Origin of the sequence: Stenotrophomonas sp. CASM114 (genome assembly GCF_049384325.1) — a bacterium.
GTDB classification, from domain to species: Bacteria; Pseudomonadota; Gammaproteobacteria; order Xanthomonadales; family Xanthomonadaceae; genus Stenotrophomonas; species Stenotrophomonas muris.
Map to the genome: position 1 here is coordinate 170,900 of NZ_JBMRGJ010000001.1, position 54,582 is coordinate 225,481.

Annotated in this window: 57 protein-coding genes; 13 read left to right on the forward strand and 44 right to left on the reverse strand. The window is 67.3% G+C overall.

Features of this window, described 5'->3' with window-relative positions:
• Window positions 1–54: 54 nt before the first annotated feature.
• Window positions 55–924: a L1 family subclass B3 metallo-beta-lactamase gene (gene blaL1 / locus VG566_RS00750; protein WP_241883931.1), complete on the reverse strand. Its 870-nt coding sequence runs from the start codon at window positions 922–924 to the stop codon at window positions 55–57.
• 203 nt (window positions 925–1,127) lie between these two features.
• Between blaL1 and VG566_RS00755 the strand changes: the two genes are divergently transcribed.
• Both VG566_RS00755 and VG566_RS00760 read left to right on the forward strand, forming a co-directional pair.
• The gene (locus VG566_RS00755; protein WP_014647303.1) at window positions 1,128–1,394 is read left to right on the forward strand and encodes a hypothetical protein; all 267 of its coding nucleotides are present in this window, start codon (window positions 1,128–1,130) and stop codon (window positions 1,392–1,394) included.
• A gap of 9 nt (window positions 1,395–1,403) precedes the next feature.
• A complete protein-coding gene (locus VG566_RS00760; RefSeq protein ID WP_241883930.1) occupies window positions 1,404–2,582 on the forward strand; it encodes a low temperature requirement protein A in 1,179 nt (392 codons plus the stop codon).
• Here the strand turns inward: VG566_RS00760 and VG566_RS00765 are convergent.
• The 3 genes from VG566_RS00765 to VG566_RS00775 are packed head-to-tail and all read right to left on the reverse strand — an operon-like array spanning window position 2,579 to window position 6,714.
• Window positions 2,579–4,000: a hypothetical protein gene (locus tag VG566_RS00765; RefSeq protein WP_241883929.1), complete on the reverse strand. Its 1,422-nt coding sequence runs from the start codon at window positions 3,998–4,000 to the stop codon at window positions 2,579–2,581. The two genes, VG566_RS00760 and VG566_RS00765, sit on opposite strands and share 4 nt — an antisense overlap.
• A 16-nt stretch (window positions 4,001–4,016) precedes the next feature.
• Window positions 4,017–5,516: a DUF6384 family protein gene (locus VG566_RS00770; protein WP_241883928.1), complete on the reverse strand. Its 1,500-nt coding sequence runs from the start codon at window positions 5,514–5,516 to the stop codon at window positions 4,017–4,019.
• Between the two features lies 1 nt (window position 5,517).
• Window positions 5,518–6,714: a cell surface protein gene (locus VG566_RS00775; RefSeq protein ID WP_164109990.1), complete on the reverse strand. Its 1,197-nt coding sequence runs from the start codon at window positions 6,712–6,714 to the stop codon at window positions 5,518–5,520.
• Between the two features lie 303 nt (window positions 6,715–7,017).
• Between VG566_RS00775 and VG566_RS00780 the strand changes: the two genes are divergently transcribed.
• Window positions 7,018–7,452: an EamA family transporter gene (locus VG566_RS00780; protein ID WP_032962665.1), complete on the forward strand. Its 435-nt coding sequence runs from the start codon at window positions 7,018–7,020 to the stop codon at window positions 7,450–7,452.
• Window positions 7,453–7,483: 31 nt separating this feature from the next.
• Window positions 7,484–7,876 carry a DUF3224 domain-containing protein gene (locus tag VG566_RS00785; protein WP_049408744.1) on the forward strand — a complete coding sequence of 131 codons (393 nt, stop codon included), beginning with the start codon at window positions 7,484–7,486 and terminating at the stop codon, window positions 7,874–7,876.
• On the opposite strand, the gene VG566_RS00790 is transcribed toward VG566_RS00785, so the two are convergent.
• The 8 genes from VG566_RS00790 to pip all read right to left on the reverse strand — a co-directional run bounded on the left by VG566_RS00790 (window position 7,873) and on the right by pip (window position 16,118).
• Window positions 7,873–8,388: a DUF1697 domain-containing protein gene (locus VG566_RS00790; RefSeq protein WP_241883927.1), complete on the reverse strand. Its 516-nt coding sequence runs from the start codon at window positions 8,386–8,388 to the stop codon at window positions 7,873–7,875. The two genes, VG566_RS00785 and VG566_RS00790, sit on opposite strands and share 4 nt — an antisense overlap.
• Complete coding sequence (locus VG566_RS00795) at window positions 8,385–9,026, reverse strand: response regulator transcription factor (RefSeq protein ID WP_164109986.1); 642 nt, start codon at window positions 9,024–9,026, stop codon at window positions 8,385–8,387. Before VG566_RS00795 ends, VG566_RS00790 begins: the two co-directional genes overlap by 4 nt.
• Window positions 9,019–10,074, reverse strand: coding sequence for an ATP-binding protein (locus VG566_RS00800; protein WP_164109984.1), 1,056 nt, complete (start codon window positions 10,072–10,074; stop codon window positions 9,019–9,021). The genes VG566_RS00795 and VG566_RS00800 overlap by 8 nt, the downstream gene beginning before the upstream one ends.
• Before the next feature lie 294 nt (window positions 10,075–10,368).
• Complete coding sequence (locus VG566_RS00805) at window positions 10,369–11,106, reverse strand: MgtC/SapB family protein (RefSeq protein ID WP_005416700.1); 738 nt, start codon at window positions 11,104–11,106, stop codon at window positions 10,369–10,371.
• A 30-nt stretch (window positions 11,107–11,136) separates the two neighbouring features.
• Window positions 11,137–13,896: a magnesium-translocating P-type ATPase gene (mgtA, locus tag VG566_RS00810; RefSeq protein ID WP_241883926.1), complete on the reverse strand. Its 2,760-nt coding sequence runs from the start codon at window positions 13,894–13,896 to the stop codon at window positions 11,137–11,139.
• 63 nt (window positions 13,897–13,959) lie between these two features.
• Window positions 13,960–14,259: a hypothetical protein gene (locus VG566_RS00815; RefSeq protein WP_005413574.1), complete on the reverse strand. Its 300-nt coding sequence runs from the start codon at window positions 14,257–14,259 to the stop codon at window positions 13,960–13,962.
• A 293-nt stretch (window positions 14,260–14,552) separates the two neighbouring features.
• On the reverse strand, window positions 14,553–14,852 hold the full coding sequence (locus VG566_RS00820; protein WP_164111325.1) for a hypothetical protein: 300 nt from the start codon (window positions 14,850–14,852) through the stop codon (window positions 14,553–14,555).
• A 318-nt stretch (window positions 14,853–15,170) separates the two neighbouring features.
• On the reverse strand, window positions 15,171–16,118 hold the full coding sequence (pip, locus tag VG566_RS00825) for a prolyl aminopeptidase (RefSeq protein WP_241883925.1): 948 nt from the start codon (window positions 16,116–16,118) through the stop codon (window positions 15,171–15,173).
• A 114-nt stretch (window positions 16,119–16,232) separates the two neighbouring features.
• Here pip and VG566_RS00830 point away from each other — a divergent pair, with 114 nt between their 5' ends.
• Both VG566_RS00830 and VG566_RS00835 read left to right on the forward strand, forming a co-directional pair.
• On the forward strand, window positions 16,233–16,898 hold the full coding sequence (locus VG566_RS00830) for a TraX family protein (RefSeq protein ID WP_241883924.1): 666 nt from the start codon (window positions 16,233–16,235) through the stop codon (window positions 16,896–16,898).
• Between the two features lie 463 nt (window positions 16,899–17,361).
• Window positions 17,362–17,718: a hypothetical protein gene (locus tag VG566_RS00835; protein ID WP_032962681.1), complete on the forward strand. Its 357-nt coding sequence runs from the start codon at window positions 17,362–17,364 to the stop codon at window positions 17,716–17,718.
• 132 nt (window positions 17,719–17,850) lie between these two features.
• Here the strand turns inward: VG566_RS00835 and VG566_RS00840 are convergent, their stop codons facing one another.
• Window positions 17,851–20,046, reverse strand: a complete 2,196-nt coding sequence (locus tag VG566_RS00840; protein WP_241883923.1) for a TonB-dependent siderophore receptor — start codon at window positions 20,044–20,046, stop codon at window positions 17,851–17,853.
• Window positions 20,047–20,274: 228 nt separating this feature from the next.
• Between VG566_RS00840 and VG566_RS00845 the strand changes: the two genes are divergently transcribed.
• Window positions 20,275–20,859 (forward strand): TetR/AcrR family transcriptional regulator, encoded by a 585-nt coding sequence (locus VG566_RS00845; protein ID WP_014647283.1) that lies wholly within the window; start codon window positions 20,275–20,277, stop codon window positions 20,857–20,859.
• Between the two features lie 77 nt (window positions 20,860–20,936).
• Window positions 20,937–22,025 carry a DNA glycosylase AlkZ-like family protein gene (locus tag VG566_RS00850; RefSeq protein ID WP_049406620.1) on the forward strand — a complete coding sequence of 363 codons (1,089 nt, stop codon included), beginning with the start codon at window positions 20,937–20,939 and terminating at the stop codon, window positions 22,023–22,025.
• Between the two features lie 924 nt (window positions 22,026–22,949).
• On the opposite strand, the gene VG566_RS00855 is transcribed toward VG566_RS00850, so the two are convergent.
• The 4 genes from VG566_RS00855 to VG566_RS00870 form a co-directional block, all read right to left on the reverse strand.
• On the reverse strand, window positions 22,950–23,876 hold the full coding sequence (locus tag VG566_RS00855) for an ABC transporter six-transmembrane domain-containing protein (protein WP_241883922.1): 927 nt from the start codon (window positions 23,874–23,876) through the stop codon (window positions 22,950–22,952).
• Between the two features lie 190 nt (window positions 23,877–24,066).
• Window positions 24,067–25,143, reverse strand: coding sequence for an ATP-binding protein (locus VG566_RS00860; RefSeq protein WP_032962724.1), 1,077 nt, complete (start codon window positions 25,141–25,143; stop codon window positions 24,067–24,069).
• 3 nt (window positions 25,144–25,146) lie between these two features.
• A complete protein-coding gene (locus VG566_RS00865) occupies window positions 25,147–25,863 on the reverse strand; it encodes a response regulator (RefSeq protein WP_046430903.1) in 717 nt (238 codons plus the stop codon).
• A gap of 53 nt (window positions 25,864–25,916) precedes the next feature.
• The gene (locus VG566_RS00870) at window positions 25,917–26,483 is read right to left on the reverse strand and encodes a hypothetical protein (protein ID WP_241883921.1); all 567 of its coding nucleotides are present in this window, start codon (window positions 26,481–26,483) and stop codon (window positions 25,917–25,919) included.
• 237 nt (window positions 26,484–26,720) lie between these two features.
• Here VG566_RS00870 and VG566_RS00875 point away from each other — a divergent pair, with 237 nt between their 5' ends.
• Together VG566_RS00875 and VG566_RS00880 are read left to right on the forward strand one after the other, a co-directional pair.
• A complete protein-coding gene (locus VG566_RS00875; protein ID WP_241883920.1) occupies window positions 26,721–27,902 on the forward strand; it encodes an efflux RND transporter periplasmic adaptor subunit in 1,182 nt (393 codons plus the stop codon).
• A 2-nt stretch (window positions 27,903–27,904) separates the two neighbouring features.
• A complete protein-coding gene (locus VG566_RS00880) occupies window positions 27,905–29,848 on the forward strand; it encodes a MacB family efflux pump subunit (RefSeq protein WP_241883919.1) in 1,944 nt (647 codons plus the stop codon).
• 116 nt (window positions 29,849–29,964) lie between these two features.
• On the opposite strand, the gene VG566_RS00885 is transcribed toward VG566_RS00880, so the two are convergent.
• From VG566_RS00885 to VG566_RS00895, 3 genes are all read right to left on the reverse strand, one after another.
• Window positions 29,965–30,558 (reverse strand): mechanosensitive ion channel domain-containing protein, encoded by a 594-nt coding sequence (locus VG566_RS00885; protein ID WP_014647275.1) that lies wholly within the window; start codon window positions 30,556–30,558, stop codon window positions 29,965–29,967.
• A 6-nt stretch (window positions 30,559–30,564) separates the two neighbouring features.
• Entirely contained in the window at window positions 30,565–31,431 is an 867-nt protein-coding gene (locus VG566_RS00890) for a glucose 1-dehydrogenase (RefSeq protein WP_012480369.1), read from the reverse strand.
• 101 nt (window positions 31,432–31,532) lie between these two features.
• Window positions 31,533–31,916, reverse strand: coding sequence for a sensory rhodopsin transducer (locus VG566_RS00895; RefSeq protein WP_014647273.1), 384 nt, complete (start codon window positions 31,914–31,916; stop codon window positions 31,533–31,535).
• Between the two features lie 59 nt (window positions 31,917–31,975).
• Here VG566_RS00895 and VG566_RS00900 point away from each other — a divergent pair, with 59 nt between their 5' ends.
• On the forward strand, window positions 31,976–32,962 hold the full coding sequence (locus tag VG566_RS00900; protein ID WP_423172688.1) for a TIGR03885 family FMN-dependent LLM class oxidoreductase: 987 nt from the start codon (window positions 31,976–31,978) through the stop codon (window positions 32,960–32,962).
• Here VG566_RS00900 and VG566_RS00905 read toward each other — a convergent pair.
• The gene (locus tag VG566_RS00905) at window positions 32,932–34,518 is read right to left on the reverse strand and encodes an alpha-amylase family glycosyl hydrolase (protein WP_241883917.1); all 1,587 of its coding nucleotides are present in this window, start codon (window positions 34,516–34,518) and stop codon (window positions 32,932–32,934) included. The genes VG566_RS00900 and VG566_RS00905 overlap by 31 nt on opposite strands.
• Window positions 34,519–34,677: 159 nt before the next feature.
• On the opposite strand from VG566_RS00905, the gene xth reads away from it, so the two are divergent.
• Window positions 34,678–35,469, forward strand: coding sequence for an exodeoxyribonuclease III (xth, locus tag VG566_RS00910; protein ID WP_241883916.1), 792 nt, complete (start codon window positions 34,678–34,680; stop codon window positions 35,467–35,469).
• Here the strand turns inward: xth and VG566_RS00915 are convergent, their stop codons facing one another.
• The 9 genes from VG566_RS00915 to VG566_RS00955 form a co-directional block, all read right to left on the reverse strand.
• The gene (locus VG566_RS00915) at window positions 35,470–37,188 is read right to left on the reverse strand and encodes a PAS domain S-box protein (protein WP_164109344.1); all 1,719 of its coding nucleotides are present in this window, start codon (window positions 37,186–37,188) and stop codon (window positions 35,470–35,472) included.
• A gap of 119 nt (window positions 37,189–37,307) precedes the next feature.
• Window positions 37,308–37,502 (reverse strand): hypothetical protein, encoded by a 195-nt coding sequence (locus tag VG566_RS00920; RefSeq protein ID WP_014647268.1) that lies wholly within the window; start codon window positions 37,500–37,502, stop codon window positions 37,308–37,310.
• The gene (locus tag VG566_RS00925) at window positions 37,502–38,137 is read right to left on the reverse strand and encodes a DNA-3-methyladenine glycosylase (protein WP_197557060.1); all 636 of its coding nucleotides are present in this window, start codon (window positions 38,135–38,137) and stop codon (window positions 37,502–37,504) included. The genes VG566_RS00920 and VG566_RS00925 overlap by 1 nt, the downstream gene beginning before the upstream one ends.
• 72 nt (window positions 38,138–38,209) lie before the next feature.
• Complete coding sequence (locus tag VG566_RS00930) at window positions 38,210–39,169, reverse strand: cation diffusion facilitator family transporter (protein WP_053495012.1); 960 nt, start codon at window positions 39,167–39,169, stop codon at window positions 38,210–38,212.
• Window positions 39,170–39,238: 69 nt separating this feature from the next.
• Window positions 39,239–39,823: an AprI/Inh family metalloprotease inhibitor gene (locus VG566_RS00935; RefSeq protein ID WP_241883915.1), complete on the reverse strand. Its 585-nt coding sequence runs from the start codon at window positions 39,821–39,823 to the stop codon at window positions 39,239–39,241.
• Between the two features lie 189 nt (window positions 39,824–40,012).
• Window positions 40,013–40,270, reverse strand: coding sequence for a hypothetical protein (locus VG566_RS00940; RefSeq protein WP_014647264.1), 258 nt, complete (start codon window positions 40,268–40,270; stop codon window positions 40,013–40,015).
• Window positions 40,267–41,619 (reverse strand): membrane protein, encoded by a 1,353-nt coding sequence (locus tag VG566_RS00945; RefSeq protein ID WP_032956535.1) that lies wholly within the window; start codon window positions 41,617–41,619, stop codon window positions 40,267–40,269. Before VG566_RS00945 ends, VG566_RS00940 begins: the two co-directional genes overlap by 4 nt.
• A 20-nt stretch (window positions 41,620–41,639) precedes the next feature.
• A complete protein-coding gene (locus VG566_RS00950; RefSeq protein ID WP_014647262.1) occupies window positions 41,640–42,779 on the reverse strand; it encodes an SPFH domain-containing protein in 1,140 nt (379 codons plus the stop codon).
• Window positions 42,780–42,911: 132 nt separating this feature from the next.
• Window positions 42,912–43,175, reverse strand: a complete 264-nt coding sequence (locus VG566_RS00955) for a CD225/dispanin family protein (RefSeq protein ID WP_032956532.1) — start codon at window positions 43,173–43,175, stop codon at window positions 42,912–42,914.
• Window positions 43,176–43,834: 659 nt separating this feature from the next.
• On the opposite strand from VG566_RS00955, the gene VG566_RS00960 reads away from it, so the two are divergent.
• Entirely contained in the window at window positions 43,835–45,322 is a 1,488-nt protein-coding gene (locus tag VG566_RS00960; RefSeq protein WP_423172608.1) for a helix-turn-helix domain-containing protein, read from the forward strand.
• 59 nt (window positions 45,323–45,381) lie between these two features.
• Here VG566_RS00960 and VG566_RS00965 read toward each other — a convergent pair whose 3' ends face one another.
• The 14 genes from VG566_RS00965 to VG566_RS01030 form a co-directional block, all read right to left on the reverse strand.
• Complete coding sequence (locus VG566_RS00965) at window positions 45,382–45,828, reverse strand: hypothetical protein (RefSeq protein ID WP_241883913.1); 447 nt, start codon at window positions 45,826–45,828, stop codon at window positions 45,382–45,384.
• Window positions 45,825–46,904 (reverse strand): hypothetical protein, encoded by a 1,080-nt coding sequence (locus tag VG566_RS00970; RefSeq protein ID WP_241883912.1) that lies wholly within the window; start codon window positions 46,902–46,904, stop codon window positions 45,825–45,827. Before VG566_RS00970 ends, VG566_RS00965 begins: the two co-directional genes overlap by 4 nt.
• Window positions 46,905–46,924: 20 nt before the next feature.
• Window positions 46,925–47,272 (reverse strand): hypothetical protein, encoded by a 348-nt coding sequence (locus tag VG566_RS00975; protein WP_046430815.1) that lies wholly within the window; start codon window positions 47,270–47,272, stop codon window positions 46,925–46,927.
• A 47-nt stretch (window positions 47,273–47,319) separates the two neighbouring features.
• Window positions 47,320–47,904 (reverse strand): RebB family R body protein, encoded by a 585-nt coding sequence (locus VG566_RS00980; RefSeq protein ID WP_049406879.1) that lies wholly within the window; start codon window positions 47,902–47,904, stop codon window positions 47,320–47,322.
• The gene (locus VG566_RS00985; RefSeq protein ID WP_032957589.1) at window positions 47,901–48,137 is read right to left on the reverse strand and encodes a RebB family R body protein; all 237 of its coding nucleotides are present in this window, start codon (window positions 48,135–48,137) and stop codon (window positions 47,901–47,903) included. The genes VG566_RS00980 and VG566_RS00985 overlap by 4 nt, the downstream gene beginning before the upstream one ends.
• Before the next feature lie 70 nt (window positions 48,138–48,207).
• Entirely contained in the window at window positions 48,208–48,480 is a 273-nt protein-coding gene (locus VG566_RS00990) for a RebB family R body protein (RefSeq protein WP_005416651.1), read from the reverse strand.
• Between the two features lie 60 nt (window positions 48,481–48,540).
• Complete coding sequence (locus VG566_RS00995) at window positions 48,541–48,807, reverse strand: RebB family R body protein (RefSeq protein WP_006446865.1); 267 nt, start codon at window positions 48,805–48,807, stop codon at window positions 48,541–48,543.
• Window positions 48,808–48,833: 26 nt separating this feature from the next.
• Window positions 48,834–49,103 (reverse strand): RebB family R body protein, encoded by a 270-nt coding sequence (locus VG566_RS01000; protein WP_005416649.1) that lies wholly within the window; start codon window positions 49,101–49,103, stop codon window positions 48,834–48,836.
• A gap of 43 nt (window positions 49,104–49,146) precedes the next feature.
• Window positions 49,147–49,437 carry a RebB family R body protein gene (locus VG566_RS01005; RefSeq protein ID WP_005416648.1) on the reverse strand — a complete coding sequence of 97 codons (291 nt, stop codon included), beginning with the start codon at window positions 49,435–49,437 and terminating at the stop codon, window positions 49,147–49,149.
• Window positions 49,438–49,738: 301 nt separating this feature from the next.
• Window positions 49,739–51,031, reverse strand: coding sequence for a transporter (locus tag VG566_RS01010; protein ID WP_134966317.1), 1,293 nt, complete (start codon window positions 51,029–51,031; stop codon window positions 49,739–49,741).
• 49 nt (window positions 51,032–51,080) lie between these two features.
• Window positions 51,081–51,830 (reverse strand): hypothetical protein, encoded by a 750-nt coding sequence (locus VG566_RS01015; RefSeq protein ID WP_197557066.1) that lies wholly within the window; start codon window positions 51,828–51,830, stop codon window positions 51,081–51,083.
• 13 nt (window positions 51,831–51,843) lie between these two features.
• Entirely contained in the window at window positions 51,844–52,548 is a 705-nt protein-coding gene (locus VG566_RS01020; RefSeq protein ID WP_197557067.1) for a C39 family peptidase, read from the reverse strand.
• Window positions 52,549–52,647: 99 nt separating this feature from the next.
• Window positions 52,648–53,964 carry an adhesin gene (locus tag VG566_RS01025; RefSeq protein WP_423172609.1) on the reverse strand — a complete coding sequence of 439 codons (1,317 nt, stop codon included), beginning with the start codon at window positions 53,962–53,964 and terminating at the stop codon, window positions 52,648–52,650.
• Between the two features lie 43 nt (window positions 53,965–54,007).
• On the reverse strand, window positions 54,008–54,577 hold the full coding sequence (locus tag VG566_RS01030; RefSeq protein ID WP_241884047.1) for a hypothetical protein: 570 nt from the start codon (window positions 54,575–54,577) through the stop codon (window positions 54,008–54,010).
• Window positions 54,578–54,582: the final 5 nt, after the last annotated feature.

The following is a 54,582-nucleotide window of genomic DNA, read 5'->3' on the forward strand; positions in this document are numbered from 1 at the left end:
CTATGCTCGGCTGTGTTTGGCCGGCAAGCCGAGCATGGGCTCGGCTCTACAGGATCAGCGTGCCGTGGCTGTTTCCTTGGCCAGCTGTGCGTCGAACTTCTTCTCGGCCGCATCCGCGTAGGCCTTGCAGGTCAGGGCGTTGGCTCCGGCCTCTGCACCCGCGGCATAGTTCCAGTTGCTGGCGCCCGGATGCGGCGTCAGCAGCAGGTCGCAGGGCAGGGCGCGCACCGTAGCGAAGCTGCGCCGGTAGTCCTCGACCAGGCGGGGATAACGGGCGTTGCCCTGCAGCTGGTAGCCCGGCGCACTCAGGCTGTCGGCGTAGGCGATGCGCACCGGCTGGCCATCGCGGGTATCGGTCCAGGTCCAGGCGGTGCTGCCTGGGGTGTGCCCCGGCATGAAGTGCGCGGTGAACGCGATGCCGCCCACGTTGACCACCTCGCCATCCATGATGATGCGGTCGGTGCTGGCCGGCGGAAAGGTGATGCTGTCGCCAAAGTGCAGGTCGTTGCTGCCACCGCGCGCCAGCAGCACGGCCGATTCGGCGTTGGCCGCTACGCTGGCGCCGGTACGGCGCTTCAGCTCCGCCACTGGCCCGGCATGGTCGGCGTGTGCGTGGCTGAGCAGGATCAGCCGTAGATCCTGTGCTGCCACCCCGCGTGCCTTCATGTTGTCCAGCAGGTGACCGGCCATCTGCGGCATGCCGCCGTCGAGCAGTACCGCACCGTCGGCGGTCTGCACCAGCAGCGCGGTCAGGTCCTCGGTGCCGATCTGCCAGGTGTGGTCGGCAATCTGCAGCGGTGCCATCGGCTGCAGCCACGAGGCGTCCACGGTGTAGGCCTGCAGCTGCGGCAGCGGTGCGTCGGCGGCAGTCACATCAAAGGCAAGTGTGGCAGTCAGGGCAAGGGTCGTCAGGCAAAGGCGCATGGCGGAGAGGTGTCTGGGCAGGGTCGGATGAAACTAGCACGCGGGCGGGGCGGACCGTTTCGCGAATAATTCATGGCTGCGATAAGGTGCGCCGCAGCCTGCCCAGGGATTGTTCGCTGGCCATGGATTGTGAATCCACCTCCACGGGCTGGAGCGCAGAATCGGCCGGGGCTAGCCTGCTACCAGGCTCAAGGAGGTGGACCATGCACGTGCTCATGGTGATGCTGGGTGGCGTACTGCTGCTGGGGGTATTCGTGCTGTTTGGCCATCTCTGGAGCACGGGCACCTCGCAGCTGCCCACGGCACTGATCGCCTTCATCGCCACCTGGCTGCTGGTGGCCGTGGCCAACATGTGGGTAGGGGTCAGCAAGGCCGGCTACGCGGTACGCGAGGAGCTGCCGATCCTGTTGCTGGTATTCGCCGTGCCGGCGCTACTTGCCGGTTTCCTGTACTGGCGCCTGGCGCGCTGAAGGAGTTCCATGAGTACCCGACTGCGCCCGCCCGCGCTGCGCCACCGCGATGGCCATCATGCCCGCGTGACCTATGAAGAACTGTTCTTCGACCTGGTCTACGTGTTTGCGGTCACCCAGCTCAGCCACCATCTGCTGCACCACCTGGACCTGGCCGGCGTGCTGCAGACCCTGGTGCTGTGGTTCGCGGTCTGGCTCGGCTGGCAGTACGCGTGCTGGGTCAGCAACTGGTTCGACCCGGAGGCGCCGCGCGTCCGGGGCGTGATGTTCGCCACCATGCTGCTGGCGTTGTTGATGTCCTCGTCCATTCCCGAGGCGTTCGCCGATCGTGCGTGGATCTTCGCCGGGGCGTACGCCACGATGCAGGTCGGACGCACCGCGTTCGTGCTGCTGGAAGTCGGCCGCAACCATACGTTGGCGCCGAACTTCCGCCGCATGCTGGCCTGGGTCAGCGTGTCGGCCTGCTTCTGGCTGGCCGGCGCGGCGGCCGAGGGCCACCTGCGGCTGGCACTGTGGGCGATGGCGGCGGCCTGCGAATACATCTCGCCGATGTTCGGCTTCGCGTTCCCGGGCATGGGCCGGTCGCACACCCGCGACTGGACCATCGAGGGCGGTCACCTGGCCGAACGCTGCCAGCTGTTCGTCATCGTCGCACTGGGCGAGACGTTGCTGGCCACCGGGGGCGTGCTAAGCGACGTCGAGCACTGGAGCCTGCAGGTGATCTCGGCGGTGCTGGCCACCTTCGCTGGCACGATTGCCATGTGGTGGCTGTACTTCGGCATCTCCAGCCGCGATGCCACAGAGGCCATCACCCACGCCGAAGACCCGGGCCGGATGGGCGCCAATTTCCATTACGTGCATGCCCTGCTGATCGCCGGCATCATCGCCACCGCGGTGGGCAACGATCTGGTCATGGACCATCCGGCGGCGGCCGTCACCACGGTGTACGCCACGGTGATGGTGGCGGGCCCGCTGATCTATCTGCTGGGCAGTGCCCTGTACAAGCACGTGGTCTACGGGCGCGCGCCGCGCTCGCACCTGCTGGGCGCCGCCGCACTACTGATGCTGGGCCTGGTGTTGCCCTGGATGCACCTGCTGGCCGCCGGATGGCTGACCAGCCTGGTGCTGCTGGGCGTGGGGTTGCTGGATGCGCGGCTGAAGCGGCGCACCCGGCCGTTGCCGGGCTAGAACCCGCCGCCGGTCTTGAAGTCACCGCCGCCGCTGATACCACCGCCGCTGTGGAAGCTGCTGCCGCTGGAACTGGAGCTGGAACTCGAACTCGAACTCGAGCTCGAACCCGAGCCGGAACTGCTGGAACCGCCCGAAAGCAGGTCGAACAGGCCGCCAGAGGAGCGGGTGGTGCTTCGGCTGCTGGTGGTGCTGAAGAAGGATGCGGCGACGGTGGCCGGCGCGGCGGCCCGGTAGCTCGGCGCCTCGTAGGCCTGGCGCTCGATGTCTGCTGCCGCCTGGTAGCTCCTCCGCGCCGCCTGCAGGCTGTCCAGGCGCTTTTTCAGCACGGCCATTTCGCGGGTGTGCTCGCCTACCATCCCATCGATCTCGCCCAGGCGCAGGCGACTGCGATGGATGCGCTCGAGCACGGCATCGTCCTCGCCGGAGGCGGTGGCGGCCACGCGCCGGTACAGGTCGTCCATGCTCTTGGCCGACAGCGTGCGCGCCAGCGCGGTGAGCAGGGCGCTGCCTTCGGCATCGGTCCAACTGCGGAAGCCGTCGATCTGTGCCTGCTTGGCATCCACGGTCTGCCGATGCAGCTGCTCGGCCAGCAGCGCCTGCGCTACTGCGCCCTGTGCCGTCTGCAGCTGCTGGCGCAGCGGGTCGCCACCGGCGCGGGCGAGGGCGGCATCGCGGGCCTGCTGTACCGGTTGGCGGGCCGCCTCCACGTCGTCGCGGGCGCGTCGGGCATGTTCCTGCAGATAGGGCGGAAGCTCGACCAGCGTGGCGTACTCGCGACGGGCACGGTCAAAGCCGCACAGTTCGGCCAGCCAGCCGTCGACGGTGCGCACCAGTGGCCAGCCGCGGTAGGCCGTGCTGCCGTAGTTGCGTCGGTGCAGGTACATGAAGATCGGGTCGGCCTGATAGGCGCCGGCCTTGGCGTCATGCTCCGATTGGGCAGAGGAGGCCATGCGCTCGACCGTGTCGGCGCGTGCCACGGCCAGCTGCAGGTCGTCCTGCAGCACCCTGTAGGTGGGTTCCGCTTCCAGCGTGGTGTCCACCTGGTCCTGCAGGGCCTGCCAGCGTTCGCCGGCGGCGTCGCGTGCGGCAACGGCCTCCTGCGACCGCTGCTGCAAGGACTGCTCGATGTCCAGCAGCGCCTGCAGTTCGTCGTCCAGTACCGCCGCTTTGCGGTCACGGCGCTGCAGATCGGCGCTGGACTGCTGCAGCAGGTCCCGGGCCAGCATCGGCGGCGCATCGGTGGCGGCCTCGGCCTGCAGGCGCGCCAGGGCGTTGAAGTCGTCGCGGACCCGCCCGTGCAGCGCTTCCTGTTCCTTGATCAGCTCCCGGCACTGGTCGCCACGCGCGGCCAGTTGTGCCTGCACCTGGCCGATATCGGTCTCGACATCGGCAATCGCGTCGTTCAGGTCTCTCATGTCAGTTCCTTACCCATCACCATTGGGTGATGTAGCCACCGGTGGCGGGCATGCGGAACCGCGGCGACAGGCTGCCGCGCGGCTTGCTGCCGATCTGGTCGTCTTCGATGATGCCGTTGTCCTGCTTGTCGGCGGCAACCCGGTTGTAGGTGGCCTCGGGCACGCGCACTGCAAACACCGAGACCCGTTCCTCCTTGCCGGTTTCCTCGTTGCGGATCGGCAGTTCGGCAGCATTGCCGGCCTCGTCCAGCGCTTCGGTCACCAGATAGTAGTTGCGGCCACCATTGGCCTTTTCGTTGTAGCGCCAGACGCCGGTGCGTTCATCGTCACGGTTGACGATGCGGTAGACCAGGGTCTGCGACAGCAGCCCCACCAGCTGGCTGACCTCGTCCAGGGCCGGCCCGGCTTCGGCCAGCGTCTCGACCCGGATCAGGCGGGCGGCCTGCTCCAGCGCACGCTCGAAGCGCTTGCGGTCTTCGCCGGCGACACCGGTGGCGAGGCCGTCGGCCTTGAGCTGGGCCAACCGCTCGTTGAGCGCGGCCAGCGTGGCGGCGCTGCCGATCAGCTCCTTCAGGGTCGCTACCGCCTGGCCCGCCGCGGCCATGTCGCCCGCGCGCAGTGCCACGTCGCCGCCGGTGTAGGCGCGTGCGCGCGCCTGCTCTGCATCCGGCGCGAGGCGTGCCGCCCTTGCAGCGGCGTTGGTGGTATCCAGCAGCTCGCTGGCCTCGATCGCCTGGCCGAGAATGTTCACCCGCTCGGTCAGCGGCGGCAGCGTTTCCCTGGCATTCGCCAGCAGCTGCGCGGCGGCCTGCCGATGCTGCTCAACCTGCGCGGCCGCCTGCTCGCCGGTGGCACTGCCACCACTGCTGAGCCGGGTGAGCTTGTCCTTGCGCACAAGGGTCGGCTGTGCGGCCAGTGCGGCGGGAACCCCGGCGAAGCGCCGCTGTGCTTCGGCCAGCGCGGCCTGTGCGCCTTCGGCCAGTGGCTGCAGGCGCCCACCGCTGGCGGTGGCACGTGGCAGCAGCCCCTGCAGGGCCTGTTCCTGTGCGGCCAGCAGGGCGCGCGCTGCAGCAGCCTCCTGTTGCTGCGCGGCCACCTTGTCGTTCAGCACCTGCACGTTCTTCTGCACGTTGCTCTCGTGCACGAACGCTCCGAAGCTGCGCGCCATGACCAGCAGCATGCCGAGCACCAGCAGCAGGAAGGCCGCCAGCAGCGCCCACTTCAACAGGCGGGCCCGATCGATCCAGCGCCGCGCCAGCCACGCCTTCCAGCCACGCGGCGCGGTGTAGAGGTAGCGCTGCTCGCGCTGGGCCTGGATGCCGGCCTCGAGGATCTCGTCGGAGACCTCGATGCCCTGCGAGCGGTACAGCTCAAGCAGGCGCTGCTTCAGCGTCGCCTTGTCATGGCCGCTGTCGGCCAGCGCCTTCATTTCGGCGTTGCGGTAGCGCAGCTGGTCGACCACATCCATGGTCAGCAGCGCATCCTGCAGCTCGGCAGGGGCCATCGTGGCACTCACCTCAGCGCGACTCCGGGCTCGGCGGCGCCTGCAGCAGGGCGGCGAAGCGCTGCTTGCCCTGTTCGACATACTCGGCGATCTCGGCCGAGTCGCGGGTCGCCTGGCCGCGCAGCTGCTCGATCTCCTGCAGCGAGGTTTCCTGGAAGTGCACCACCGCATCGACCAGCTTGCGCACCGAATCGACGCCGATGGTGGCGCCGTAGCCGGCCTTCAGGCCCTCGTGCAGCACGTCATCGCCGATGTTGGCCACCGCTTCCAGGCCCTTGGAGGTGCCCTCGGTCATCGCATTGAGCGCCTGCGTGGACTCATGCAGGCCCATCTGCGTGGTGAAGGCCAGGTTCAAGGCGGTGAAGCTGGTTTCATTGGTGGAGAAGAACACCACCGAGCGCTCGTTGACGCGGCGCTTGATCTCGTGCGACTGGTGCACGCGCAGCATGATCGCCTCGGAGGTGGCGTAGTTCACCTGCAGGTTCTCGGCAAGGTCCTTGGCCAGCTGGTAGCGCGACTCCTCGGCCTGGTTGTTGCGCAGGGCCTCATCGCGGGCCATGACCAGGCGGCCGGTGTCGGCGGCATCGGCGGCCGGATCGGCCGACTCCACGCGCTGCTGCGCCTGCTTCAGCGCCTCGCGGGCATTGGCCAGCGCCTGCTCCTGCAGCTTCAACAGCTCATGGGCCTGGATCTCGGCATCCTTGATCGACAGGCGGAAGTCGCCGTACATCTCCAGCACGCGCGACTCGCGCTGCAGCTGCTCGGCCGAATCGCGGCTGACTTCCAGGAATGTGCGGCGGATCTTCTCGAACCGGCTCGGGATGTCGCCGCGGGTGACCTTCATCCACAGGTTCTGCAGGCGCTCGCCCATGTCGATCCTGCCGTCGCGCACCTGCTCGACCATGGTGCTGGCATCGTCACGGATGCTGTCGAAGGCGCGGATGATCTCGGTATAGCGGTCGGACACCTTGGCCGAGCTGATTTCATCACGCATCACGGCATTGAAATGCCCGGACTGCTGCAGCACGCGGGCAATGGCCACCACGCGGCCCTGGTCAAGGGTGGACAGCTGCGAGACCAGCGCGATGGCCGGAGCGTTGTTGTCCTGGGGAGCGGCCAGGCCCAGGCTGCGCAGCGTGGCCATGGCGCGGTCGAGGTACTTGATCGGCGCGGTAGCGGCCGGCGTGGCAAGGAGGGTGTTCTCGGACATTTCGACGGCTCCGGTCAGGGCAGGCAATGAGGAACCTGCCGCGCGGAACGGGCAGGTTGCTGCGAAACGAAGGGGAAGGGGAGCGGCAGCCGTGCGGCGCACGACAGGCGGGCCCGGTCAAGGGCCAACGGCCCGGTATGGGCGAGGGTGGTGTCCTGTTCAAGCATGGCGCATTCCCTGCAGATCGCCCCCCTGGCGATTCCGTCCCCATTGTAGCGGCGGTGATGGGCAGGTGAAGCCCCACCGATGGCAGGGTGGAGTAGCGTTGGCGCACGCTCATCGGTTGCGGCAAGCGAGGGCTTCGTGCAGAACGTACCGCAATGGTTGCTCTGGGCTGGACTGTCCGCCGTGTTCGCAGCGCTGACCGCGCTGTTCGCCAAGGTCGGCGTCAAGGGTGTCGACCCGGACCTGGCCATGGCCATCCGTACCCTGGTGGTGGCGGCGGTGATCCTGCCGCTGGTGGTGGTCACCGGCAAATGGTCCAACCCGTTGCTGCTGCCGGGGCGCACCCAGCTGTTCCTGGTGCTGTCGGCGCTGGCCACCGGTGCGTCGTGGCTGTTCTACTTCCGCGCACTACAGAGCGGTGAGCTGGCCAAGGTGGCCGTGGTGGACAAGTTCAGCGTGGTGCTGGTGATCGTGCTGGCCTATCTTCTGCTGGGCGAGCGGCCCAGCCTGCGGGAGTGGAGCGGCATCGGCCTGGTGCTGGCCGGGGTGATCGTGCTGGCCACGAAGAAGTAGCAGCGTTCAACCGACCAGAGGAGAGAGCAGGATGCAGGGCGAAGCACACGGTACGTTTGAAGTGGATCTGCGGCCGATCGGTGGCAATGACGGCCCGATTGCGGTGATGTCGATCAACAAGACCTTCGCCGGCGACCTGCACGGCAGCAGCGTCGGCCAGATGCTGGCCTTCCGCACGCCGGTGCAGGGCTCGGCCGGCTACGTGGCGATGGAACGGGTAACGGCCACGCTGGCCGGGCGCCAGGGTGGGTTCACCCTGCAGCACAACGGGTTGATGACCCGTGGCACGCCGCAGCTGAGCGTGGTGGTGGTGCCCGACTCGGGCAGTGAAGGACTGCTCGGCCTGAGCGGCACGCTGGAGATCACCATCAGCGAGGGCCGCCATGACTACCGGCTGGTCTACAGCCTGCCGGAAGAACCCTAGCGGAGTTCCGCTGCCATCGCCGCTAGCCTAGCGACGGTGTTGAGGTTGCGCGCCGTGCCCTGTGCCGAGCCGGGAATGCGCAGGCGCGAGTCGGCCATGCCGGCGCCGTAGTGGATGAAGATCTCGCGCGTGCCGAGTGCAAGCTGTTCGTCGCGCCGGCCGGTCACGCCATCAAGCGGGTCGGCAGGCAGGCTGCCGTCGAGGAACAGGGCGACCACACGGTTGCCGGCGGCCTGCGGAAACGGATTGCGTGCCACCACGCCTGCGATCTCGCTGGCCGAACGCACCAGTACGCCCACCGGCTTGCCGGCATATTCCTGGAGCCGCTGGCCGAGGGCCTGGCGCACGCCTGCCTCGTCGAGCGAGCTGCGCAACACCACGTTGCCGCTGGCGATGTACGTGCGGACATCGGCGAAGCCTGCGTCCTCGCACATCGCCGCCAGTTCGCGCATCGGCAGCTTGCCGGTGCCGCCGACGTTGACCGCGCGCAGCAAGGCGACGTGGACGTTCATGGCGTCCCCGCCTGCAGGCGGTCGTACATGCGCACCAGATCGACCAGGGTGCGCGCGCCCATCTTGCGCATCACCTGCGCGCGGCGCACCTTCACCGTGATCTCGCTGACGCCGAGGTCGCCGGCAATCTGCTTGTTGAGGCGGCCACGCACCACGCCATCGACCACCTCGCGCTCACCCGCGTTGAGCGTGCTCCAGCGCTGCTGCAGGGCATCGAGCGCCTCGCCCTCGCGGCGGCGCTGGCGGTCGATCTCGATGCCCTTGTGGATCGCATCCAGCAGTTCCTGGTCGCGAAAGGGCTTGGTCAGGAATTCGATGGCACCGTCCTTGATCGCGTTGACGCCCATCGCAATATCGCCGTGGCCGGTGATGAACACCACGGGGAGCTGCAGGCCATGGCTGCCCATCGTGCGATGGAATTCAAGACCGCTCTGGCCGGGCATGCGCACGTCCAGCACCAGACACGCCGGCGCGTCTTCCAGGTCGTGTTCGAGGAAGGCTTGGGTGGAGGCGAAGGCCCGCACCTGCAGGCCCATCGAGGCCAGCAGGTCTTCCAGCGCCGCGCGCACCGACGGATCGTCGTCGACCACATAGACAATGGGCGCCGGATCGGCGAGGGGTGCAGTGGGCTTACGCATGGTGGACATCCGTGGCGGCGGGCAGGTCGAAGACGAAGCAGGCACCGCCGCCTGCCGGTCGTTCGGCGCGGATCTGGCCGTCGTTGGCCTCGATCATCGAGCGGCTCAGGCTGAGGCCCAGCCCCAACCCGTGCGACTTGGTGGTCCAGAACGCGTCGAACACGCGCTCGGGATGGTCGGCGGGCAGGCCGACGCCACGGTCACGGACGCTGAGGCTGACCCGTTGGCCCTCACGCCGGGTCAGCAGCGACAGACGCCGGTCGCCTGCGGGTACGGCTTCCATTGCATCCACCGCATTGAGGATCAGGTTGCCGATCACCTGCTGCACCTGTACGCGATCGGCCTGCACCGGCGGCAGGTCGGCGTCCAGCAGCAGGGCCACGGCCACGCCATGCTGGTCCAGTTCGCTGCGCGACAACGCCAGCATTTCCTCCACCGCCTGGTTCAGGTCGAAGGCGCGCCGTTCCGGTGCCGCGCCCTGGGTCAGGCCGCGGATGCGGGCGATCACATCGCCTGCGCGGTGCGCGTCCGCCAGGATGCGGGCTACGGTCTGCCGGGCCTTGTCCACGTTGGGCGGGTCCTGGGCCAGCCAGCGTTGGCAGGCTTCGGCGCTGCTGGCGATGGCCGCCAGCGGCTGGTTCACTTCATGGGCGATGGAGGTGGTGAGTTCGCCCACGGTGGAGGCGCGGGCGACCCGCAGCAGGCGACCCTGCGCTTCCTGCACGGCGGCCTTGGCCGCTTCCATGTTCAGGGCGAGGTAGGTGGTGATGCCGATCACCAGCATGCCGATCACCGAATTGACCAGGCCGATGCGGTAGGTGCCGAAGCGGGTCAGGAAGAAACTCAGCCCGGTCAGCGCGATGCAGGCGATGGCCAGCGTGATCAGGCCGCGGGCGGCCAGCACGCGCGATGCCGCGAGAATGACCGCTGCGTAGAAGCAGGCAGCAGCAACCGCGTAATCGGTGACGGTGTCGATCAGGAAGATCGCGGCCATCACGACGATCAGGGCCAGCAGCACCAGCGGGCGGCGGGGCGACAGCGATGGCATCGGGACGGCTCCCTGGCGTGGGGTGAAAGGATAGCAAAGCCGCCATCGGCAGATGCCGATCTTGGTCGGCAGGCTCTTTTGCTGTGGGTGCCGACCGTTGGTCGGCACAAGCCAGAACGATGCCTGGTAGTGCCGGCCGCTGGCCGGCAACTGCACGGTGTTGCCGGAGCTCATGAGGTTGCCGGCCAGCGGCCGGCACTACCGCAGGGATGGACACGGTCTCTGAGGGTTCTCTGCCGACCAAGGTCGGCACCTACCAAAGCGGTGCACGGTGTTGCCGGCCAGCGGCCGACACTACTCCTCCAGGCTGGCGTTCCAGAATCCCTGCAGCACACCGGGCGTGGTCGCCAGCGTCGCAAGTACGGCGTCCAGTTCGCCGGCATCCACCGTGGTGGCATACAGCACCGCTTCGATCTCCACATCGCGCTCGCCGAACGGGCGCTGGTCCACCGCGCGCACCGGGTACTGCGCCTGCTCAAGCAGCAGCAACAGCTGGTCCAGCACCTCGGCCTGCTGCTCGCGCTGGCAGACCACGTTGATCGCATAGGTCGCCTCGCTGAACGCTTCCGGCAGCGGTTGCCGCTGGATGCGGTTCACCACCGGCCGCAGCAGGGTATTGGCGGCCAGCACGAAGACGGCGGCCAGCACCGCTTCCGGCAGCAGCTTGATACCTGCACATGCTCCCACCGCCGCCGACCCCCACAGGGTGGCGGCGGTGTTCAGGCCGGACACCTGCGCGCCGTCCTTCATGATCGCGCCGGCGCCGAGGAAGCCGACGCCGGAGATCACATAGGCCACCACATGCAGCGGCGAGGGTGGTCCGCCGTACAGGTCATGGAAGCGCACCGCCAGATCGACGAACACTGCCGCACCCACCGCCACCAGCGTATTGGTACGCAGGCCGGCGGTGCGTTGCCGCAGCTGCCGCTCCAGGCCGATGACCGTGCCCAGCACGAATGCCACCGACAGGCTGATCAGCGAGCTGAGCGTGGCGCCGGCGTTGAACGCCGGCAGGTTCGGATTGATGTCCATTGCGTTTCTCCCTGGACAAGCGGCGGGCGCTTACTGCCAGCCGTAACGACGGATGTAGAACTTCTTCAGCGCGGTGGTCAGCACCGCATAGCCGAACAGGATCGCCACCAGGAACGGCCAGTAGCCGGCCGGCAGCGCCTGCAGCTTGAAGTAGCCGGCCAGCGGACTCATCGGCAGGGCCACGCCGATGGCCATGATCAGGCCGGTCATCAGCAGCAGTGGCGGCGCGGCGATGCTCTGCAGGAACGGCACCTTCGGCGTGCGGATCATGTGCACGATCAGGGTCTGGGTCAGCAGGCCGACCACGAACCAGCCGGACTGGAACAGGCCCTGGTCGGCCGGCGTGCGTGCATCGAACACGTACCACATCAGCGCGAAACAGCTCAGGTCGAAGAGCGAGCTGATCGGCCCGAAGAACACCATGAAGCGGCCGATGTCCGCCGGGTTCCACTTCAGCGGCTTGCGTACCAGTTCCTCATCCACGTTGTCGAACGGAATGGCGATCTGCGAGATGTCATACAGCAGGTTCTGCACCAGCAGCTGCAGCGGCAGCATCGGCAGGAACGGCAGGAAGGCCGAGGCCACCAGCACCGAGAACACATTGCCGAAGTTGGAGCTGGCGGTCATGCGGATGTACTTCAGCATGTTGTTGAACGTACGCCGGCCCTGGATGACGCCTTCCTCCAGCACCATCAGGTTCTTTTCCAGCAGGATGATGTCGGCCGCCTCCTTGGCGATGTCCACCGCGCTGTCCACGCTGATGCCGATATCGGCTGCGCGCAGCGCCGGCGCATCGTTGATGCCGTCACCGAGGAAGCCGACCACCTTGCCCTGCGCGCGCAGCTCGCGCACCAGTCGCTCCTTGTGCAGCGGCGTCAGCCGGGCAAACACGCGATGGTGGTGCAGCGCCCGCGACAGCGTGCCGTCGTCCATGCGCTCGATCTGCGGGCCGGTCAGGATGGTGTCCGCGTCCAGCCCCACCTGTGCGCAGACACGGGCGGTCACCAGTTCGTTGTCGCCAGTGAAGACCTTGACCTCGACACCGTGTGCGGCCAGCGCCTGCAGCGCCTGCGCAGCCGACTCCTTAGGCGGGTCCAGGAAGGCCACGTAGCCGACCAGGGTCAACCCGCACTCGTCCGCTTGCGAGTAGGCGCTCTGACTGGCCGCGGTCTCCTTCATCGCCACTGCCACCACGCGCAGGCCCTGTTCGTTCAGTTCCTCGGTGGTCTGCCGCACCCGCGCCAGGCGGCGCTCGTCCAGTGGCATGTCCTGGCCGTTCTCGCGCACGGTGCTGCACACCGCCAGCATCTCTTCCACCGCGCCCTTGCAGATCAGCTCATGGTGGTCCTCGCGCTCGGACACCACCACCGACATGCGGCGGCGCTCGAAGTCGAACGGGATCTCATCCACCTTGTGGTAGTCCTGCGACAGCCGCAGCGAGCTCTGCAGCTCCACGTGTTCCAGCACCGCGCGGTCCAGCAGGTTGATCAGCCCGGTCTGGAAGTGGCTGTTGAGGTAAGCGAACTTCAGCACGTCTTCCGAATCGTGACCGAACACATCGGTGTGGCGCTCCAGCGCGATCCTGTCCTGGGTGAGCGTGCCGGTCTTGTCGGTGCACAGCACTTCCATGGCGCCGAAGTTCTGGATCGCATCCAGGCGCTTGACGATCACCTTGCGCCGCGACAGCAGCACCGCGCCCTTGGCCAGGGTGGAGGTGACGATCATCGGCAGCATTTCCGGCGTCAAGCCCACCGCCACCGACAGCGCGAACAGGAACGCCTCGGTCCAGTCGCCCTTGGTCCAGCCGTTGATCAGCAGCACGAACGGCACCATCACCAGCGCGAAGCGGATCAGCAGCCAGCTGACACTGTTGACGCCGGCCTGGAACGCGGTGGGCGCACGGTCGGTGGCGGTGCTACGCTGGGCCAACGTGCCGAAGTAGGTGCGGTTGCCGGTGGCCAGCACCACGGCGGTGGCCGTGCCGGACACTACATTGGTGCCCATGAACAGCAGGTTGTGCTGCTCCAGCAAGCCAGCCAGGCCGTCGCCGGGGTGCGCGAACTTTTCCACCGGCAGCGACTCGCCGGTCATTGCGGCCTGTGCCACGAACAGGTCCTTGGCGGTCAGTACGCGGCAATCGGCCGGAATCATGTCGCCGGCCGACAGCACGATGTGGTCACCGGGCACCAGCTCACGGATCGGCAGGTCCAGCAGGCGAGCCGGGCGACGGCTGTGCAGGTGCGCGCCGAAGTACTGGTCGGCCACATCGGCGGCCTCGGTGCCCGGATTGCGGCGCAGCACGCGCGCGGTGTTGCCGACCAGCGCCTTCAGCCGCTCGGCGGCACGGTTGGAGCGGCCTTCCTGCACGAAGCGGATCAGCGTGGACAGCAGCACCATCGCACCGATCACGATCGTGGCCTTGATGTCCTCGGTCAGCCAGGACACCGCCGCCAGCACGGTCAGCAGCAGGTTGAACGGATTGCGATAGCACTGCCACAGGTGCCGCCACCACGGCAGCGGCTTTTCGTGATCCACCTCGTTGGGGCCGAGCGTGGCCAGCCGCTCCTCGGCTTCATGCGGGCTGAGGCCATCGGCATGCGAATCCAGCGTGGCCAGCAGCTCGGCTTCTTCCTGCTGGGCAAGGGTGACCAGGCCGGTGGTAAGCGCGAACGGCGCCGCTTCGGCGCTGCCCGGACCGAAGCCGGCTTCGGGCATCGCGCCGCGGCGGAACAGGTTGCCTGCGCGACGGCTGCGCAGGAAGGCGTTGAACCAGGCGTTGAGCAGGCTCATGGGACGCTCCTCGAATGTCAGAGCCGGCCGCAGCCGGAACACGAACGGAATGGGTGAGACAGATCAGGCGTGGCGCATGGCCAGCACCGCCGGCGACCACGGCTGCATGTGCAGGCGCTGGCTGCCGCCGATGCATAGCGGCTTCATCGCATCGCGCAGCGGGTAGGGCAGATGGCGCAGCACGGTGATGCGCTCGCTGATCGGCAGCAGCGACAGCGCGTCAGCCACCACGCGCGGCGAACCGAGCGACAGCGAACGGGCGAACATGACCGGGCCGTGCTGCAGCAGCTGGCTGCGCAGGGCGGCAACATCGCGCTCGCCAATCAGGCGGCGCAGGGTGATGTAGAGGATCTTGTAGGACATGGGGGTGATCTCCAGGCAGGCGGCGCCTGGCGATCCCCCGTCACTCAGGCAGGCAGGGACCGGCGGGCAGGCGCCAGGAACAGGCAACAAGCGGTCATCCGGGGCGCGGTGCGCCCGGCAGGGTCGGGGTCCATCTGCGTCTCCATGAGGGGAGGGTGCCAGCCAGGGTTGCCCTGGCCAGTGGCGCTATTGTCCGCCCCTGAATGGGGCAGGCCTAGAGGCCCGTGGGTTAGCCCGGCTATACCTTGGTATAGCCGGGCACCCGTAGCGCCAATCGAGGGTTCAGTGATGGATCAATGCGAAGCGCTGGTCTGCTTGCACACGTCGTACTCGCCACGGGTCAACGTCTTGTCACGGTCGGTATCGCAGGCGTGCAGTCGTTCGGCCCAGTCCGGCGCCACTGCATCGACTTCCGCCAGGGTGACAATGCCGTCCTTGTCCTTGTCCAGCGACTCATACGGCGGTATCAGCTTCACTTCGGTGACGTCCTCGGCGGCGGTGGCCTTGCTCGCCTCCTGGGTCTTGGAACAGGCGCCCAGCAGCAGGCCGGCACAAAGCGAGAGTGCAATGGGGAGGTAGCGATAACCGATCATGGCGTGCTCCTGAAAAAAGGGCTGACCACCTGTGCGATGGTCACGGCCGGATCTTCCGCGCGGGGCTGTAAGTGGGCTGCGAAGAATGGGGCCCATGGACAGCTGCCAGTGGGCCGCCATTTGCCGGGCTGCGCAACGGGGATTGCGCGCGGACGCCTTGGGGAGTCGGCTCGACGGATGTGGCACGGTAGAGTCGACCGTTCGTCGACTTTCGCGCGCAGCGCGGGGTTTTCAGCTTCCTGCAAAGAGCAGTCGACTGACAGTCGACTCTACCTTCCTACGGTGGAATGCCGGCCAGCGGCCGGCACTACCGTCCCTTCAGAACCGGTCGGCAAAGGCATCCGTCGCCCGCACCAGCGCATCGACCGTGGCCGGCTCGTTGGCGCTGTGGCCGGAGGTCACCATCTCCAGCCGGGCTTCCGGCCACGCCTTCGCCAGGTCCCACGCGCTGCGCGGCGGGCAGATGATGTCGTAGCGCCCCTGCACGATCACGCCGGGCAGGTGGCGGATGCGATCGATGTTGCGCAGCAGCTGGTCCGGTTCCAGGAAGACGCCGTTGCGGAAGTAGTGGGCTTCAATACGGGCCTTGGCCAGGGTATCCAGCGGATCATCGGTGGATTCGGCATCCACGTCGTGCTGCAGGGTGGCCGCATTGTCTTCCCAGCCCAACCAGGCCTGCGCGGCTTCGATGCGGGTTGATTGATCCGGGCCATCCATGCGCGCCCAGTAGGCCGCGATCATGTCGCCACGCTCGGCTTCCGGGATATAAGCCTCGTAGCGGTCCCAGCGCTCCGGGAAGATCCAGCGCGCACCGCCATCGGCCTCGGCGAACCAGCGGTTCTCGATCTCACGACCGAGGAACACGCCACGCAGGATCAGGCCGGTGGCGCGTTCGGGATGTGCCTGCGCGTAGGCCAGCGACAGCGTGGAGCCCCACGAGCCGCCATAGACCAGCCAGCGCTCGATGCCCAGGTGCTCACGCACCTTTTCGATGTCCGCCACCAGGTCCTGCGTAGTGTTGTCGCGCAGCTCGCCGAACGGCGTGGAGCGGCCGCTGCCGCGCTGGTCGATCAACACGATGCGGTAGCGCGCCGGGTCGAAGAAGCGCCGATGGGTCGGCGAGATACCGGCGCCCGGGCCACCGTGCAGGTACACCACCGGAATGCCCTCCGGCGTGCCGCACTCTTCGATTTGCAGCGTGTGCAGATCGCTCACCGGCAGGGTGAATTCGCGGTAGGGATCGATGGCCGGGTACAGGGTGCGCATGACGGGTGTCTCACAAGCAGGGGCGGCCAGCATAGCGCCGCCACCGGCGGCTTGCAGCAGCGGGCTCCTGCGCGGCGCTGGAAATGCGCTGGCCGATGCGCATAAGCTTCCGCGATGCAAGCGACCACGACCGGGACGTCCACGTTCAACCTCACCCTCGGCAGCGGCGCGCGGGAGCTGCTGAAGTGGATCGCGCTGTTGGCCATGACCGGCGACCACATGGCCAAGGTGGTGTTCGGGGGCTACGTGCCGGTGGTCAGCGAACTGGGGCGTATCGCCTTCCCGCTGTTCGCGCTGGTGATGGCCTGCAACCTGGCCCAGGCGGGCGCCGACCTGCGCAAATCGATCCGCCGGCTCGCGCTATGGGGGCTGATCGCGCAGCCGTTGCACGCCTCTGCGTTCGGTTCCTGGCTGCCGCTCAACATCCTGCTCACCTTCACTTTGGCGGCGGTGGCCGTGCATGCGCTTGCGAACAATCGGCCTGTGCTGCTGTTGCTGGCTGCCGGTGTGCTGCCGATGTTCGTGGACTACCAGTGGGCCGGCGTTGGCGCCGTGCTGCTGGCCTGGATCGCGTTCCGGCATCGGGCGTGGTGGCCGCTGCTGGTCGCGCTTGCGGCGGTGTGCTGGGCCAACCACAACGGCTGGGCGGTGCTGGCCGTTCCGGTGGTGCTGCTGGCCGCGCGGGTGCCGTGGCAGCTGCCGCGCTGGCGCTGGCTGTTCTACGGCTACTACGTGGGGCATCTGGCGGTGCTGGCGTTGATTGCCCATCTGCTTGTGTAATGTCGGAACTGGCGTGTCGCGCGTCTTGAAAGCCGGATGCGGTCAAGGAACGCGTGGTGCCGATGCGGGTGGGGAACGCCGCCGTTGGCGTGGCGCAAGTTGTTGAATCTTCGGCTCGATTGTCGATATGCGACAATGCGGCCACTGCGTGAACGTTGCTGTCTTTGCACTTGGGTTGTTGGCGCCTGCCACCCCGTTGTGCACATGATGGGGTGCCACCGAAAAAGGGTGGCCGGGGCCTGGAAACCCCGTTGAGTAAGTGCTGTTTACGCTTGCCAGCCGGCGTCGCCTTGCGCGGCGTCGGCTGGCATTCCGTTCGCGTTCCATGGCGGGCGGTGCGTGGAGGTGGGCGCAAGCCCACCGCCCGGGTATAGCACTGACTCACGGGATTTCCAGCCACGCACCGTCCGCCGCCTTGATTGTTAAGGGTGGTGGTCCCGCATGCCTTGCACGGAGACCTGCCATGAACGCATCGGAGTTTCCCCATCAGCGCGCCCCGGCCAATGCCGATGAGGGGCACGACATCCCGCCCGATCCCAACAACCTGACGGCCCTGCTGCATCGCATCGGGTTGGGCGCGGCTGCCGACGGCCAGCCCTGGCCCGAGCGCCATCAGCTGCCGGGCCGGTGCCTGGCGTTGGCCGACGCCGACGGTGCACTGGCCGGGCTGCGTATCGTGCAGGAGATCCTGCTGGCGGCCGAACGCGCCCGCCAGAATGGCGGCCCGGAACAGTACGTGGGCGATCGCGTAATGGAAGGGCTGAAGCTGGCGGCATTGGCGTTGACCAGCCACGCCATCTATCGCCTGCATCCGGAATGACACGTAGATCCACGCCATGCGTGGATGCCGTTCGCGGATTGCCCGACGTCCTGTAGAGCCGAGCCTATGCTCGGCTCAGCGGACGAAACGGAGCCGAGCATAGGCTCGGCTCTACAGGAGATCCATGCCGGCTCAGAAATCCATGGTTGCCGACACCAGCACTGTCCTCGGTGCACCCAGCGCCAGGCTCGACAACAACGGCATGCCCCAGTAAGCCTTGTTGGTCACGTTGTTTACCGTGGCCCGCAGTGCAAGGGGCCGTCCTGCGATCGTCGTGCTGTAGCGCGCGCCCACGTCGAACAACGTCCGCCCCGGCACGGACAGGTTGTTGTCGGCACTGATGTACTGCTTCGACATCGCCGTGGCATTGCCGGTCAAGGTGAGGCCCTGCAAGGTCGGCACATCCCATTCCACGCCCAGCTTGGCCTGCCGCTGCGCCACGGCGGTGGCGATGCGTCCTTCATTCACGCCGCCGGCCGTGCGGGTCAGCTTCGGCTGCACATAGGCCACGCCACCGAGCAGGCGCACGCCGTCCATCGGTGCGCCGAAGAAGCCCCATTCCACGCCGCGATTACGTTGCTCGCCGCCAAACGAGAAGATATTCGTGACCGGGTCGGTGTAGCTGCTCGGTCGCTTGATCTCGTACACGCTGAAGGTGTGCGCGAAGCTGCCCAGGTCCAGCTTCAGGCCCAGCTCCTTCTGCCTGGTGCGGAACGGTGCGAACACATCGCCGGCATTGGCGGCGGTCATCGGCGCGGTGGCGCCCTGGCTGAGGCCTTCGATGTAGTTGGTGTAGAGGGCGATCGTGTCGGTGGCTTTCACCAGCAGGGCCGCTGCCGGCGTGGTGGCGCTCTCGTCGTAGCGCGAGGTGCGTGCACCCGTGGACACGTTGAAGGTCTCGCTGACCACCTGCTGGCGGCGCACGCCCAGCGTCAGCTGCACGCGGTCATCGGCGAAGGCGAGGGTGTCGGCGAAGCCGAGGCTGTCCAGCTTCAGCTCGGTATGCGAGATGTGCGGTGCCATGAACGGCGCCGCCGGGCCCCACACTGGGTTGTACACATTGGTGGTCCAGTCCCAGCCGGGTACGCTGCGGCGACCGTAGTCGTTCTGGGTGTGCTGGTAGTGGGTCACGTTGGCGGCCCACTGGTGGCCGACGCTGCCGGTGTGGAACGAACCGCGCAGGCCGGCATCTGCGGACTGCTTCTTGATATCGAAGGCGAGCTGGCCGATCACCGTGGTGAAGTCGCCGGCTGGATTGAGGATCTGCGCGCTGATCGAACCGTTGTAGCGGTAGTCGGTCCTGCTGGTGCCGTACGCGAGGTAGGCCATCAGGCTATCGTTGACATCCAGCTCGCCGCGCACCATCGCGCCCTTGTCCTGGCTGTCCACGTAGGCCCAATCCGGGTTGATCAGCGTATCCCCGCGTGGCGGGCGTGGAATGGCCACACCCGGTGCCAGGCCGACGCCACGAGCCGGGCCGTCAACGCGGTCGTCGGCGCTGTAAAGATCGGCCGACAGCCGCATACGTTCGCCGCGCCAGTCCAGTGCCAGCGAACCGAGCTGTACCTTCTTGCGCTGCTTGCCGACGGCGCCGTCACGATCACGGTAGGCACCGTTGAAGCGGATGCCGAACTGCCTGTCGGCGCCGAGGCGACGGCCCATATCCACGTGAGTGCCGAACTGCGCATCGGAGGCGAAGTTGGCACTGACCCGCAGCAGCGGTTGCTCGCTTGCGCGCTTGGGCACCAGGTTGACGCTGCCACCGACCGAGCCGCCCGGCGGCATGCCGTTGAGCAGCGCAGACGGTCCCTTCAGCACCTCGATGCGCTCGAACATTTCCGGCGAGGTGCGGTAGTAGGGCGCCATGCCGCTGAGGCCATTGAACGTGGTGTCGCTGGTGTTGGACGCAAAGCCGCGGATCGCGTAGTTCTCACTCCAGGCACCGGTGACGCCGTTGCTGAACACCGTGGGGTCGGTGGCGGCAATGACGTCGGTCAGGTCCTTGGCCTGGCGATCGCGGATGAAGGACTCGGTGTAGCTGACCGTACTGAACGGCGTGTCCATGAAGTCCTTGTCACCGAGCAGGCCGACGCGGCTGCCGGCGGCCACCTGGCCGCCCGCATAGTCTGCAGTGACCCGGCGCTGTTCCTGCACCTGCACCGAGGGCAGCGTGGACGGTGCGGTGTCGGCCTGCGCGGCAAACGAGGCCAGCAGCCCCAGCGCGAGGGCTGACATCCGGTAGCGCATGGGCATGCCCGGCGGATGCATCAGGCCGGAGGATGCGGCCGCAGCGCGAAGCTGCGCAGAAGTGAAGTTGTAAACGGTCATGCCAGAGTCCTGTGAATCGCAGGCGCGAGCGCGCCTGGCGCGCTGCCGACGGCAAGCACGGGGAGAGGGCGCAGCGCAGGGTTGTTGGCTGGGTGGGGACCTGGCGGGAGGTGAGCCATGGGCTCGGTTACGGGTGCGCGGCGGACGCATTCCGAATTAGTTGAGTAAAGTAAACTAAATCAATCGAAGCGGACAAGAGGGTCCCTTTGCTGGCACCCTCAGCAGGGTATGAGCACCCACCCCGATCCAACGGCGCCGACCCGTGGCCGCCCACCCACCATCACCCCGGAGCGCCTGGCCGACATCGGCATCCGCCTGGGCCTGCCCAACCTGACCATGGCCAACGTAGCCGCCGAACTGGCGGTAACCCAGGCAGCGCTGTACAAGCGCGTGGCGAACCTGGAGGCGTTGAAGCGCCTGGTGGCGGAGGCGGTGTTCCAGCGCTGGCAGATTCCGCGCGCGTCGGTCGACGCACCGGGTGGGCTGGAGGCCTATCTGATGGGGTTCGTGGAGTCGCTGTGCGAAGTGGTGAAGGCGCATCCCGGGCTACCGCCCTACCTGCTGCGGCGCACGGTGGCGACCGCGCCGATGCTGGAAAAGATCGCCTCGCACCAGGCGCACGTGGCCGAGGTGTTCGGCCTGCCGGTGGACAAGGCGCGCTGGCTGCTGGCCACGATCGCGTTCTACTGCATCGCCGGTGCCGACACCATCTACGCGATTGCGGATGACGAGGAGGGGCAGGTGATCACCGAGTTCAAGCAGGGCATGCGGGCGTTGGTGATCGGTTCGCTGGAGGTATCGCGGCTTCGGTAGATCCACGCCTTGCGTGGGTGCCGTTGCACGGTTCGCCACGGCCCCATCTACGGATGGCGTGGATCTACAATGCGGCCATGCCTGCCACGCCTACTCTCGATGATCTTCGCCGCTACGCGGTCGCGCGCACCCTGTTCAAGCCGACCACGCTGCTGACAGCGATCCGGCGGCTGGGCTTCGTGCAGGCCGACCCGATCCGCGCACCGGCACGCGCACAGGACCTGACCTTGCGCCACCGGGTGAAGGACTACCGCGCGGGCGATCTTGAGCGCCGCTACACGCGTCTGCCGGTGGAAGAGGATTGCTTGGTGAACTACGGCTTCCTGCCGCGCGAGCATCTGGCGCTGATGCACCCACGGGTATCCAAGCGCGAGTGGGATGCCGAGACCCATCGCCGTGCGGCCGACGTGCTGGCCTTTGTGCGCGAGCGTGGCAGCGTGCACCCGCGCGAGGTCGACCAGGCGTTCGCGCATGGGCGGGTGACCAACTACTGGGGCGGCACCAGCAACGCAAGCACGCATCTGCTGGATGGCATGCACTACCGTGGCCTGCTGCGCGTGCAGCGGCGCGACAGCGGTACGCGCATCTACGCGGTGGCCGATCATGCCGAGCCCGATTCCAGCGAACAGGCGCAGATCGAACGTGCCGCCGCCCTGATTGATCTGGTAGTGCGCAAGTACGCGCCGCTGCCTTCGGCCAGCCTGACCTATCTGGTGCGCCTGCTGGGCTATGGCGCGCCGCACCTGGCCGAGCAGACCCGCAAGGCATTGGCGCTGGCCAAGCAGCAGCTGGCCAGCTGCACGTTGGAGGGCACCACCTGGTACTGGCCGGCAGACGAAAATCCGCGCTCGCGCCGCCATGCGCCGGACGAACAGGTGCGCCTGCTGGCGCCGTTCGACCCGGTGGTGTGGGACCGCCGCCGCTTCGAGCTGTTGTGGGATTGGGTGTACAAGTTCGAGGCGTACACGCCTGCACCGAAACGCCAGTACGGCTACTACGCACTGCCGGTGTTGTGGCATGAGCAGGTGGTGGGCTGGGCCAACTTGAGCGTGCGCGAGGGTGAGTTGGTGTCGAGCGTGGGCTATGCCGGCAAGTCGCTGGCCCGCGACAAGGTATTTCGTGGCGCGCTGGACGACGAGCTGCAGCGCATGGCGGAGTTCCTGTAGCGCCAAGCGGCGCATGGGTATCTATCGATCCCGGTAGCCGCCAACCTGGGTTGGCGCTGGCTTCCATCGGTGCCCACCAAGGTGGGCAGCTACCAGGGCAACACCGCTCAGGCCTGGTAGCCGCCAACCTTGGTTGGCGCTGGCTTCCGTCGGTGCCCACCAAGGTGGGCAGCTACCAGAGCAACACCGCTCAGGCCTGGTAGCCGCCAACCTTGGTTGGCGCTGCTCTCGTCGGTGCCCACCAAGGTGGGCAGCTACCAGAGCAACACCGCTCAGGCCTGGTAGCCGCCAACCTTGGTTGGCGCTGCTCTCGTCGGTGCCCACCAAGGTGGGCAGCTACCAGAGCAACGCCGCTCAGGCCCGGCAGCCGCCAACCTTGGTGGGCGCTGGCTTCCATCGGTGCCCACCAGGGTGGGCAGCTACCAGAGCAACACTGCTCAGGCCTGGTAGCCGCCAACCTTGGTGGGCGCTGGCTTCCATCGGTGCCCACCAAGGTGGGCAGCTACCAGAGCAACGCTGCTCAGGCCCGGTAGCCGCCCACCTGGGTTGGCGCTGGCTTCCATCGGTGCCCACCAAGGTGGGCAGCTACCAGAGCAACACCGCTCAGGCCTGGTAGCGGCCAACCTGGGTTGGCGCTGGCTCCCGTCGGTGCCCACCAAGGTGGGCAACTACCAGAGCAATACCGCTCAGGCCTGGTAGCGGCCAACCTGGGTTGGCGCTGGCTCCCGTCGGTGCCCACCAAGGTGGGCAACTACCAGAGCAACACCGCTCAGGCCTGGTAGCCGCCAACCGTGGTTGGCGCTGGCTTCCGTCGGTGCCCACCAGGGTGGGCAGCTACCAGGGCAACACTGCTCAGGCCTGGTAGCCGCCAACCTGGGTTGGCGCTGGCTTCCGTCGGTGCCCACCAAGGTGGGCAGCGACCGGTCAAGCGGCGCCCTTGTGGTCCGCATCGTCCATGCCGGGGCTGACGCGGCGGCCGATATCCTTCAGCCGCGCAAGCTGATCCACCATTGACGGCGCATCGTCCAGGCTGCCGACGAAGGTCCACAGGTAGGTCATCACCGCGTAGACGTGGCCCGGTGTAACGCCTTCACTGGTGGCAAGGCGACCGATGGTCAGCGCGAACAATGCCGCGGCAGCCAGGCCGATCACCACATAGGCGCCGGCCTCGCGGTCGGACAGCAGGATGCGCAGGCGCGACAGCGTGGTGTAGTGGCGGCGCAGCACCCAGGGGCTGACCCGGTCGACCAGCCGGATTTCGTGTTCCAGGCGGTTGTTCAGTCGGCCGTGCAACTGCTCGTTGCGGCGTGCGAACGAGGGCAGCACCAGCAGGGCGCCGAGCAGGGTGGCCAGGCCAGCGGCACCGACCATCGGCTCGATCGCCAGCAGCATGGCCACTGCACCGAACATCGATGCCAGCGCGGTGGCGATGATCGGCACGTGCTTTTCAAAGAAGTCGACGAACTCGCGGGCCAGCACCACGCGTGCCGCCGAAGTGGACGTCGCCTGGCCCAACCGGCGCTGCGCCTGCACCACGCTCACTGCCAGATCGGCATAGATGCGGGTGAAGGTGCGCGTATCCACCGCCCGACGGGCGGCACCCACCAGCCAGAACAGCAGTACCACGCCGGCATAGGAGATGGCATGGCCGATGTTGCCGCTGATGATCGCGTCTACCGCGAAGCCTGCGAACAACGGATAGGCCAGCAGCAGGGTGTTCTCCAGCGCCACCAGCGAGAACGTGCCGGTCAGCTGCCAGGGGTAGGTGCGCAGGATCGCCTTGAGCGTGGCGGCCGCATTCTGCTGGCCGATGCTGCCGGCGGCGGCCGTTGGATCGTGGGGGTGTTTCATGGGATGCCTGGGGGGTTCGGGGACAGGGCAGGGGACGGATGCCTGCCATCTGCCGGGTCGCGCCCAGTATCTGCAGCCCTTTGGAGCGGGCATGGAGGGATGATGGAGATTGCGTGGAGAAATCGGCGGCGTTCAGCCACGCGCGTGGTGCCCACCAAGGTGGGCCGCTACCAGGGCAGCGTCTACCGCCTCAACGGCGCACGTGCACCGGCCAGCGGATCTCGAACGAACTGCCGCCACGCTCGGTAGCTCGGCACTGCGCCGTTCCGTGATGTGCCACGGCAATCGCACGCACGACCGCCAGGCCGAGACCTGAGCCCCCACTCTGCCGTGAGCGCGACACATCGGTGCGCTGGAAGGCTTCGAAAATGCTGTCGCGCAGGTCGTCCGGCACGCCGGGGCCACCATCTTCCACGGCCACCGCGCAGTGCCCCTCAGCGAGGGTGACGCGCACCCGCAGCGGGCAGGGGATGGCATGGCGACGGGCGTTCTCCAGCAATGCCAGCACCGCCTGGCGGATGCGGGCCGGATCGCAGTCCGCCAGCGACGGCCGCGCGTCCAGGCTCACCGAGAAGCCACTTTCGGTCAGCGCCTCGGACATCGCCTCCACCACCGCCGCCACCTGCACGCTGACGTCGCTGCGTTGCAGGCGTAAATCCAGGTGGCCACTCTCGGCCAGGCTGACCACGCGCAGGTCCTCGATGATGCGGGTCAGTCCCTCCAGCTGGGTGAGCATGCTGTTGAACTGCTCGGGGCCCGGCTCGAATACACCTTCGGCGATGCCTTGCAGGCGGCCACGCAGGATGGTCATCGGCGTGCGCAGTTCGTGTGCGATGGCCGCGTTCCAGAACACGCGGTTCTCGGACATCCGGCTGAGCCGCTCGGCCATGGAATTGAAGTCGTTGACCAGCGTGGCGGCCTCGGCCATCGAGGTGTCGCCGCCGCGTGCGCGCGCCTCCAGGTCACCGCTGGCCACGCGACGCAGGCTTGCGGCCACCGAATTCAACGGGGTGATGATGCGCCGGGTCAGGCGAGACGCGATCAGGGTGGCCAACGCCACCACCACGGTGGCGGTCAGGCCGATCCACAGCCACTCCAGCCCGGAGGGCATCATGGACTTCGGCTCGTCATACCAGCGCGGATAGAACACCTCCAGCAGGTAGTAGAACAGGTAGAAGCCGCTGATCGACAGCACCGTCGAACACAGCGAGGCCACGGTGATCGACAGGCTGATCTGGCGGCCGATGCTCTTGCCTTTGGGGTTCATCATTCAGTCCAGGAAGCGGTAGCCGACGCCACGGATGGTGGCGGGAATGCCGATCACGCCGACATCCTCGAGCTTGCGCCGCAGCTTGCTGACATGGCTGTCGACGGTGCGCTCCTGCGCATCGCCCTCGGGCAGGCAGGCGTGCAGCAGGTCCACCCGCGCATGCACCTGGCGCGGCGCGCGCGCCATGTGCACCAACAGCCGGAATTCGGTGAGGGTGAAGTTCAGTGCGTGCACCTGCTCGCCGTTGCGGACCGTCACTTCGTGGCTGCGCAGGTCGATCTCGAATGGGCCTTGGCGGATCAGCCCGGTGGGTTCTTCGGCCACGCTGCGGGCACTGCGGCGCAGCACGGCCTGGATGCGCGCAACGATCTCAGCGGGATTGAATGGTTTGGCCACGTAGTCGTCAGCGCCCACGCGCAGGCCGGTCAGCTTGTCCACGTCCTGGTCGAGCGCGGTGAGCATGATCACCGGCGTGTTGCCGCGACGCCGCAGTTCGCTCAGCACCTGCCAGCCATCCAGCTTGGGCATCTGCACATCCAGCAGCACCAGGTCCGGGCGCAGCTGGCGGTGGCTGGCAAGCGCCGCCTCGCCGTCGGCGGCGCGTGCGCTGCGCAGGCCCGAACGGGCCAGGTAGGCACCGAGGATGTCGGCGATCTCGCTCTCATCTTCGGCAATCAGCACCAAGGGGGGCTGTCGGTTACGGGGTTCGTATTTCATGGCGTACGGCGGGTTCGAGGCCAGGGCGGGCAGGGGCCGGATAAGGGGCAGGGTCATCGTCGGCGTTCCCTGGCCTGCGCCTCTTCGTTGGCCGCCCAGGCCAGCGTGGCCAGCACCAGCGTGCGCTGCAGGCTGGGGTCCACCGAACCCGCGCTGCGCAGCTGCTGCAGCGTCAGGGTAGACACCGCGGCAGGCAGCGCGTTCCAGCGCGAGGCCATGGGGGTGGCGTTCACCCGGGCCTGCAGCCGCGAGGCCATGCCCACGATGGCGCGCAGGCGCACTGCCAGCAGGGCGGCGATCACGGCGGTGGCGGGCGCAAGCAGCAGATGCAGGTTGACGTTGGCGGCCGGAGGTGTTGCCGACCAGAACGCCAGGCCGATCAAGGCCAGCGATGCGAGCGACCCGGAGCGGCGGGTGCGTCCGGGCCCGTCACTGCGGAACCCCAGCAGGGCGGCGGCCCCGAAGCCGGCCAGCAACGGCAGTAGCGGATACGGTGCGACCCACATCCATGTGCTGGTCGATGCCAGCACCAGTGCGATCAACCACGGCGAAGGCGCACACCACGCCAGGTAGGCACGGCGCACATCGATGGGTGGCAGGTCCGGGTAGGAAAGGGGCACGGCGGGCTGGCAGTCGGCGAGGCCGCCGAGGCTAGCGACCGTTGATGGAGACTTGGTCGAGATTGTGTCGAGATTGCGTGGAGCCGCGCCATGGATTCAGCGGCCGACGCGGTGCCTGAACGGCGGTCGCGTCTCCATCCAATCTCCACAGCCGCTCCAAGAAACATCCACCTGGGGCTTCCAGACTGCGGCCCTGGCGGTCGCACCGGGCGACTGCACGCACCCCCGGAAGTTTCGATGAACAACCGCAGGACCTGGATCATTGCCGCAACGCTGGCCGTTCTTGCCGGCGGCGGTTGCTGGTGGGCGTTTGCCGAAGGCGAGGATGCCGCGTTGATCACCGCACCGGCAAGGGTCGCCCGTCTGGAGAAGACCGTGCAGGCGGTCGGCCGGGTCAATCCGAAAGAACTGGTGGCCGTGGGCGCGCAGGTCTCCGGGCAGGTCACGCGCCTGCATGTGGTGCTGGGCCAGCACGTGCAGGCCGGCGACCTGATTGCCGAAGTGGATTCACAACCGCAGCGCATTGCCCTGCGCAGTGCCGAAGCCGCCGCCAACGCGCTGCGTGCGCAACATGCGGCCAGCCAGGCGCGCTACCGCCAGGCCCTTCGCACGTACGATCGCCAATCGCAGCTGGTGGCGTCGCGGCTGGTCTCGCAGGAAGGCTTCGAAGCGGCACGTGTGGCGCGCGATGCGGCGCGCGCGGATGCCGCTGCGTTGCAGGCGCAGATCGACCAGGCGGTGACCCAGGTGGAAACCGCCCGCATCAACCTGGGCTACACGCGTATCGTGTCACCGTCCGAGGGCTACATCGTGGCCATCGTCACCAAGGCGGGGCAGACGCTGAACTCGATGCAGACCACGCCGACCATCGTGATGCTGGCACAGATGGACACGATGACGGTGCGCGCCGAGATCGCCGAGGCTGACGTGGAACTGATCGCACCCGGCCAACCGTTGTGGTTCTCGACGCTGGGACCGAGCGGGCGCCGCTATGAATCGCACCTGCAGCAGCTTGAGCCAGCGCCGTCGTCGATTGCCGACGCGGCCAGCGGCAACAGCGGCGGATCGGCGCAGACGCCGAAAGCGGTGTACTACGCGGGGCTGTTCGACGTGGCCAATCCGGGCTTGATGTTGAAGCCTTCGATGACGGTGAAAGTGACGATCCAGCTGGCACGCGTGGCCAATGCACTGCAGGTGCCGCTGACCGCCCTGGGCGAGTCCGACGACAAGAACGGCAACGGCGCAATCGTGCGGGTAGTCGATGCGAAAGGCCGCGCCCACGAGCGCGCTGTGACTACCGGCCTGCGCACCGCCACCGCCGTGCAGATCCTCTCTGGCCTGGAAGCGGGCGAGAACGTGGTGGTCGGCCAGGCGCCCAGCGGTGGCGATGCCGAACCCACCAGCCTGCTGGGGATGTGAGCATGGCTGACGCACTGCTGGAATTGAAGGGCGTATCGCGCGCCTATCGCTCGGCCGCCGGCGAGGTGGTGGTGCTGAAGGGGGTCTCGCTGCGCATCGATGCCGGCGAGTTCATCGCCATCATCGGCCCCTCGGGTTCGGGCAAGTCCACGCTGATGAACATCCTGGGCTGCCTGGATCGGCCGACCGAAGGCAGCTACCGCGTGGAGGGGGCTGCGACCGAGCAGATGTCGCCTGACCAGCTGGCGCGCCTGCGCCGCGAGCACTTCGGCTTCATCTTCCAGCGCTACAACCTGATGGAGAACCTCAGTGCCACCGAGAACGTGGCCTTGCCCGCCGTCTATGCCGGGGTGGAGGCCGATGCGCGCACCACGCGTGCCCGCCTGCTGCTGGAAACGCTCGGCCTGGGCGAGCGGACCGCGAACCGGCCCAGCCAGTTGTCCGGCGGCCAGCAGCAGCGCGTCTCCATCGCACGCTCGCTGATGAACGGCGGCGCGATCGTGCTGGCCGATGAGCCGACCGGCGCGCTGGATCATGCCAGTGGCAGGCAGGTGATGGCGGAGCTCAAGCGCCTGCATGCGCAGGGCCATACCGTGATCCTGGTCACCCACGATGCGGCGATTGCTGCCCACGCGTCACGGGTGATCGAGATCGCCGATGGGCGTGTGGTGGCGGATCGCCAGGAGCGAGGCCCTTCGGTGCGGCAGCGTTCGGACGCACCGGCGCGCACATCCACGGCGGCTACCGAGCGGCGCGCCCGTATCGATGCCGTGCGCGAGGCGACGCGCATGGCAGTGCGTTCGATGCTGGCCCATCGCCTGCGCACCCTGCTGACCATGCTCGGCATCATCATCGGCGTGGCCGCGGTGGTGACCGTGGTTGCGCTGGGCAAAGGCGCGCAGGCGCAGGTCGAGGCGCAGATAAACGAGCTGGGCGCCAGCACCCTGGAGATCTTCCCGGGCGCCGATTTCGGTGACCCGCGCTCGGCGGAGATCGAGACGCTGGTGGTAGGCGATGCCGATCACCTGGCCGCCCTGAGTTACGTGGACAGTGTCAGCCCCAACCTCAGCGGTTCGGTAGCAGCACTGCAGGGCGGCCGACGAGCCAATACGCAGGTACTGGGCGCCGGTGCCGATCTGCCGCGCGTGCGCGGGCTGCGCCTGAGGGCCGGCCGGTTCTTCACCGATGCCGAGGTGGAGGCGCATCGGGCAGTGGGCGTGGTCGACCAGAAGGCAGCGAAGGCACTGTTCGCTGGCAACCCTATCGGCAGCACGGTGCTGCTGGGCGGCATGCCGGTCGAGGTGATCGGCGTGGTGGGTGCCAATGCACTCGCCGGTGGGGCCACGCCAACCGTCTACGTTCCCTATACGTCGGCTGCCTCCCGGCTGCTGGGCAGCCAGCGCCTGGAGAGCATCACGGTGCGCGTACGCGACAACGTACCCACCAATGCCGCCGAGGCCTCGCTGGGCGCCGAGCTGGAGCGGCTGCATGGGCGTCGCGATTTCTTCATCTACAACTCGGACCAGATCCGCAAGGCGGTGATGAAATCCAGCCAGACCATGGCGGCGCTGGTTTCGGCGATCGCGGCGGTGGCGCTGGTGGTTGGCGGCGTGGGCGTGATGAACATCATGCTGGTGTCGGTGAAGGAGCGCGTGCGCGAGATCGGCGTGCGGCTGGCGGTGGGGGCGAGGCAGGGCGACATCCTGCGCCAGTTCCTGATCGAGGCGGTGCTGATCTGCCTGTTCGGTGGGGTGCTGGGCGTGTTGTCCGCGTTGGGCGTGGGGGCCTTGTCCAGTCTGCTGTCACTGGGCGTGCCCTTCCTGTTCACGCCTGGGCCGGTGCTCGCCGCGCTGGCATGTTCGTCTGCAATCGGGCTGGGTTTCGGCTACTTCCCGGCCCGCAATGCCGCGCAGCTGGACCCGATCCAGGCATTGGCAGCGGAGTAGGGTCGCCCGCTGTGGCACCTGTTGAGCCGAGCCCACGCTCGGCTGCGCTCCGTTCGGCCGCGACGCACCCTGCGCTGCGCGCAGCGAGCCGAGCATGGGCTCGGCGCTACAGCTGCTCAGCGCACCTTGCCCTTTATCGGCAGGCTGCCCGGCAGCTGCGAATAGCCGCTGTCACCCCAGTGCCGGGTGATGCGCTGGAAGAACAACGAGTTCGGCACGCGCAGCAGGCAACCGCGCGCGCCTTCGCCACGGTCACTCAGCGTGGTGTAGATCAGGTTGATGTCCACCACTTGGCCGCACAGGCCCGGCTTGTCCACGCTTTCCAGCACTTCGATCGTGTCGTTGATGCGGAACGGGCGCGTAGCCACGATCAGGAACGAACAGAACAGGTTGGACAACACGCTCCATGCAGCGAAGAACGCCACCGCACCGACCGCCATGAACCCGGTCAGCGCGGTCCACAGCACCGAGCGCGAAACGCCAAGTCGCTCCAGTATCAGCAACGCAGCCGCCAGATACAGCAGCAAAGCACCGCCGCGGCGCAGGCCCACATGAAGCTCTGGAGCCAGCCTGCCGCGCTGCCGGGCCTGCACGAGCAGCCACGCCAGTGCACGCACCATCAGCCAGGCCACCCCGAGAATGACCAGCACCTCGGCCACCGGCACCACCACCAGCAGCCAATCCGCGATCCAGGCAGGCAGTCCGGCCATGGGCGGTCACAGCGTTGCCGCGCCGCCGGAGATGGTCAGCAAGGCACCGGAGGTATAACTGGCGCTGTCCGAAGCCAGCATCACGTAGGCCGAGGCCAGTTCCGCGGGCTGCCCGGGTCGGCCGAACGGCGTCTGCGAGCCGAATTGCTCGACCTCTTCGGCGGCCATGCCTGCCGGAATGAACGGTGTCCAGATCGGGCCGGGCAGCACGGCGTTGACGCGTATCTGGTGCTCGGCCAGCAGGCCCGCCAGCCCCAGCGTCAGGTTGGCGACGGCGCCCTTGGTCGCAGAGTACGGAAGGATGTTCGGGGTCGGTCGCTTCGAATTGACCGATGCGGTGTTGATGATCGCGCCGCCACCGCGCAGGTGTGGCACGCACAACCGCGTCAGATTGAACACGGCATGGACATTGGTATCGAACGTCCGCTTCCAGTCATCCAGGGTGATGTCGTCGAAGTGCTCGTAGTAGCGCTGGTAGGCCGCGTTGTTGACCAGGATGTCGAGACCGTCCAGCTCGCTGGCCACGCGGTCGACGAGCGAGCGCGCCTGCGCCGGGTCGCTGATGTCACAGGGTACCAGCACGGCCTTGCGCCCGGCCTGTTCGATCTGCTGCTGCACATGGCGGGCGTCGTCCTGCTCGCCATCAAGAAAGGCGATGGCGACGTCGGCACCCTCGCGCGCGAAAGCGATGGCCACCGCTGCGCCGATGCCGCTGTCACCGCCGGTGATCAGTGCCTTCTTGCCCTGCAGCAGGCCATGGCCGCGGTAGCTGTCCTCGCCGTGGTCCGGCCGCGGCTGCATCTGCGCGGTCTTGCCGGGGAAGGATTGCTGCTGCGCCGGGAAGGGCGGACGTGGGTAGTCGGGCAGGGCCATCGTCACTCTCCGAAAGGGAACCTGGCGGCAGTCTCGCTCGGAGCGGGTAAACGGCCGGAGGGCGCGGTGTCGTGGCAGCGTGGACGACTGCGCACGGTGCTTCACAACGGATGGGCGATCGTGGTCATGATGCTGTTGGCCGGCTGCCGTGAATCCAGCCGCGTGTGCTGCACGATGATCGGCTGGTCGGATTCGATGAGGGTGGCGAAGCCGGTGCCGCGTGGTACCGGCGCCGGATCCTGCAGGTCGTTGAAGCGCAGGTGGCAGGTGCGTCGTGCTGGCACGGTGATCCGGTAGGGACCGACAGGATCGCGGTCCTCGAAGTAGAGGGTCAGCGTGACATGCGCGTCCTCGTTGCCCGCATTGAGGACGCAGCAGGTTTCGTGACTCTGCATCTCCGGCGACGGGCCGTTGCTCCAGGCTGGAATGTAGCCTTCGGCGATAGCCCAGCGTCGATGCCCGATGCAGGAGGTGTTCGTTTCCATGACGCCGTTTTAGCTGGAGGGGTGTTGCCATCGTGTCCAGTCCCCGCACGGAATCCGTGATGACCATCGGCTACCACGCATCGCATGAGCAGTTCCCGCCCGCCACCTTGCTGGGCCTGGCGCTGCGCGCCGAACAGGCGGGATTCGAGGCTTTGATGTGCTCGGACCATTTCCACCCGTGGACGAGCGCGCAAGGGCAGTCCGGCCACAGCTGGGTATGGGCCGGCGCGCTGGCGGTGCAGAGCGCATTGACCCTGGGCATGGTGACCTGCCCGATGCTGCGCCAGCACCCGGCATTGGTGGCACAGGCAGCGGCGACGCTGGAGCAGTTGGCGCCGGGCCGGATCTGGCTGGCGCTGGGTACCGGCGAAGCCCTGAACGAGCGCATCACCGGCCAGCCATGGCCAGCCAAGCGCGAGCGGCAGAAGGCACTGCGCGATGCGGCCGAGGTGATGCGGCGGCTGTGGGGTGGCGAGCAGGTCGACCACGACGGTGGCTTCCAGGTGCGCAAGGCACGCCTGTACAGCCGACCGGCGCTTCCCCTGCCGCTGCTGGGGGCGGCCGTCACCGAGGAAACCGCACGCTGGATGGGGGGCTGGGCCGATGGCCTGATCACCATCAGCCAACCGCTGGCGCAGTTGCGGCGTGTGGTGGCGGCGTTCGAGGAAGGCGGTGGCAGGGGCAAGCCGATGTACCTGCAGGCCAAGCTCTCCTACGCGCGCGCCGAACAGGCGGCGCTGGAAGGTGCGATGGAGCAGTGGAGTGCCAACGTGCTGTCGCCGGAACTGGCCGAAGGCCTGGACCAGCCCGAACAGTTCGAAGCACAGGCCCGATCGGTCAGCGCCGAGGTGGTGCGCCAGCACGTGCATGTCTCGGCAGACCTGGGCCAGCATCGGGCCTGGCTGCAGGAGCTGCAGGGACTGGGGTTCGATCGCATCTACCTGCACAACGTGAACCGCGAGCAGGAACGCTTCATCGACGACTTCGCCGAACACGTACTGCCTGCGCTGCGCACTCAGGCACCCTCGGCAGCCAGCCATGCATAGCCATGGCCCTGCAGGTAACAGCGGCGACCCTGCAGTTTGGCGCCGTGGCCCACCAGCGTGTTCAGCGGGCCGCGCAGGGGCACGTCCACCTCGACCGGCTCGTCGCCGAAGTTGATCAGTGCCAGTGCCTGAGGAGGTGCCTCACCGTAGCGGAGCATCAGCAGCGCAGGTGAGGGTGGGTCGAGCGTGTGAGGACCCTGCTGCAGCACGGAATGTGCATTGCGCTGCTGCAGCAGCTCGCGCACCCGCAGCAGCAGTGAACCTGGCGTCGCGCGTTGCGCCTCGACGTTCACCGTGCGGTAACCGTAGGGGCCGTCTGCCGGTGGCGCGCGCCAGGCATGCCGCGGTTCGTCGGTGAACCCAGCCCCTGGGCCGTTATGCCAGTGCATCGGCATGCGCACGGCATTGCGTTCGGGCAGTTCTAGGCAATCACCGAGGCCGATCTCTTCGCCATAGCGGATCACCGGCACCTGGCCCAGCGACAGCAGCGCCGCCCAGGCCATGGCCTGCCATGCGATGTCGCCCTCCAGCATCGGTGCCAGCCGGCGGCGGATGCCACGGCCATAGATGCGCATGCCACGCTCAGGAGCGAAGCGTTCCATCACCGCTTCGCGCTCATCCGGCTCCAGCTGCTCCAGGTCCAGTTCATCATTGTTGCGCAGCCAGGCAATGCGTGTGTCCGGCGGCGCGTGCGGGCCGTATTCGGCCATGACCCGGGCCACTTCGCTGGCATCGCCGCGTGCCAGTGCCAGGAAGAAGTGATTGTTGAGGTGGAAATCCAGCAGGTGCGAAAGCCGCCGCCCGTGGCACAGGAAGTCACCGTAGTGGGACGCGCGGACATCCGCTTCGCCGATCAGTGGCAGCCCTGGTTGCTGCGCGTCTGCCGTGGCGCGCATCGCCTCCAGCAGCCACAGCCCGTCGTCGCGCGGGTCCGCGTGGCGCGCGCGCTCGACCATGTACGGGACCGCGTCGACGCGGAAGCCGGCCACGCCGCGCTGCAGCCAGAACGTCATTACCTGCAGCAGTTCCTCGCGTACCGGCGCATGGGCCAGGTCGAGGTCTGGCTCGTGCCGGTAGAACATGTGCCGGTTGAACGCGTCGGCCTCGGCATCCCATGTCCAGACAGAGGCCTCGATCGGCGGGAACATCGGCTGCAGGCCGTCGTCAGGCATGTGGTCGCTCCACAGGTACCAGCGGCGCCAGGCCGGGTCACCCTGCTGCGCGGCGACGAACCACGGGTGCGCGCTGGCGGTGTGCTGCATCACCAGTTCGACGATGATGCCGATGCCACGTGCGTCGGCGGCATCGACCAGGCGCTGGAACGCGGCCTGGTCGCCCAGGCGTGGATCGATACGGTAGTGATCGGTGACATCGTAGCCACCATCGCGGCCGGCGTTGCAGTAGAACGGCAGCAGCCAGACATGGCTGATGCCAAGCCACTGCAGGTAGTCCAGCTTTTCCGTGATGCCATCCAGCGTGCCCCAGCCGCGGCCGTCGCTGTCGCGGAACAGGTAGGGGTCGATCTGGTAGATGGCGCGCAGCGGACGCACCGCCATGGGCTTCTCCGGCACTGTTCACGGATGACCAGCCTGCTGTCGCGCGTGGCAGCGGTTCGTGAAACGAATGGCACCGCATCATGACGTGGCATCCACGGCCCGTGCATGCCCGGGCGCGCAGAGTGAATGCTCATTCCCGGCACCGAGGAGGCTTCCTGCATGGCCCGACGCAAGACGCTTCGTATTGCCACGTTCAACGTCAACGGCATCGGCACGCGCCTGCCACAGCTGCTGGACTGGCTGCACAGGGAATCGCCGGACGTGGTTGCCCTGCAGGAACTGAAGGCGACCGACGCCGCGTTTCCGGCTGCGTCATTGGAGGAGGCTGGGTACGGTGCGCTCTGGCAAGGTGAGGCGCGCTGGAACGGCGTGGCGTTGCTGGCTCGCGGGACCACGCCGGTCGAGAGCCGCCGCCGATTGCCCGGCGAGCCCAGCGACACGCAGAGCCGCTACCTGGAGGCGGCGGTGCACGGGGTCATCGTGGGTGCCCTCTACCTGCCCAACGGCAACCCGCAGCCCGGGCCCAGGTTCGACTACAAGCTGCGCTGGATGGAGCGCCTGATCCGGCATGCGCGCAGCCTGGTCGAGCTGCCGCACCCGGCGCTGCTGCTGGGTGATTTCAACGTGATTCCCACAGACGCCGATGTCTATGATCCCAAGGCCTGGCGGCGCGATGCGCTGTTCCAGCCCGAGGTTCGCGATGCCTTCGAGCGGCTGCTCGCGCAGGGCTGGACCGATGCGCTGCGGAAGGTGCACGGCGATGCCACGATCTATACCTTCTGGGACTATTTCCGCCAGCACGCCGAGCGCGACCGTGGGCTGCGCATCGATCATCTGCTGTTGAATCCCGTACTGGCGGAGCGACTGAAGGATGCGGGCGTCGACCGTTGGGTGCGGCTGCAGGAAAAGGCCAGCGACCACGCGCCGGCTTGGGTGACGGTGCGGGCTTGATCAACGCGCGGCAGGGTCTTCGCGTCGCTCCCGACGCACGCGCGCGCGGGTCCGGTAGAGGCGGCTGTCGGCCTTCTGGATGGTGTCGGCCACGGGCTCACCGGCCGTGTTGATGGCTGCACCCATCGAGAATGCGCTGGGCGACAGCGCAGCGTGGTCCTGGTACCAGTGCTCCAGTTCGCTCAACCGGCCATCCGCGGGCGCGACCAGTACCACCATGAATTCGTCGCCGCCCAGCCGCACCACCGTCTCCTCCTTGCCCAGCGGCGAGCGCAGGAAGGTGGCGAACTCGACCAGGACGGCGTCGCCGCGGCGGTGGCCCTGGGTGTCGTTGATGTGCTTGAAGTGGTCCAGATCGAACATCACGCAGGCCCAGCGCTCATCAATCAGTTCATCCAGCCGGTGCAGGTAACGCCGGTTGTAGCACTGCGTGAGCGGATCCTTGAAGGACATTTCGCGCAGCTGCTGCTCCTGCATCCTCAGCGCGGTGACGTCCTGTGCATGCCCCAGCACGTAGGGCGGGCTGGCCTCGCTGTCGAGCACGTTGTGGTACGCCCAGTAGTGGCGCGTACCGTCGGCGGCAATCAGCTCGATCACGCCAGCGTCGGTGTGGTTTGCCTGGATCCGAGCGAGGTAGGCCTTGAAGCCCTCGCGTTTTTCCGGTGGCATCAGGTCGCACAGGCTGCGCCCGACCATCTGGCTTTCCTCGAAGCCCAGCGACTGCACCGCCGCGGGATTCACCGAGGTCAATGTCCCGTCCAGCGTGTGGGTGCAGATCAGGCCCAGGCTGTAGTGGAACAGCCGCCGGTAGCGGGTCTCGCTCGCTTCCAGCGCGTCGAGCGCGGCTCGCTCGTCCGTGATGTCCTGGATCGCCCCGACCAGACGCGGATGGCCGTCGACCTGTTGCCGGCTGCCGACCACCCGGGTCCAGATCGCGCGCCCGTCGGCGGTGGTCATTGGCAGCTGCACCTCCCAGGACGTGCCTTCGTCGATGCAACGCTGCACGGCCGCGCGGATGATGTTGCGGCTGTCTTCGCGATAGAACGACAGCGCGGTGTCGAGCGTCGGTTCAAAGTTGCTGCGCACGCCGTGCAACTGCTTGGTCTCGCGGGTCCAGCGCACTTCGTTGGTGACCAGGTCCATCTCCCAGCCGCCCACCCGGGCGGCGCGGTTGGTCCGCTCCAGGAAGTCTTCGCTGCGTTTCAGCTCGCGATGCAGCGCTTTCGCCTGGCCAACCTGCGCCATCAGGGTACTGCGCTGTTCCAGCACCTGGGTGGTGACCCGCGCCAGATGCACCATCAGTTCGCGCTGGGAGGGGGACAGCACGCCGGGCATCGGGTCGAGCAGGCACAGCGTGCCAATGCGTGCACCATGGGCCGAGCCCAGCGGGATGCCGGCGTAATGCCGGATGCGCGGCCCGGCGGTCACCAGGGGATTGGTCGAGAAGCGAGGGTCCTGGCGCGCGTCGGGTATCTCGAACAGCTCGTCGTGGCGGATCGCATGCGTGCAGAAGGAGATCTCGCGGGCCGTTCCGGTGACGCCCTCCAGCCCGATATTGGCCTTGAACCACTGCCGGTCTTCGGCCACCACGGTGATCAGCCCCATGGTCATGCCGGTCGCGGCGCGGGCGGCGGCGACGATGGCATCGAACACCGGCTCAGGGGGCGTATCCAGCAGGTGCAGTCGGTCGATTTCGAGCAGACGTTCGGCTTCGTCCATGGCGCTTTTCAGGGCTGGGTGGCGAGGGCGGTTGCGGCGGCTGGCTGGCGCTACGCTAGTGCGCACGGCGTTATGTATCGCCATGGCGGAGTGATGCCGATGTGAGGTGCCGCGCCCGCTCAGTGTTGCTGGAGCGATGCCTGCAGGGCGGTGGCCAGTGCGGCATCGCCGGATACCAGGTCCTGCCAGCGTAGCGTGATGCCCTTGCGTCGCCCCTTTTCGACCAGCTTGAGGCCTTCGGGGTCCACGGTGAGGGTATGGGGCCGGCCATCGATGTCCAATTCGCGTCGCAGTGGTTTGTCGAGCGGGGTCATCATCGTTTCCTCGCAGGGGCGGCAGTACGACGTGGCTGAATCGATACGTGACGATTGTCACGGATGTGCCAGCGCCAAGGGAAATCGACAGCGCGGGTGATGCCGATGCGTGGACCAATTACCGGGTCGGACGGAGGTGGGGTCCCATCGCTTGCGATCACGATGCCATGGCTGCCAGTCACCAGGTCGGCGCCGTCGAAACTGCGGTCCAGCCCGAATGCCTGCGAGAGCTTGCCGGGGCCGCTGGCCAGATCGTTATCCCGGCGCGCGGCGGGGCGCAACTCGTGCATGCGCTCAAGGCCCGCCAGCGGCTCGACGGCCCGCAGCAGCACCGCCACGCCTTCACCGACCTCTCCGCAGACCACGTTGCTGCCCCAGTGCATGCCGTAGGTGAAGTAGACATACAGGTGGCCGGCCTCACCGAACATGCTGGCCGTGCGCGGCGTCTGCCCGCGATAGGAGTGCGCCGCCGGATCGACGCTGCCCGCGTACGCTTCGACTTCAACGATGCGACCCGTTCGGCCATCGTCACGGACCAGAAGTTTGTTGAGCAGCTCGGGCGCAACCTCGACGGGCGGGCGCCGGTAGAAACTGCGCGGGAGGATCTGAAGAGAGGCGGGCAACCAATCCGGCACGGTAGAGGCAGGCTCGGGCAGATGTTGGTGGCACTGTGGCATTGGACTGGTGAAACGGGCGCAGACGCAGCGTCATTCCGGCGCGGGCGGTGCCGCCAGCGTGGCGCGCCGGGCGGCGTAGACCTCGGGCGTCTGCGGCTTGATGAACAGTGCCACCAGCTCCGGATACTCGCGCTTTACCGCCGTTTCGATGCGGGTGATGCAGGCTTCAATCTGTGGGGTCTGCCGATCGTCCTCGAACTCGGCGCTGAGCATGGCCACGACCTGTTCCGGTCCCATCTGCATGGTGGTCACGCCGTTCGCGCGACGCAGGTCCGGATCGGTTTCGGCCACCGCCATGATCCGCTCGGCCACCGCAGGGTGGGCAGGCTCTCCAACCAGCAAGCCCTTGGTTTCACGGGCCAGGAGGAAGGCGGTTGCGGCCAGCACGCCGGCGATGCACAGCGACGCCACACCATCAAGCACCGGCATATCCAGCACCTGCGCGGCCACCAGGCCGATCAACGCGAAGCCCAGCCCGAGCAACGCAGCGCTGTCTTCCAGCAGTACGGTGAAGGTGGAAGGATCCTTGCTGCGGCGGAAGGCTTCGAAGTAGCCCAGTCTGCCTTTGGTACGCCGGAACTCGCGCAGCGCCACCCACCAGGAGGCCCCCTCGAACAGGATGGAAATGCCCAGCACGCTGTAGCTCAACGCGTGGTTGGTAGCCGGCTCCGGCCGGCGGATGTGCTGGATGCCCTCGTACGCCGAGACGCCGGCGCCAGCGGCGAACACCAGCAGGGCGACGATGAAGCTCCAGAAGTACAGCTCGCGGCCATAGCCGAATGGATGTACCGGGTCTGGCGCCTTGCCGGCACGGCGCAGCCCGTACAGCAGCAGGAGTTCATTCAATGTGTCGACCAGCGAATGCACGCCCTCGCTGAGCATGGCCGAGCTGCCGGAGATGCCGGCAGCGATGAACTTGGCGATGGCAATGGCCAGGTTGCCCGCGAGGGCGGCATAGATGACCAGACGGGAACCGGTGGGAGCGGACATTTCGGCGGCGGGGCGGGGCGGACGCCTGATCTTCCCGATCAGCGCGTGCCCATTGCGTGCACGGCGCGATCAGTGCCCCTTGGGATTGAGGTACAAACGCGCCCCATCCGATTCACGGTAGCCCGTCCAGCGCCCACCGCCTGACGCGCGGAAGCGCCCGAACACGGTGTTGCTGGTGTCGGTGAGCAGCAGCTGGTTGCCCGACAGTACCCAACGGTTGGCCGAGAAGAAGCCATCCGGGCAGCCGGCGGGCACGTAGGCACTGTAGCCGCCGAACCACTCGATGTTCTTCAGCTCGATGGAGCAGGTGTTGCCGTTCTCCTGGCCCGGCGTCCAGCTGCCGAACAGATCGCTGTCGCGCACATCGCGGCCGCCACGGTGGCGGTCGTGGCCCCAGTCGTCGTTGTCGTCGTGGAAACCGAAGCCCACGTCGATCTCTTTGCTTTCGCTGCGTGACCCGGACTGCGAGCTCCCGCTGGTGGTGGTCTGGGTGGTCACCGCGCCACTGCTCTGGGTCTGGGTGCTGCTGGATTGCGTGGTCTGGTCGGTGTGGGTGGTCTGTTCGCCGAAGCCGAACGAGGCGTCCTGGGCCAGGGCGGGCAGGGCCAGGCAGCACAGCGCGGACAGGCAGGTACGGGCGAGCACGGCAGCCATTGCAGCATCCTCGGAAGGGTGGACCGCGCGAGTATCGAACCGGTGGGGCGGGAGACGGTGTGAGGGTGTGCGCTGGGGCAGCCCAGCGAAGGGTAGTGCCGGCCGCTGGCCGGCTCCCTCTTGGCGCCCAGGAACCGAAGGAATGCCGGCCAGCGGCCGGCACTACCCGCAGCCAGGCGGAGCCTGGCGCTACGGGTCGGGCTTTACCCGCACCACCCGTTTCCGGTACTCATACACATTGTCACCGCGGATACGCTTTTCCTCGGTGCCGGTAACCCGGCCTACCTGCTGGTCCGAGCCGGTGACCGGCTTGGCCTCGATGGCGGTCTCGTGCTCGAAGGAGTGCGATTTGTCGGTGTTGCGGTAATAGCGGTACAGCGCCCAGTACAGCGCGGTTGCGCCGGCCGGACCTGCCGCCAACAGCCAGAGGCCACTGTCGTCGCTCATGTCGATGCCACCAGGAAGGCAATTGCGAGGGCTTCAATGACGGTGCCGGTGGCCAGTGCCGCCAGCAGCATCTTCCATTGCTGCACGGGCACGCTGCCCATGGTTTCGCCGGTACGGCCGTTCACCGCGATGTAGTGCAGCATGCCGCCGTTCTTGCCGGGCTGGTGGTAGGAGTACAACCACACCGGCAGGTACATCGACACCCAGCGGGTGCCATGCACCTCCAGCTGCTCCTGTTCCCAGCGCACGCCACGGTTGTAGCGCTTCACCGAACCTTCCACCTGTGCGCGGGCGATCGACAGCAGCTGGTCTTCCAGCCGCGGCCGCAGCTTTTCCACATCCAGGTTGCGCTTTTCGGAGGTGAAGCCGGCCAGGTACGAGGCGTTCCATTTCACCGCGTTCTTGGTATCGAACGGCAGGATGGTGTTGATGATGTTGTTCGTATTGGCGCGGGTATCGAGATTCCCGCGCTCGGCGGAGGATTCCAGTGGCAGGTCATCGACCGTGAAGTCGACCTGGCGCTCGACCTGGTAGACATCGGCGTCGTACAGGGTGCGCTTGTTCTTCTCGCTGCCCACGGTGTACTGCCGGGTCTGGATCTCACCCTTGCCGGCCACGGCCGCGCTGACATTGCTGTCGACGATCATGTAGGGCAGGAACACGCCCACCACGTTTTCCGGGGTGAACTGGTCCTTGAATGCCTTCAGCGCGAACATGCGGCGCTTGTCGACGAACTGGCGGATGCGCGCGACCGCATCGTCCTTCCTGATATGGAAGGGCAGCACTGCATCGGGCACCGCGCCGTTGGCGATCTGCTCGTTGACGCCGAACACATGGCGGCACCAGTGGCAGCGCGCCGTCATCGTACTCTCGGTATTGACCGTGACTTCAGCGCCGCACCCGGTGCATTTGAACGTCATCAGTGCCGAGGTGTCGGCGTCGATGTCACGTGCGCCAGAGGCAATGACCGTACCGCGCAGCTGGTCGATGGCCTCGCCCAGGCCGAACTCTTCCTCGACGCGTGCGCCATGCCATTCGTGACGGCAGTACAGGCAGACCAGGATGTCGGTGCCGGCCTTGGGCCGGATGTCGGTGGCACCGCACTTCGGGCAGCGGTTGAGGCCGTCCTTCAGCTCGCTGGCCGACGTATCGATGGCCACCGGGTCGGGCGCTTCCACTTCATCACGGATGGCCTGTGGCAGTTTCGAGGTGTCCAGCGGGAAGCTGCCGGGCAGGGGAGGGACGTCCTGCGGCGAACCGGGCCCATCCAACGACGCCGCCGGCAAGGGCGGCGGCGTCGCGGGCGCGGATCCGGGCAGCGGCGGCGGGCCGTTTCGGGGATCGGACATGTTCGTTGTGCGTCCCGCTGTTACAGGCCCAGTGCCTTGGCCTTCAGGGCGTCATAGTCGCCCTGGGTGATCAGGCCCAGATCCAGCATTTCCTTGGCCTTCTTCAGCTTGGCCACCGGGTCGTCGGCAGCCGGGGCGACCGGCTGCTGCATGCCGCCGACACCGAACATGCCCGAGGCCATGCCGACACCGACCAGGCCAGCCGCTCCGCCGTTCTCGCCGGCGGACTGGATGCCCTGGGCGACGCTGGCCTGCAGGTTGGAATTGCCGCGCGAACCCGACAGGGCATCGGCGCGCTGCACGGTCTTCAGCAGTTCGCGGGTGTTGGCGTCGTACTCGATCGAGACGATGGCGGTCTTGACGATGGCCAGGCCGCGGTCGGACTTCCACTGGTAGCCCTGCTCGACGGCGGCAGACAGGCTCTGTGCAAAGCCCAGCGAATCCTGCTGCAGCTTGGTGATGCGGTTGCCCTTGCCCGGGTCGTTCGTGTACAGGCTGAAGGCCGGGGCCAGCGAACCGACCACTTCATTGAACAGCTGGCTGGCGGCGGCGTTGTCCAGGTCGGTGAAGTCGAACACCTGGCCCGGCTGCAGGTAGCTGGCCGGCACGAAGTTCTTCACGAACAGGATCGGGTCGACGATCTTCAGCGTGTAGGAGCCGCGCGTGACCGCACCCACCTGGGTGTTGAGGAAGCCGTCGTCCCAGTAGATTTCCGACTGGGTACCGAAGCGGTTGTCCGGCAGTTCCTTCAGCGACACGAAATACGCCGCCTGCTGCGAACCCGGCTGGCCGCCGAACTTGAAGCGCTCCCAGCTCTGCTTGATGAACGTGCTGACCAGGCCGTCGCCGGCGAAGATCGACTGCGAGTTCAGATCATCCGAACGCCACTCGTAGCCACCCGGTTCGGCGACGAACGCGGTGATCGCGCCGTCCTGGAACAGCAGCAGGCCGTAGCCCTCCGGCACGATGATCTTCGAGCCGTTGGTGATGATGTTGGACGAGCCGCTGGTATTGGAGCCGCGGCCGGCATTGGTGCCGCGCGGTACCGCCGCGAACAGGGCCGCCGTCGAGGGCAGGCCCGTGGGCACGGTGTAGAAGTCCTTCCACTGGTCGGCCAGCACACCACCCACCGCACCCTTCACCGCCTGTACCAGACCCATGTCCAACTCCCTGTGATTCGAGGGCAGGCACCATGCCTGCCGAGCTGGACTGACTATAGAGGAGCGGGATGGGCCGCCGCCACCGCCGCGCGCGCCTGCCATTCATCATGGCGCGACGGCGACGGCAGGCTTTCAGGCCATGCCGCGCGCGATCAGGGCATAGCCGATCATCAGTGCCAGGCACAGTGGCAGGGTGACGAAGGAGGCGATCATCCAGCGCAGCGCCTTGCGCGAAGCCTCGGTGGCCGCGCCGATCTGGCCGCTGGCGACCAATGACGTGCTGCGGTTGGCGTAGACGGTGGCGACGATGCCGAACGGCCAGAAGCCGGCGATGATGCTCAGGATGGCCCACATCAGGTAGTTCCTGGGGGGCACGGGTGGCGGGGTGCGGTCCATGCGGTCGATCTCCTTGATCGCGCTGCGGTCGGGAGCGCGAGTATGCCGACAGGCCGGGTGCAGCGGAAGGCATGCCACGCGTGCGTGGTGCGCAATCTTCTGCTGGTCGATGGGTCATTGATCGGGGGCGGCGCCGCGGCAGGCAGGCGCGGTGGCCTGCGGGCCTGGGCGAGCAGGCGGTGCAGCCGTCACGGCGGCGCATACGTGCCCGCCCCTGGTTCGCTCAGACGCGTTGATCATCAGCGTGGATGGAATCCCGGCGCCTTGCCTTCACCTGCTTTGCGGTGCGCGGCGCACGGAAACGCGGGCGACAAATATCCGGCGCGGATATTCACGTCATTATCATGCTTATTTTCTGGAAACTCGATTCCCATAATCCAGGGACGCGATGGCCGGAACACAGGGAGCGCCGCGTCACAGGCAGTGCCGCCCTGTGGCGCACGACCCCGGCCTGGACGACGTCCGCCTTGCCGACCTCCAGCAGCGATGGCAGTTCCCGGCACTGCGGGAGCGGGCAGCGTGCACGGCACCAGCGGTGCGACCAGCGGGTACGGCATGCGGCGTGGACGTCGCAGCATCCCGCGATGATGCCGGAGGGCCTGCATCGCGAGATCGCCCGTTGCAGATGCATCGGGTCGCCATTCCAAAGGGGAGTTTCGATGCACAGGCAAGTCAGTGAGATGCTGCAGCGCGCTTATCGGCCCTATCCGTCATTGCCCGAACTGCTGGGCGCGTTCGTGAAGGAGCTGTCCCAGCACAAGGTGATGCGGGGTGGCCAAGTGCGGTTGCGTGGTGCGGTGGCAGGGGCAGCTGCGGGGTTGCCAGCTGCGTCCGGGCAAGAGGTTTCCTTGCAGCGGGTTCCCATCCGCTATGGCGGCGAGGTGCTGGGTGAGCTGCACCTGGAAGGCGAGAAGGGCCGGCTGGATGGCAGTGCCCTGGCGCTGGGGGAGCAGTTTGCCCAGCGTTGCGCGCATCTGATCAAGCGCTACGAAGCCAAGGCCTGGGCCGAACAGGCATTGAGCCGGCCGCTGTTGCTGGTCGGCGCCGGCGAGGCGCTGAAGCAGATGGATGAATTCGTGGAGCGCGCGGCGGCCAGCCCGTTGCCGGTCCTGCTGCGCGGCGAGTTTGGTACCGAGAAGATGGAGCTGGCCGCCGCCCTGCACAGTGGCGGCCCTTCCCGGCAGGGCCCGTTTGTGGAAGTGAACTGTGTTCACCCGCTGGGCGAAGCCAGCGACTGGTTCGCGCGCGCACAGGGCGGGACGCTGTACTTCCACGAAGTCGACGAACTGCCGGTGCCGCTGCAGGGGCAGCTGTCACATCGCATGCGTGGGCTGCCTGCCGCTCATGCTGAAGCGCTGGCGGCCGGCCCGATACGGGTGATCGCGTCGACCAGCGCGGACCTGGAACAACGGGTGAGAGAGAAGCAGTTCTCGCGCGCCCTGCTGGCCGGGCTGGAGTTCCTGACCGTGGATATTCCACCGCTGCGCGAACGGGTGGAGGACATCGGCGCGCTGGCGGCGCGTTCGCTGGAGCTGCATGGATTCAATCCCCGCGTGCTGGGCGACGATGTGCTGGAAGCCCTGTGCGCGCACGACTGGCCCGGCAATCTGCTGGAAATGGAGCGGGTGGTGGTCCGGCTGGCGGTGATGACCGGTGGCCGATGCATCCGTCGTGAGGATCTTGCACGCCACGCGCCGGATCTGGCTGCAGGCCACGTTTCCAGCGATGCCGGGCGCGCCCCGCAACGACTGCCCGCGGTTGAGCAGACCGTCGGTCCTGCGCCCGCGCAGCCGGATACACCGCGGGCAGCGCATGAAGGCCTGCACGACGGCCTGAAGCGCGCCCTGGCCTACCTGAAGGACCACGCCGCAGAGCCGCTCACGCTGGGCGACCTTGCCCGTCAGGCCCATGTGAGCCAGTCACACCTGGGATTCCTGTTCCGCAGCGAGCTGGGCACGACGTTCAAGCTGCTGCTGCAGCAACTGCGCATCGAGCACGCCAAGCAGCTGCTGCGGGATGGGCAGCGCCTGCGCATTACCGATGTCGCACTGCAGGTCGGCTTCGGTGACCTGAGCCACTTCGAAAAGAGCTTCCGGCGCGCGGTAGGGGTCAGCCCGCGCAGCTACCGGCGAAGCCCGCACCAGTAAAAGCATTGCCCCGGTGCAGGCGCGGGCCTGCCCGGGGCGTTGGGATGGCAGATGGGGCGTCAGCGCGCGTTGGCTTCAGCAGCGCGCTGCACGGCCTGTTCGGCGGCTTCGTCCGCGCGTCGCGCGGCCTCAGCGGCGGCCTCGACCGCGCGTTGCGAAACCTTCATCGCGGCGCGGATGCCTTCTTCACTGGCAGCCATTGCGGCGTCCGCCAGTTCCTGGGCGATCTCCATCGGGGTTCTGCCCGCCGGATGGGCGGGAGTGGGCTTGCCGGGAAGCGGGGTCGGGAAGGTCATCGTCGGTGCTCCTGCTGGGGATGAGGGGGGAGCACCGTCGCTGCGCTCCCCCAGGATGTGGCGCAATGCCGCCTGGGCATCGGCCAGGATCTTCTGCGCCTGTTGCCGGGCCGCCAGGCGTCCGGCAGCAACGGCCGCGCCGGCTGCCGAAGCAAAGGCCTCTGTTGCTGCCTGCACGCCATCGCCATCTGGCGCCGGAGCCGGGTTCACACTGCATCCTTCTGATAATCCACTCGCGCTTCATCGCCCAGGTAGCGGCGGGTTCGGCGGTAATCCTGCAGGGTGATCACATTGTCCTCCACCTGTATCAGCGCCTTCGCTCTGGAACCATCGATCGCGAACTGCACGCTGGCACCGTCCTGGCCGAGCCGGCCACGGGAAACCGGATGCTCGTTGAGGAATTCCTGCGCATCGCGCAGCTGCCACCGCGCGGCCTCGCGCAACCGGCTGTCATCCTGCAGCAGTTCGGGTTCGTCGTCGAAGCAGGCCGCCATCTGCTGGGCGGCCAGCGAGATGCGGGCATAGCCGATCTGCCGGTGCGCGGCCAGGCTTGCGTCGATCGCCTCGCGCACCTGCTCTGGCGACGGCAACTGTGGCAGCTGCGGCCCGTCCAGGAAGCCGAACAGGATCGGCAGCACCTGCTGCAACGCACGGGTGGCACGCGTCAGCCGATGCTCGCGGCTGCCACCCCCTGCGCTCACCCGCTGGTAGAAGCGGAAGTAGTCGGCAAACTCGATGGGCCTGCGTGCGTGCAGCAGCGCGAAGCCGGCAGCGTCGGCCAGGTCGTCGCGCCCTGCTGCGGACATGTCCACCTCACGGGCCAGCTGGTGGAGCGCCACCGATTCGCGAAAGTCCAGCTGCTGCAGCAGGGGTGCGTCGGCCGCGCCGATCGAAGCCAGGAACGCGCGCGAGGCGCCGAGCTCGGCGTTGGTCAGCAGCCGGTGTTTTTCCAGCACTCGCTGTGCCTCGTTGTGCGACAGGCGTGTCTCGTCATCAAACTCCATGTTGCGCAGGGCACCGAGGTCGCTGGCACCAAGGCTGAGCAGCTTGACCGGACCGATCTGCAACCCGGTGCGCGGCAACCATGTCATGCGCGAACCGTGCAGGCCCTGTTGCACCCCATCAAGCATCGTGCCCTCGTCGGAGAAAGCGTAGCGGTGCTCGTGCGATTCCATGGCCCACTTCAACCAGTGCTCGCCGCCGTCGATGAACTGAAGGACATGCCTGCAGGATTGACTGATCAGGTTGGCCTGGGGGATGGAACGACCGGCAATGAAAATGCTCATGCGTGGATCTCCTGGCGGCCTCACTGGGCCGGAAATTCCTTGAGGACGGTCGCAGCGGCATTGCCGACGCGGTTGAAGTCGGCGGTGGCCCCCTGCATCATGTTCTGCGCCTGCGTGAGCACCCTTGCGTACTTTTCGTCCCCCGTCGCCAGGTACTGGGCCATGGCCACGCCGGCCGCGGTGGTCGCGATGGTTGAGACATTGCGCAGGGCGTCGGCGGCATCCTGTACGGCGATCGCCGCAGACTGGGCCACCGACTGGTAGGCCTTGCCGGCACCACTGGTCGTCACGACGGTCGCTGACATGGTGGCCGTCTGCACCTGGTTGATCACATCGATGATCTGGGCGTTGACGTTGCTCGGGTCCATACGGGCTCCTTGATGGGCGGGTGGGGCCGCAGGCGGCCTGCAGTCTGTCAGGCCCCGGCGTCAGCGTCGTCCGCCGGGGAAGGGGAAGGGGAGTCTGGCGCGGGATCCTGGGCGGGACCTGCGTCCGGATCCGGACCGGACGCGGGGTCGGGCGCAGGACCGGGCGCGGGCGCTGCCGCATTGCCTGCAAGCGTTTGGAGTGCATGCAGGCTGCTGGTAGCGGCCGCAGCGTCGGCAGTGGCACCGTGGGTCTGTGCCTGCAGGACGCTGATGGCGGTCTTTCCTTCTGCGGTGGCCGCGGCGATCACCGCCGCAGGCGAAGGGGGCGCCGGCACCGGGCCGGGCAGGGGGATGACCTGCGGCGGTGGCGGCGGAGGGGGTTCCGGAGCGGGTGGCGGCACCGGCCAGGGAGCGTTGATCATCTTCGCGCAGGTGGCGGTGACCGCTGCGTTGCTGACCATGCCTGCACCCTGCTGGCGCGCGACGGCGTTGTGCATGGCGGTGCCCAGCGTCTCCAGCATCACCATGTCCAGCATGCTGAAGGACTGCGCCGGACCCTGGGCCACCAGCAGCGTCGAGGCGGCGCTGACGCTGTCGACGATCTGGCTGTTGACGGTGTTCTCACTGCTCATGACGGAACGGCTCCCTTCTGGATGATCAGGGCCAGGACCTGGGCCAGGCTTGCGCCGGCGGTCACCTGGCCGCGTTGCTGGTTGGCCACCGCGTTCTGCATTGCCAGGCCGAGGCTGTCGGCCATCGCCAGGTAGGTGGCGGACATCGCGAACGAGGGGGCAAGGGCGATCGCCACACCGGATCCGGCGCTGGTGGTTGCCAGCAGGTAGCCGGTGGCGGGCGATGCGGCCATCGATCAGGGGCCCGACGTGACGCCGCCCTGGGCGGGGGCGCGGTGGTTGGCGTCACGCCGGGCCGACACGTCAGCGCAGGCCCAGGATTTCGCGGGTGGCCACGCCGTTGGAGGCGGTGTCGATCGCATACAGCGTGGACACCCCCTGGGTGGTCGACGCCTGCATGGTCACGTAGGACTGCTGCTGGTTGTTGGTGGCGTTGTGCGCGGCGTTGGACAGCGCCTGGCTGGTGGCCACGAACAGGTTGCCCATTGCGATGGCCGGCGCATCACCAAGCACCTTGGTGTTGACCTGCGAGACCGAATCGGTGATCTGGCTGTTGACGGCGGTGGGAAATGCCATGGTGGAAGCTCCTAGGGTGGACAGCACTACAGGAACGGAGATTGCCGGCACTCAATGGAATCAGCCGAGAATCTTCCGGGTGGCGGCGCCGGTGGCGCCGGTATCGACGGCGTAGAGCAGCGCGACGCCCATCGTGGTCGCGGCCTGCGCCGTGACATACATCTGCTGCTGGGCGAGCGTCGCGTTGTGGGCGGCATTGGCCAGCGCCTGCGCGGTGGCCTGGTACAGCGTGCCCATTGCCGTGGCAGGCGCCACGCCCAGCACCTGCAGGTTGGCCTGGCTGACCGAGTCGGTGATCTGGTCGTTGACGGCCGTGGGAAATGCCATGGCTCAGCTCCTTGCCTGCCGGCGCATCACGCGCCGAGGATCTGCTTGGTCGCCACGCCGGTGGTGGCGGTGTCGATCGAGTACAGCGTGGCCACGCCCATGGTGGTGGCCGCCTGCGCCGTCACATAGGACTGCTGCTGCGCATTGGTGGCGTTGTGGGCGGCGTTGGCCAGCGCCTGCGCAGTGGCCTGGTACAGATTGCCCATGGCCACGGCGGGCGCGTCGCCCAGCACCTTGGTGTTGGCCTGGGTGACCGAATCGGTGATCTGGTCGTTTACAGCGGTCGGGAATGCCATGTCGATCTCCTTGAGGTTGGCGGGTCAGCGATGGAACGACAGATCAGGAGCCCAGGCCGCGGACGCGGGTGCTGAGGATTTCCTTGCTCGCTACCGCCGTGGTGGCGGTATCGATCGAGTACAGGGTGGCCACGCCCATGGTGGTGGCCGACTGCGCGGTGACGTAGGACTGCTGCTGCGCGTTGGTGGCGTTGTGGGCGGCGTTGGCCAGCGCCTGTGCGGTGGCCTGGTACAGATTGCCCACTGCCACGGCGGGCGCGTCGCCCAGCACCTTGGTGTTGGCCTGGGTGACCGAATCGGTGATCTGGTCGTTTACCGCGGTTGGAAATGCCATGTCCTGCTCCTGCGAAAGGGTGGAAGTGCGTGGTATCCAGTGTCACGGTGCGTTGCCTGCAGCGGCCTGGGCTTCACCGTGGGGCCAGAGTAGGAAATGGCGCCGCCGCCGGATTGGCGGAATCGACGGAGAATGCGGTGGGATCACCGTGAAGGTGCGGCGTGAATACGGCGGAACTGATGATCATCGCCGTCGTCGCCAGCGCTGGCGCGTTGCCCTGGAGCACACACAGGGCCTGCGCGTGGGTAGCGCCATCCGGCGGCGAGGGGCTGTCGGCCACAGCGTCGCCGGATCGGGCGGGTCAGAGCATGTAAGGGATCTTGAACGCCAGCGTGAAGTCCGGTGCATCCGGGGTCAGCCCGATGCCCAGCAGGGTCACCAGCGTGGTGTGCTGGTTGAGCGCGTACGTCACACCCAGATTCAGTGACGCCGCGTTGGCGTCGCTGCCAATCACTTTCATCCACTTTCCGCCCTGGAAACGGGTGGAAGCACGGGCGCTGATGCGGTCGCTGAAGGACAGGCTGAGACTGGTGCGCTCGTTGAACGCAAAGGCCACGCCGGCGCCGAAGTAGACCGAGCCGCCGAGCTTCACGTCACCCGGGTTGACCGTGTCGGGGTTGCTGTCGATGTCACTGAAACCACGCGGGAACGAATGCACGTAGCCGAGGTTGGCGAACAGGATCGCCGGATCGGCTGTCTTGACCACCGACAGCCCGACGTTGGCCTGCCACACACCATTGCCGGTCGGTTGTTCCTTGGGCACGGCGAAGCGGATGTAGTCATCGTCATCGCGCTCGATCACCTTCCAGTCCAGGCCGTAAGGTGCACGCCCGGTGGGTGCGGTCACTCCGGCGGTGAGTACGGCTTCCGGGCGCCAGCCGCGCTCGCCGAACAAGCGGTAGTTCGCACTCAGGCCGATATCGCCCAGGCCGTTGCCATTGGTTTGTTCCTGCGCGATCGCGGCCGCCGCACCGCCGGCACCGCCCTTCTGGTAGACGGTGCGCCGCGCCAGGTATGGCACGTCCAGGTTGAGCGTCAGGTTCGGACTGACGCCCCAGCGCGCGGCCAGATTGTAGGTGAGCGAATCGGACTCGACGTTCTCGATGGCGATGTTGCCGAGGAAGATCGCATCCAGCGCCAGGAAGCCATTGAGGGTGAGCTGCTTGCGGTCGTAGCGGGCGTAGGTGAGGCTGTTCTCGACGGTGAAGCGGCGCGAGAACAGCGCCGACTGCTGCTGTTTCACATCATCCACGCTGCGCCGCGATTCCTGCTTTGCCTGCTGCGCCTCGGCGGCACTGCTGGCATAGCCTTCGCTGCCCGGCGACGTCTGTAGGGTCGAGCCATGCTCGACGGGCGCAGTCGTAGACGGGGCCATCGGACCAACCTTCCCACTCAGCCGCGCCTGCATCGCCTGTACCTGCATGTCCAGTTCGCGCAGCCGCCGCACTTCCTGTGCGTAGTTGGATTTCAGCTGCTCCAGCTGGTTGGCCAGTGCCTGCACGTCGGCGCCATCGTCCGCCGCGGGTGGCGCGGCGAAGGCGGTGCCCGCCAGCGCCGCCAGCGCCAACGGGGTGATCCTCATCAGGGTGTGCATGTTCGTGTCCTGCGTTGTGGAACGCTTCCCCCAACGCCGTGCCGTGGTGCTACCGGCCCGGCCCCATGCCGCGGTTCATCGCAATCGCCTGGGCCACGTTCTGGCTCAACGGCAGGTTGCCGCCCGCGGTATCCCGCACCAGCTCCAGCCGCAGCTGGTTGCTGGCGATCTGGCCGTCACCGGCCAGGGCGATGCCCTGGCCGACGCTGCCGTTGCGTATCCATTGCTCGACCAGGCCCTGGCCATCTACCTGCAACAGCAGGCGTGCCTGGTTGCCGTCGAGCACCGCAGAGGCCGAGACGCCTGCGGCGTGTGCACTGATCGAATGGGCACCGTCACCCGGCAGGGCCGGCACCGCGCCATTGCGTACCACCAGCGTGGTGGCATTGCGGGCGACGTTGCCATCGCCGGCCACCTGCACGCTCTGCACCACGCCGCTGGCGTTGGCCAGGCCGCTGCTGTCGATGTGGCGACCCTGCGTGTCCGGCAGCGGCGCATCTGCGGCGGTCACGTGCACGCTGGGCTGGAAGCTCATCTTCGGGCTGCCGCCGCCGCGGAAGTCCATGCCCAGGGTCAACGCACCCTGCAACACGCTTCCGTTGCTGGCCTGCCACTGCGAGACCATCGTCACCCCGAACCAGGCGACGGTATTGCCGCCCACGGTGTAGCGGCCCCGCATCAGGTTCAGTTCGGGATCCGGGATTTCCTTCAGGCCGCGCCCGGGCGCCGCGTCCGCCGCCTGCAGGGGCAGGGCGGGGCAGGCCAGCAGCAGGACCATCAACAGGCGGTGACGGAACATGGCGGAACCTCCTTCAGAACAGGTCGGCGTGGCTGAAGCCGAAGTCGACCAGTTCGGCATCGGTGATCGGCCCCTGTCGCGCGTAGAGCGCGCGGGCACTGGGCCGTTCGCTGGGTTGCAGCAGGACCGTGTTGCGATCGAAATCGCTGCCGATCACCACGAAGACGGCACGCGATGGCCACGCAGCGAGGAATTCAGGCAGCGCCAGGCTGCGGTTGCCGAGGATGGGATCAGCCACCTCGACCACACCGTCGCGCACCTGCTTGAGCACCACGAAGTGGCGGAAGCCGCGCACGTCCATCAGCACAAGACCGGGAACGCGAAGCGTGCGCAGGCGTGTTTCATCGATACGATAGCCGCGCCCGCGCATGCCCAGCGATTCCACGTAGCGCTTGATGTCGAGCAGCGAGAAACCACGCTCGGCCACCAGCGCTGGATCGGATACCCCCATCATTCCTTCGATCACCGTCGCTTCGTCGGTCTGCAGGTGATAGGCATGGCGCAGGATGGTTGCCAGTGCGGCCGCCCCGCAGCTGTAATCGGTGTGCTGCCGCACCACGTTGCGGTAGCGCCGTTCCTGCATGCTTTCCACCTCCTGCTGCAGCAGTGCGCCATTGGGCAGCACGCCGGCGAAGCCGACGTCGCCCGCCCGCGCCGATGCACCGCCCAGCAACAGCAGGCAGGCCAGCAGGCATATCGATAGACGGTGGCCGAGCATCACGTTCTCCAGCAGCAGGAGGGAGCCCCTGCCCCAAGGGGGAGGAGGAACAGGGGCTCCCGGGAACCCGGCCATTGGCGGACGGCCGGGGTGGTGCACTTACTCGCCGTTGCCGCCACCACCGCCGGTGCTGGGCTGGGCTACGGCCAAGGCCAGGCTGTTGGCCTGCAGGTTGCCGGTGCCCGCCGCCACGTTCACGCCGATGTTGCCGGAGGCGCCGGAGAAGGCATTGCCGGACAAGGCCGACGTGTTGGTGGCGTTGACGTTCACCCAGCGCGTGGTGCTGACCGTGCCGCTCAGGCTGGCGTACAGATCGGCCACGCCCAGTTCGACGAACTGGCTGGTGCCGCTTTCACGCGTATCGAAGCCCAGGCCGCCCACCCCCGGCCGGTTGGGGTTCATCGTGGCGTTCTGGATCTCGTTGTCCAGGTCGATGTGGCCGGTACTGTTGCCACCCGGATGCGGCAGTGCGCCGTTCCACGTATCCAGGTAATAGTTGGCCATCTGGTAGGCATTGCCGGTGCCGCGGTAGGTGCCGGCGCCATAGCCCCACGTCAGGCCGCTGACGCCGCCATGCAGGCCGACCTGCACGGTATCGGTGTAGGACTGCACGAAGCCGGCATTGCTGACGGTGTTGCCGGTGGAGACCTGGTTGGAGCTGATGCTCGACTGCGCCACCGCCGTGGTTGCGACCGAGGCCGCGAGCGCGTTCTTCTGCTCGTTGTTGTTGCCCGAGGCGATGTTGACGCCGATGTTGCCGGACGCACCGCCGAAGGCATTGCCACCGAGACCTGCGGCATTGGTGACGCCGGAGTTCATGGTGGCGTTGCCGAAGCCGGCCTGGTTGACGAACACCTCGGCGTCGGCCATGCCGAAGCTGAAGGACGCATCGGCAGCGGAAAGCGACGCAGCATTGTCCTGGGCGTTGTTGTCGCCCGATACCACGTTGAAGCCCAGGTTGCCGGAGGCGCCGGCACCTACGCTGTCACCGATGGACGCACTGTTGGTGACCAGGCTGTTGCTGGTGGCGTTGCTGCTGATCGACTGGCGGTTGTCGATCACCGCAATGGCCGCCGAGTCGAGGTCGATGTCGCCGGTGATGGTGGGGTCGCCGGAGAAATTGACGTCGGTGCTGAGGCGCAGGTCCTTCTCCAGGTTCACGTCGACGCCGTGGTTGTTCTTTTCCTTGCGCTCGTCGGCCTGGATGGTGCTGTGCTTCTGCACATTGACGTTGACGGTGCGGTTGCGTACGTCGTTGTCGGTGTGGTTGTGGGTGTCGTTGCGGGTTTCGCTGACGGTGTGGTTGTGGTTGATGTTCGCGTTGGCGTTCTGGTTGTCCCAGCCATTGGCCGCAGCGGCGGTCGAGGCAGTGGCAATCGCCATGGCGAGCATGGTCCGTTTGACGGTCGCTTTCATGGTGCCCTCTCTCTCATCGGGTGGTGCATCGGTTGGGTGGTTGTCACGGGCGGTCCTGCACGACCAGGCCCAGCACATTGGCCGTGTCGTTGCCGCTGCCCGCGATCTGATTGAGTTGCAGGACCCCGTCGAATCCCCGCAGCGCGGTGCCGGTGACACCGGCGCTGCGGGTGCCGGTCGCGACGCCGCGACCGGCGTCGTCCCGCCCCCCTGCCAACGCGGAACCTTCGGCGGCCAAGGCCGTATCGTCGGATTCGCGTATGCCCTGTCGGGCCAGCGTCGCGCTGACGACGTTGAGCGTCGTGTTGGCGATGCCGCTGGCCTGGTTGATGGATGCGATGCCGCTGGCACCGGCCAGCGCGTTGCCGTCGATGACGGCGGTGGCGTGCGCCGGTGCGCTCAGCACGCGGTTGCCGGCCCGCAGTTGCCGGTTGCCGATCAACACGTCGGCGCGTTCGCCGGTGGCGATGCCATGCAGGTTGGCCTGCAGGTTGAGGTCACCGGCCGCCTGGTTCAACGCGATGGCGCCGTTTGCACCCGCCAGGGCGTGACCGTCGATGCGGGCCACGTCGAGGTAGGCGAGCATGCCGCTGTAGTCGTCGGCCTGCGCCATCAACG

Bases quoted from the DNA above. Each gene is read 5' to 3' on its own strand.
- VG566_RS01015 (WP_197557066.1), bottom strand. From the start codon at position 51,830: ATGTTCCGTCACCGCCTGTTGATGGTCCTGCTGCTGGCCTGCCCCGCC.
- VG566_RS00865 (WP_046430903.1), bottom strand. From the start codon at position 25,863: ATGAAATACGAACCCCGTAACCGACAGCCCCCCTTGGTGCTGATTGCC.
- VG566_RS00985 (WP_032957589.1), bottom strand. From the start codon at position 48,137: ATGGCCGCATCGCCCGCCACCGGCTACCTGCTGGCAACCACCAGCGCC.
- VG566_RS00855 (WP_241883922.1), bottom strand. From the start codon at position 23,876: ATGAAACACCCCCACGATCCAACGGCCGCCGCCGGCAGCATCGGCCAG.
- VG566_RS00775 (WP_164109990.1), bottom strand. From the start codon at position 6,714: ATGTCCGAGAACACCCTCCTTGCCACGCCGGCCGCTACCGCGCCGATC.
- VG566_RS01030 (WP_241884047.1), bottom strand. From the start codon at position 54,577: ATGGCGCAGGCCGACGACTACAGCGGCATGCTCGCCTACCTCGACGTG.
- VG566_RS00790 (WP_241883927.1), bottom strand. From the start codon at position 8,388: ATGAACGTCCACGTCGCCTTGCTGCGCGCGGTCAACGTCGGCGGCACC.
- VG566_RS00940 (WP_014647264.1), bottom strand. From the start codon at position 40,270: ATGAGCGACGACAGTGGCCTCTGGCTGTTGGCGGCAGGTCCGGCCGGC.
- VG566_RS00900 (WP_423172688.1), top strand. From the start codon at position 31,976: ATGACCATCGGCTACCACGCATCGCATGAGCAGTTCCCGCCCGCCACC.
- VG566_RS00885 (WP_014647275.1), bottom strand. From the start codon at position 30,558: ATGGCCGGACTGCCTGCCTGGATCGCGGATTGGCTGCTGGTGGTGGTG.
- VG566_RS00830 (WP_241883924.1), top strand. From the start codon at position 16,233: ATGCAAGCGACCACGACCGGGACGTCCACGTTCAACCTCACCCTCGGC.
- VG566_RS00755 (WP_014647303.1), top strand. From the start codon at position 1,128: ATGCACGTGCTCATGGTGATGCTGGGTGGCGTACTGCTGCTGGGGGTA.
- VG566_RS00785 (WP_049408744.1), top strand. From the start codon at position 7,484: ATGCAGGGCGAAGCACACGGTACGTTTGAAGTGGATCTGCGGCCGATC.
- VG566_RS00970 (WP_241883912.1), bottom strand. From the start codon at position 46,904: ATGAGCATTTTCATTGCCGGTCGTTCCATCCCCCAGGCCAACCTGATC.
- VG566_RS00845 (WP_014647283.1), top strand. From the start codon at position 20,275: ATGAGCACCCACCCCGATCCAACGGCGCCGACCCGTGGCCGCCCACCC.
- VG566_RS00980 (WP_049406879.1), bottom strand. From the start codon at position 47,904: ATGAGCAGTGAGAACACCGTCAACAGCCAGATCGTCGACAGCGTCAGC.
- VG566_RS00930 (WP_053495012.1), bottom strand. From the start codon at position 39,169: ATGTCCGCTCCCACCGGTTCCCGTCTGGTCATCTATGCCGCCCTCGCG.
- VG566_RS00880 (WP_241883919.1), top strand. From the start codon at position 27,905: ATGGCTGACGCACTGCTGGAATTGAAGGGCGTATCGCGCGCCTATCGC.
- VG566_RS01020 (WP_197557067.1), bottom strand. From the start codon at position 52,548: ATGCTCGGCCACCGTCTATCGATATGCCTGCTGGCCTGCCTGCTGTTG.
- VG566_RS00990 (WP_005416651.1), bottom strand. From the start codon at position 48,480: ATGGCATTTCCCACCGCCGTCAACAGCCAGATCACCGATTCGGTCTCG.
- VG566_RS01000 (WP_005416649.1), bottom strand. From the start codon at position 49,103: ATGGCATTCCCGACCGCTGTAAACGACCAGATCACCGATTCGGTCACC.
- VG566_RS00840 (WP_241883923.1), bottom strand. From the start codon at position 20,046: ATGACCGTTTACAACTTCACTTCTGCGCAGCTTCGCGCTGCGGCCGCA.
- VG566_RS00905 (WP_241883917.1), bottom strand. From the start codon at position 34,518: ATGGCGGTGCGTCCGCTGCGCGCCATCTACCAGATCGACCCCTACCTG.
- VG566_RS00995 (WP_006446865.1), bottom strand. From the start codon at position 48,807: ATGGCATTTCCCACGGCCGTCAACGACCAGATCACCGACTCGGTCAGC.
- VG566_RS00835 (WP_032962681.1), top strand. From the start codon at position 17,362: ATGAACGCATCGGAGTTTCCCCATCAGCGCGCCCCGGCCAATGCCGAT.
- VG566_RS00960 (WP_423172608.1), top strand. From the start codon at position 43,835: ATGCACAGGCAAGTCAGTGAGATGCTGCAGCGCGCTTATCGGCCCTAT.
- VG566_RS00945 (WP_032956535.1), bottom strand. From the start codon at position 41,619: ATGTCCGATCCCCGAAACGGCCCGCCGCCGCTGCCCGGATCCGCGCCC.
- VG566_RS00850 (WP_049406620.1), top strand. From the start codon at position 20,937: ATGCCTGCCACGCCTACTCTCGATGATCTTCGCCGCTACGCGGTCGCG.
- VG566_RS00860 (WP_032962724.1), bottom strand. From the start codon at position 25,143: ATGAACCCCAAAGGCAAGAGCATCGGCCGCCAGATCAGCCTGTCGATC.
- VG566_RS00975 (WP_046430815.1), bottom strand. From the start codon at position 47,272: ATGGACCCGAGCAACGTCAACGCCCAGATCATCGATGTGATCAACCAG.
- VG566_RS01005 (WP_005416648.1), bottom strand. From the start codon at position 49,437: ATGGCATTTCCAACCGCGGTAAACGACCAGATCACCGATTCGGTCACC.
- VG566_RS00820 (WP_164111325.1), bottom strand. From the start codon at position 14,852: ATGATCGGTTATCGCTACCTCCCCATTGCACTCTCGCTTTGTGCCGGC.
- VG566_RS00950 (WP_014647262.1), bottom strand. From the start codon at position 42,779: ATGGGTCTGGTACAGGCGGTGAAGGGTGCGGTGGGTGGTGTGCTGGCC.
- VG566_RS00920 (WP_014647268.1), bottom strand. From the start codon at position 37,502: ATGACCCCGCTCGACAAACCACTGCGACGCGAATTGGACATCGATGGC.
- blaL1 (WP_241883931.1), bottom strand. From the start codon at position 924: ATGCGCCTTTGCCTGACGACCCTTGCCCTGACTGCCACACTTGCCTTT.
- VG566_RS00815 (WP_005413574.1), bottom strand. From the start codon at position 14,259: ATGTCCTACAAGATCCTCTACATCACCCTGCGCCGCCTGATTGGCGAG.
- VG566_RS00805 (WP_005416700.1), bottom strand. From the start codon at position 11,106: ATGGACATCAATCCGAACCTGCCGGCGTTCAACGCCGGCGCCACGCTC.
- VG566_RS01010 (WP_134966317.1), bottom strand. From the start codon at position 51,031: ATGCACACCCTGATGAGGATCACCCCGTTGGCGCTGGCGGCGCTGGCG.
- VG566_RS00875 (WP_241883920.1), top strand. From the start codon at position 26,721: ATGAACAACCGCAGGACCTGGATCATTGCCGCAACGCTGGCCGTTCTT.
- VG566_RS00955 (WP_032956532.1), bottom strand. From the start codon at position 43,175: ATGGACCGCACCCCGCCACCCGTGCCCCCCAGGAACTACCTGATGTGG.
- pip (WP_241883925.1), bottom strand. From the start codon at position 16,118: ATGCGCACCCTGTACCCGGCCATCGATCCCTACCGCGAATTCACCCTG.
- VG566_RS00890 (WP_012480369.1), bottom strand. From the start codon at position 31,431: ATGGCCCTGCCCGACTACCCACGTCCGCCCTTCCCGGCGCAGCAGCAA.
- VG566_RS00765 (WP_241883929.1), bottom strand. From the start codon at position 4,000: ATGAGAGACCTGAACGACGCGATTGCCGATGTCGAGACCGATATCGGC.
- VG566_RS01025 (WP_423172609.1), bottom strand. From the start codon at position 53,964: ATGAAAGCGACCGTCAAACGGACCATGCTCGCCATGGCGATTGCCACT.
- VG566_RS00915 (WP_164109344.1), bottom strand. From the start codon at position 37,188: ATGGACGAAGCCGAACGTCTGCTCGAAATCGACCGACTGCACCTGCTG.
- VG566_RS00895 (WP_014647273.1), bottom strand. From the start codon at position 31,916: ATGGAAACGAACACCTCCTGCATCGGGCATCGACGCTGGGCTATCGCC.
- mgtA (WP_241883926.1), bottom strand. From the start codon at position 13,896: ATGAGCCTGCTCAACGCCTGGTTCAACGCCTTCCTGCGCAGCCGTCGC.
- VG566_RS00760 (WP_241883930.1), top strand. From the start codon at position 1,404: ATGAGTACCCGACTGCGCCCGCCCGCGCTGCGCCACCGCGATGGCCAT.
- VG566_RS00935 (WP_241883915.1), bottom strand. From the start codon at position 39,823: ATGGCTGCCGTGCTCGCCCGTACCTGCCTGTCCGCGCTGTGCTGCCTG.
- VG566_RS00795 (WP_164109986.1), bottom strand. From the start codon at position 9,026: ATGCGTAAGCCCACTGCACCCCTCGCCGATCCGGCGCCCATTGTCTAT.
- VG566_RS00800 (WP_164109984.1), bottom strand. From the start codon at position 10,074: ATGCCATCGCTGTCGCCCCGCCGCCCGCTGGTGCTGCTGGCCCTGATC.
- xth (WP_241883916.1), top strand. From the start codon at position 34,678: ATGGCCCGACGCAAGACGCTTCGTATTGCCACGTTCAACGTCAACGGC.